This is a genomic window from Streptomyces sp. RKAG293, from assembly GCF_023701745.1.
Taxonomy (GTDB): domain Bacteria; phylum Actinomycetota; class Actinomycetes; order Streptomycetales; family Streptomycetaceae; genus Actinacidiphila.
In genome coordinates this window covers 7,467,526-7,525,196 of the sequence record NZ_JAJOZB010000001.1, presented here as the reverse complement: position 1 = coordinate 7,525,196, position 57,671 = coordinate 7,467,526, and the positions used below count along the sequence as shown (strand labels likewise).

47 protein-coding genes, 1 tRNA gene and 9 pseudogenes (2 of these 57 only partly in view) are annotated in these 57,671 nt (G+C 68.5%); 27 read left to right on the top strand and 30 right to left on the bottom strand.

Annotated elements, in window-relative coordinates; genetic code table 11:
- The 6 genes from LNW72_RS33425 to LNW72_RS41775 all read right to left on the bottom strand — a co-directional run.
- A protein-coding gene (locus LNW72_RS33425) for a PQQ-binding-like beta-propeller repeat protein (RefSeq protein ID WP_250978776.1) crosses the window boundary here: on the bottom strand, positions 1-631 show its start. The gene continues 632 nt to the left of window position 1, outside the view; only the first 631 of its 1,263 coding nucleotides appear in the window; the start codon lies at positions 629-631; its stop codon lies off the left edge, out of view.
- A 512-nt stretch (positions 632-1,143) separates the two neighbouring features.
- On the bottom strand, positions 1,144-1,671 hold the full coding sequence (locus LNW72_RS33420; RefSeq protein ID WP_250978775.1) for an SMI1/KNR4 family protein: 528 nt from the start codon (positions 1,669-1,671) through the stop codon (positions 1,144-1,146).
- Positions 1,672-1,881: 210 nt separating this feature from the next.
- Positions 1,882-1,956 (bottom strand) — tRNA-Trp (locus tag LNW72_RS33415).
- 212 nt (positions 1,957-2,168) lie between these two features.
- A complete protein-coding gene (locus tag LNW72_RS33410; RefSeq protein ID WP_308402067.1) occupies positions 2,169-2,942 on the bottom strand; it encodes a tetratricopeptide repeat protein in 774 nt (257 codons plus the stop codon).
- 62 nt (positions 2,943-3,004) lie between these two features.
- The gene (locus LNW72_RS33405) at positions 3,005-3,466 is read right to left on the bottom strand and encodes a hypothetical protein (RefSeq protein WP_250978773.1); all 462 of its coding nucleotides are present in this window, start codon (positions 3,464-3,466) and stop codon (positions 3,005-3,007) included.
- Between the two features lie 1,074 nt (positions 3,467-4,540).
- Positions 4,541-5,038: a M15 family metallopeptidase gene (locus LNW72_RS41775; protein ID WP_308402066.1), complete on the bottom strand. Its 498-nt coding sequence runs from the start codon at positions 5,036-5,038 to the stop codon at positions 4,541-4,543.
- Positions 5,039-5,115: 77 nt separating this feature from the next.
- Between LNW72_RS41775 and LNW72_RS33395 the strand changes: the two genes are divergently transcribed.
- Both LNW72_RS33395 and LNW72_RS33390 read left to right on the top strand, forming a co-directional pair.
- Entirely contained in the window at positions 5,116-5,286 is a 171-nt protein-coding gene (locus LNW72_RS33395) for a hypothetical protein (protein ID WP_250978772.1), read from the top strand.
- 268 nt (positions 5,287-5,554) lie between these two features.
- A complete protein-coding gene (locus tag LNW72_RS33390; protein WP_250978771.1) occupies positions 5,555-5,923 on the top strand; it encodes an ankyrin repeat domain-containing protein in 369 nt (122 codons plus the stop codon).
- A gap of 132 nt (positions 5,924-6,055) precedes the next feature.
- Here LNW72_RS33390 and LNW72_RS33385 read toward each other — a convergent pair whose 3' ends face one another.
- From LNW72_RS33385 to LNW72_RS33355, 7 genes are all read right to left on the bottom strand, one after another.
- Complete coding sequence (locus LNW72_RS33385; protein WP_250978770.1) at positions 6,056-7,297, bottom strand: low temperature requirement protein A; 1,242 nt, start codon at positions 7,295-7,297, stop codon at positions 6,056-6,058.
- Between the two features lie 435 nt (positions 7,298-7,732).
- Complete coding sequence (locus LNW72_RS33380; RefSeq protein ID WP_250980414.1) at positions 7,733-8,335, bottom strand: TetR/AcrR family transcriptional regulator; 603 nt, start codon at positions 8,333-8,335, stop codon at positions 7,733-7,735.
- A gap of 22 nt (positions 8,336-8,357) precedes the next feature.
- Positions 8,358-9,191: an alpha/beta fold hydrolase gene (locus LNW72_RS33375; protein WP_250978769.1), complete on the bottom strand. Its 834-nt coding sequence runs from the start codon at positions 9,189-9,191 to the stop codon at positions 8,358-8,360.
- Positions 9,192-9,491: 300 nt separating this feature from the next.
- Positions 9,492-10,982, bottom strand: a complete 1,491-nt coding sequence (locus LNW72_RS33370) for a carboxylesterase/lipase family protein (RefSeq protein WP_250978768.1) — start codon at positions 10,980-10,982, stop codon at positions 9,492-9,494.
- 111 nt (positions 10,983-11,093) lie between these two features.
- The gene (locus LNW72_RS33365; protein WP_250978767.1) at positions 11,094-11,993 is read right to left on the bottom strand and encodes an MBL fold metallo-hydrolase; all 900 of its coding nucleotides are present in this window, start codon (positions 11,991-11,993) and stop codon (positions 11,094-11,096) included.
- 99 nt (positions 11,994-12,092) lie between these two features.
- Positions 12,093-13,064: a hypothetical protein gene (locus tag LNW72_RS33360; RefSeq protein WP_250978766.1), complete on the bottom strand. Its 972-nt coding sequence runs from the start codon at positions 13,062-13,064 to the stop codon at positions 12,093-12,095.
- Between the two features lie 157 nt (positions 13,065-13,221).
- The gene (locus LNW72_RS33355; RefSeq protein WP_250978765.1) at positions 13,222-14,121 is read right to left on the bottom strand and encodes a helix-turn-helix transcriptional regulator; all 900 of its coding nucleotides are present in this window, start codon (positions 14,119-14,121) and stop codon (positions 13,222-13,224) included.
- Positions 14,122-14,131: 10 nt separating this feature from the next.
- Between LNW72_RS33355 and LNW72_RS33350 the strand changes: the two genes are divergently transcribed.
- The gene (locus LNW72_RS33350; protein WP_250978764.1) at positions 14,132-14,563 is read left to right on the top strand and encodes a hypothetical protein; all 432 of its coding nucleotides are present in this window, start codon (positions 14,132-14,134) and stop codon (positions 14,561-14,563) included.
- Here LNW72_RS33350 and LNW72_RS33345 read toward each other — a convergent pair.
- Positions 14,547-15,374, bottom strand: a complete 828-nt coding sequence (locus tag LNW72_RS33345; protein ID WP_250978763.1) for a hypothetical protein — start codon at positions 15,372-15,374, stop codon at positions 14,547-14,549. The genes LNW72_RS33350 and LNW72_RS33345 overlap by 17 nt on opposite strands.
- A gap of 527 nt (positions 15,375-15,901) precedes the next feature.
- A complete protein-coding gene (locus LNW72_RS33340; protein WP_250978762.1) occupies positions 15,902-16,588 on the bottom strand; it encodes an alpha/beta hydrolase in 687 nt (228 codons plus the stop codon).
- A gap of 234 nt (positions 16,589-16,822) precedes the next feature.
- On the opposite strand from LNW72_RS33340, the gene LNW72_RS33335 reads away from it, so the two are divergent.
- The 3 genes from LNW72_RS33335 to LNW72_RS33325 are packed head-to-tail and all read left to right on the top strand — an operon-like array spanning position 16,823 to position 18,275.
- Positions 16,823-17,185, top strand: coding sequence for a metalloregulator ArsR/SmtB family transcription factor (locus LNW72_RS33335; protein ID WP_250978761.1), 363 nt, complete (start codon positions 16,823-16,825; stop codon positions 17,183-17,185).
- A complete protein-coding gene (locus LNW72_RS33330; RefSeq protein ID WP_250978760.1) occupies positions 17,182-17,715 on the top strand; it encodes an SRPBCC family protein in 534 nt (177 codons plus the stop codon). Before LNW72_RS33335 ends, LNW72_RS33330 begins: the two co-directional genes overlap by 4 nt.
- Before the next feature lie 2 nt (positions 17,716-17,717).
- Positions 17,718-18,275 (top strand): TIGR03086 family metal-binding protein, encoded by a 558-nt coding sequence (locus tag LNW72_RS33325; RefSeq protein ID WP_250978759.1) that lies wholly within the window; start codon positions 17,718-17,720, stop codon positions 18,273-18,275.
- Here the strand turns inward: LNW72_RS33325 and LNW72_RS33320 are convergent.
- A complete protein-coding gene (locus LNW72_RS33320) occupies positions 18,256-18,549 on the bottom strand; it encodes a hypothetical protein (protein ID WP_250978758.1) in 294 nt (97 codons plus the stop codon). The two genes, LNW72_RS33325 and LNW72_RS33320, sit on opposite strands and share 20 nt — an antisense overlap.
- Before the next feature lie 349 nt (positions 18,550-18,898).
- Here LNW72_RS33320 and LNW72_RS33315 point away from each other — a divergent pair, with 349 nt between their 5' ends.
- Together LNW72_RS33315 and LNW72_RS33310 are read left to right on the top strand one after the other, a co-directional pair.
- The gene (locus LNW72_RS33315; protein WP_250980413.1) at positions 18,899-20,908 is read left to right on the top strand and encodes an AAA family ATPase; all 2,010 of its coding nucleotides are present in this window, start codon (positions 18,899-18,901) and stop codon (positions 20,906-20,908) included.
- Between the two features lie 402 nt (positions 20,909-21,310).
- A complete protein-coding gene (locus tag LNW72_RS33310; RefSeq protein WP_250978757.1) occupies positions 21,311-21,541 on the top strand; it encodes a hypothetical protein in 231 nt (76 codons plus the stop codon).
- 735 nt (positions 21,542-22,276) lie between these two features.
- Here LNW72_RS33310 and LNW72_RS33305 read toward each other — a convergent pair.
- The 4 genes and pseudogenes from LNW72_RS33305 to LNW72_RS33295 all read right to left on the bottom strand — a co-directional run bounded on the left by LNW72_RS33305 (position 22,277) and on the right by LNW72_RS33295 (position 23,719).
- A complete protein-coding gene (locus tag LNW72_RS33305; protein ID WP_250978756.1) occupies positions 22,277-22,735 on the bottom strand; it encodes a hypothetical protein in 459 nt (152 codons plus the stop codon).
- Between the two features lie 197 nt (positions 22,736-22,932).
- Entirely contained in the window at positions 22,933-23,226 is a 294-nt protein-coding gene (locus LNW72_RS42180; RefSeq protein ID WP_374117368.1) for a transposase, read from the bottom strand.
- Positions 23,132-23,347 (bottom strand): annotated as a pseudogene (locus tag LNW72_RS33300) (transposase); the annotation flags it as partial. The gene LNW72_RS42180 and the pseudogene LNW72_RS33300, both read right to left, overlap by 95 nt.
- 162 nt (positions 23,348-23,509) lie before the next feature.
- Positions 23,510-23,719, bottom strand: a complete 210-nt coding sequence (locus LNW72_RS33295; protein ID WP_250978755.1) for a hypothetical protein — start codon at positions 23,717-23,719, stop codon at positions 23,510-23,512.
- Between the two features lie 383 nt (positions 23,720-24,102).
- On the opposite strand from LNW72_RS33295, the gene LNW72_RS33290 reads away from it, so the two are divergent.
- From LNW72_RS33290 to LNW72_RS33275, 4 genes and pseudogenes are all read left to right on the top strand, one after another.
- Positions 24,103-29,322, top strand: coding sequence for a hypothetical protein (locus tag LNW72_RS33290; RefSeq protein WP_250978754.1), 5,220 nt, complete (start codon positions 24,103-24,105; stop codon positions 29,320-29,322).
- A gap of 469 nt (positions 29,323-29,791) precedes the next feature.
- A pseudogene (locus LNW72_RS33285) lies at positions 29,792-30,174 on the top strand (transposase); the annotation flags it as partial.
- Between the two features lie 126 nt (positions 30,175-30,300).
- Positions 30,301-30,670 (top strand): annotated as a pseudogene (locus LNW72_RS33280) (AAA family ATPase).
- Positions 30,671-30,946: 276 nt separating this feature from the next.
- Positions 30,947-31,771: an SDR family oxidoreductase gene (locus LNW72_RS33275; protein ID WP_250978753.1), complete on the top strand. Its 825-nt coding sequence runs from the start codon at positions 30,947-30,949 to the stop codon at positions 31,769-31,771.
- A 120-nt stretch (positions 31,772-31,891) separates the two neighbouring features.
- Here LNW72_RS33275 and LNW72_RS33270 read toward each other — a convergent pair whose 3' ends face one another.
- The gene (locus tag LNW72_RS33270) at positions 31,892-32,074 is read right to left on the bottom strand and encodes a hypothetical protein (protein ID WP_250978752.1); all 183 of its coding nucleotides are present in this window, start codon (positions 32,072-32,074) and stop codon (positions 31,892-31,894) included.
- Positions 32,075-32,400: 326 nt separating this feature from the next.
- Between LNW72_RS33270 and LNW72_RS33265 the strand changes: the two are divergent.
- Positions 32,401-32,859 (top strand): annotated as a pseudogene (locus LNW72_RS33265) (GDP-mannose 4,6-dehydratase); the annotation flags it as partial.
- 201 nt (positions 32,860-33,060) lie between these two features.
- On the opposite strand, the gene LNW72_RS33255 reads toward LNW72_RS33265, so the two are convergent.
- Entirely contained in the window at positions 33,061-33,354 is a 294-nt protein-coding gene (locus LNW72_RS33255; protein ID WP_250978751.1) for a hypothetical protein, read from the bottom strand.
- A gap of 277 nt (positions 33,355-33,631) precedes the next feature.
- Here LNW72_RS33255 and LNW72_RS33250 point away from each other — a divergent pair.
- Positions 33,632-33,962 (top strand): annotated as a pseudogene (locus LNW72_RS33250) (hypothetical protein); the annotation flags it as partial.
- Between the two features lie 63 nt (positions 33,963-34,025).
- On the opposite strand, the pseudogene LNW72_RS42175 reads toward LNW72_RS33250, so the two are convergent.
- The 3 genes and pseudogenes from LNW72_RS42175 to LNW72_RS33240 all read right to left on the bottom strand — a co-directional run bounded on the left by LNW72_RS42175 (position 34,026) and on the right by LNW72_RS33240 (position 36,258).
- Positions 34,026-34,495: pseudogene (locus LNW72_RS42175) on the bottom strand (hypothetical protein).
- 661 nt (positions 34,496-35,156) lie between these two features.
- Complete coding sequence (locus LNW72_RS42170) at positions 35,157-35,375, bottom strand: hypothetical protein (RefSeq protein WP_374117434.1); 219 nt, start codon at positions 35,373-35,375, stop codon at positions 35,157-35,159.
- Between the two features lie 526 nt (positions 35,376-35,901).
- On the bottom strand, positions 35,902-36,258 hold the full coding sequence (locus LNW72_RS33240; RefSeq protein ID WP_250978750.1) for a hypothetical protein: 357 nt from the start codon (positions 36,256-36,258) through the stop codon (positions 35,902-35,904).
- Positions 36,259-36,844: 586 nt separating this feature from the next.
- On the opposite strand from LNW72_RS33240, the gene LNW72_RS42165 reads away from it, so the two are divergent.
- On the top strand, positions 36,845-37,144 hold the full coding sequence (locus tag LNW72_RS42165) for a tyrosine-type recombinase/integrase (RefSeq protein ID WP_374117433.1): 300 nt from the start codon (positions 36,845-36,847) through the stop codon (positions 37,142-37,144).
- On the opposite strand, the pseudogene LNW72_RS33230 reads toward LNW72_RS42165, so the two are convergent.
- Together LNW72_RS33230 and LNW72_RS33225 are read right to left on the bottom strand one after the other, a co-directional pair.
- A pseudogene (locus tag LNW72_RS33230) lies at positions 37,050-37,632 on the bottom strand (IS5 family transposase). The gene LNW72_RS42165 and the pseudogene LNW72_RS33230 overlap by 95 nt on opposite strands.
- Before the next feature lie 436 nt (positions 37,633-38,068).
- Entirely contained in the window at positions 38,069-39,502 is a 1,434-nt protein-coding gene (locus LNW72_RS33225) for a DUF2079 domain-containing protein (RefSeq protein WP_250978748.1), read from the bottom strand.
- Between the two features lie 121 nt (positions 39,503-39,623).
- On the opposite strand from LNW72_RS33225, the gene LNW72_RS33220 reads away from it, so the two are divergent.
- The 4 genes and pseudogenes from LNW72_RS33220 to LNW72_RS33205 form a co-directional block, all read left to right on the top strand.
- Positions 39,624-40,298: a response regulator transcription factor gene (locus LNW72_RS33220; protein ID WP_250978747.1), complete on the top strand. Its 675-nt coding sequence runs from the start codon at positions 39,624-39,626 to the stop codon at positions 40,296-40,298.
- Positions 40,291-41,721 carry a HAMP domain-containing sensor histidine kinase gene (locus LNW72_RS33215; RefSeq protein ID WP_250978746.1) on the top strand — a complete coding sequence of 477 codons (1,431 nt, stop codon included), beginning with the start codon at positions 40,291-40,293 and terminating at the stop codon, positions 41,719-41,721. The genes LNW72_RS33220 and LNW72_RS33215 overlap by 8 nt, the downstream gene beginning before the upstream one ends.
- 766 nt (positions 41,722-42,487) lie before the next feature.
- Positions 42,488-43,825 carry an NAD(P)/FAD-dependent oxidoreductase gene (locus tag LNW72_RS33210; RefSeq protein ID WP_250978745.1) on the top strand — a complete coding sequence of 446 codons (1,338 nt, stop codon included), beginning with the start codon at positions 42,488-42,490 and terminating at the stop codon, positions 43,823-43,825.
- A gap of 171 nt (positions 43,826-43,996) precedes the next feature.
- Positions 43,997-44,365: pseudogene (locus LNW72_RS33205) on the top strand (Hsp20/alpha crystallin family protein); the annotation flags it as partial.
- Positions 44,366-44,367: 2 nt separating this feature from the next.
- Here the strand turns inward: LNW72_RS33205 and LNW72_RS42160 are convergent.
- Positions 44,368-44,478, bottom strand: a pseudogene (locus tag LNW72_RS42160) (LOG family protein); the annotation flags it as partial.
- Between the two features lie 713 nt (positions 44,479-45,191).
- Complete coding sequence (locus tag LNW72_RS33200; protein WP_250978744.1) at positions 45,192-46,034, bottom strand: endo alpha-1,4 polygalactosaminidase; 843 nt, start codon at positions 46,032-46,034, stop codon at positions 45,192-45,194.
- Positions 46,035-46,818: 784 nt separating this feature from the next.
- Here LNW72_RS33200 and LNW72_RS33195 point away from each other — a divergent pair.
- On the top strand, positions 46,819-46,965 hold the full coding sequence (locus LNW72_RS33195) for a hypothetical protein (RefSeq protein ID WP_250978743.1): 147 nt from the start codon (positions 46,819-46,821) through the stop codon (positions 46,963-46,965).
- A 237-nt stretch (positions 46,966-47,202) separates the two neighbouring features.
- Here LNW72_RS33195 and LNW72_RS41350 read toward each other — a convergent pair whose 3' ends face one another.
- On the bottom strand, positions 47,203-48,861 hold the full coding sequence (locus tag LNW72_RS41350) for an endo alpha-1,4 polygalactosaminidase (RefSeq protein ID WP_285369853.1): 1,659 nt from the start codon (positions 48,859-48,861) through the stop codon (positions 47,203-47,205).
- Positions 48,862-49,499: 638 nt separating this feature from the next.
- Between LNW72_RS41350 and LNW72_RS33180 the strand changes: the two genes are divergently transcribed.
- The 7 genes from LNW72_RS33180 to LNW72_RS33150 all read left to right on the top strand — a co-directional run.
- Positions 49,500-51,011 carry an aldehyde dehydrogenase family protein gene (locus LNW72_RS33180; protein WP_250978742.1) on the top strand — a complete coding sequence of 504 codons (1,512 nt, stop codon included), beginning with the start codon at positions 49,500-49,502 and terminating at the stop codon, positions 51,009-51,011.
- A 32-nt stretch (positions 51,012-51,043) separates the two neighbouring features.
- On the top strand, positions 51,044-52,720 hold the full coding sequence (locus LNW72_RS33175) for an ABC transporter substrate-binding protein (protein WP_250978741.1): 1,677 nt from the start codon (positions 51,044-51,046) through the stop codon (positions 52,718-52,720).
- Positions 52,717-53,661 carry an ABC transporter permease gene (locus LNW72_RS33170; protein WP_250978740.1) on the top strand — a complete coding sequence of 315 codons (945 nt, stop codon included), beginning with the start codon at positions 52,717-52,719 and terminating at the stop codon, positions 53,659-53,661. Before LNW72_RS33175 ends, LNW72_RS33170 begins: the two co-directional genes overlap by 4 nt.
- Positions 53,646-54,566, top strand: coding sequence for an ABC transporter permease (locus LNW72_RS33165; protein ID WP_250978739.1), 921 nt, complete (start codon positions 53,646-53,648; stop codon positions 54,564-54,566). The genes LNW72_RS33170 and LNW72_RS33165 overlap by 16 nt, the downstream gene beginning before the upstream one ends.
- Positions 54,563-55,561 (top strand): ABC transporter ATP-binding protein, encoded by a 999-nt coding sequence (locus LNW72_RS33160; protein ID WP_250978738.1) that lies wholly within the window; start codon positions 54,563-54,565, stop codon positions 55,559-55,561. The genes LNW72_RS33165 and LNW72_RS33160 overlap by 4 nt, the downstream gene beginning before the upstream one ends.
- Positions 55,558-56,433, top strand: a complete 876-nt coding sequence (locus LNW72_RS33155; protein ID WP_250978737.1) for an ABC transporter ATP-binding protein — start codon at positions 55,558-55,560, stop codon at positions 56,431-56,433. Before LNW72_RS33160 ends, LNW72_RS33155 begins: the two co-directional genes overlap by 4 nt.
- Before the next feature lie 293 nt (positions 56,434-56,726).
- Positions 56,727-57,671, top strand: the 5' portion of a protein-coding gene (locus LNW72_RS33150) for an NAD(P)/FAD-dependent oxidoreductase (protein WP_250978736.1). 630 nt of this gene lie beyond the right edge of the window; 945 of the gene's 1,575 nt are visible here — the first part of the coding sequence; its start codon is at positions 56,727-56,729; its stop codon lies off the right edge, out of view.

The following is a 57,671-nucleotide window of genomic DNA, read 5'->3' as shown; positions in this document are numbered from 1 at the left end:
CATTGAACTGCCATTTGCGCTTCCCGGTGGCGCCGTCGAGAGCAAACACCTGCCCGGACTGCTCCCCGCCTACATACACCACTCCGTCCGCCGCGACGGGAGCTGTGAGCGGCGGCGGGCCGACGGACGCGGTCCACTCGACCGTGCCATCGGCCGCGTTCAGCGCTATGACCTGCGTCAGTCCTTGCAGGTAGACCGTATTGCCGTCCAGTGCGGCAGGAGCAGCAGCTTCCGTGTCCAGGGCGACCGACGCGCTCCTCCACCTCTGTGCTCCGGTGGCAGCATCGAGGGCATAGACGCGGCTGTCGATGTAGTCGACCGCATAGACCGTGGCACCCCGAACCGCGGCGTAGGCGATTGGCGGGTCCGCTGTGCCGGCGGCGGGAACAGTGGTGTTCAGGGCCAGGGTCCAAGGCGTCCCATGGCGATTGCCGGCCGGGGCGGATGGCGTCTGCCGCGACTGCGAGGACGTCTGGCTCGCGTGAGCCGATGACGTTGCGGTGCCTTTGGGAACAGTCGTTGGTGTACTACAGGCGGCCGCGGAGAGCGTTATGAGAGCGGCTGCACCGACGGAAGCCCACCGCCTTGATCCCGCTTCTCGTGTGCGCTTCTTCGGCTTGCAGTGCCGCATAGCAGTCCCCCCGCTCTCGGCCCGCGCGCAGGATACGGTGTTGCCCCGATGTCATTGGCCGCATCCATGGACAGTTCCGGCAACGAGGATGCTACGAGACAGAGCCACCTCTCCGTGCTCTTTCCGGAAAATCACAGCATCTTGCAGCACAGCTCAACTCTGGACCTCGTCGAACCACTGGGACGACCGTCATGCCGACGATGGAGCGCGAGCTCCTCGACCACGTCCCCTACATCCTGGGCGCCACCTACGACCCGCAAGCCCGACTGCTGATCGAGCAGTTCCCGTACCACCCCCACCAGGCGATTCGCAGACCTGGGGTGGAGGGCGGTCCGTGCTGTCGTTCCCCGCGAGTCCCTGACGGGGGTACGGCTGTGGCACGGCCGCTCGACCCGAACCACCGGCGATACGGCCTGGATCTCTGGCGAACTTGAGCAGTCCAACCGAAGATGTGCCTCCCAGAGGTCCGTGCGGGATCCCTGTCGCCAGCTGGGTTCGAGGCTCGACCTCGCTCAGCGGCAGAGCTTCATCATCGAGTCGTCGAAATCCGGGAACTCCTGGGCCGCCTGCTCGATCACGGCCGCAGCCGACTGCTCTCGTTCCGGAGCGAATCGCTTGGCGAGAGCCACAAATGCCTCGTTGGGCTGCGGAGTCCAGTCGGGCTCGTGGTCGGTGGCAGCCTCCCAGGGGCCGAAGCCCCCGGCGAGCAGCCACAGGAAGTCGCCCAGGCTGCGGGCCACGACGCCGGTCTCCCCCTCGGAGCCGAGGAACACGACGGGCTGGTCCACGAGGGGCCGGTCAGGGCGTACCAGCCAGAACGCCGCATAACCGCCCGAGCCGTCCTGGCCGAAGACGCGGAAGGCCTCGCCAGTGAGTTCCGGGTTGCCGGTCCAGGCCCGGAACCAGTCGGTGGTGTCCTCAGCGGTCAAGAGGCCCGGAAAGGGCTCGAAGTCGATCCCTTCGCCGTCGTTGTATTCGAAGGGAACCGCAAGGGCAGCGGCAAGCCCGGCGGGAAGCTGTCGATCGTCGTTGGATGGCACGCCGACAGGCTACTTCCCACCCATGACAACGGTCGCTTCGCCAAGAGTCACAAGCCGCGATGCGCGAACTCGCAACGCGCTACGCCTCTACGCGCAGGGCCACTGGGCCCCTGCTCACTGGAGGCTGGCGGACGACGTCTACATCAACGGAGTCGTTACAGCGAGGTCGGTGGACCCTTGCTGGGTGAACCAATATCACTACGAGGCGAGCGAAGTCGGCCGGATTCGAACCGGCGTCCTCGCGGTTTTGGAGACCGCGCGCGACGACCTCTGCGCTACGACTTCGCCCGGTCGGGATTCTAGACCATCGTGCTGCAGCAGCCCGCCCTCCTCGTCCACCAGATCCAAGCCACGGGCGTGAGCCTGATCGACCAGCCGGCCGATCAGCCGCTGGTCCACCAAGTCCGCGTCCTCGCCCCCGGGCGCGTCCGCCCGGCTACCCATCGATGCATCAGTCATCAGGTGTCACTTCCGTGATCGGGAGTGACACCGTCTCTTCAGTCCCTGCCGATGCGCGCTCCGTTGGCGTTGGTGATGCCGATCGAGACGGAGTCGCCTGTTCGGTGGCGGCGCTGCGATGCCGGCGTGCCTCTCATTGCGGGATGGTGGAGCGGGCCCCGGGCCAGGTCCGCGTCGTGGGTGCCGAAGATGTGCTCGGCGGCGGTGAGGTTGTCCTGCAGCAGCTGCAGGGCTTCCGGGTGTTGGCCGGCGGCGGCCAGACGCTCGGCCAGGGACAGGCGGCCTTTGAGGGACAGTGGATGGCCGGTGCCCAGATGCCTCTCACAGTCGGTGACGGTGGCCGGCCCCTGCTCGCTGAACCGGGCGAGATGACCGCTGTCGATATAGAACTCCATGATGCGCGCCCGGCTGTTCAGCGTCTCCACGTGTTCGTCGCCCAGGATCCGACGCTGGCCGGCGATGGCCCGATCCAGCCGGAGAAGGCATTCGTCGTACTGCCCCAGGAGATACAGCGGGATGCTGAGAGCCACCGCACTCTGCAGCGTACGGGGGTCGTCGTCACCCAGAACCAAAGCCCTCCGGCGGTGTACATGGCGTAACAGCCGCTCGGCCTCGCGCAGCTGACCCAAGCGCTGCAAGGCGTCGCCCTGTTGGTGCCGGGCGGCCAAGGTATCGGGATGGTCCTCGCCGTGCATACTCTGGGAGATATCCCCTGCCAAGGTGGCCAGGGCCAACGCGGCGGCGTAGTCGCCCACCTCGTGAATGTGCCGGGCGGTGCGTACGGCCAGGATGCGTACTGGCTCGACACGCACATGACCCCCGGCACGACCTGCCTGCACAGCAGCGCTGCCCCGGTCGTCACCCGCCGCCGGCCTCAGGAACCCTTCGGCCAGAACTCCACCATGTAGCGCTCCACTCCGTGGGCCACACCCTCCGCCCGCGTCACCCGCTCGACCTCAGCCCGTCCCGTACACCCGACACGGACCCGCCAGACGCCCGCCGCACCCAGGCGGATCAGGTGGTGCGAACGGCCAAGGGTCATGGTCCACACCGCGACGTCCCCGGTCGTTGTCTCAAAGTCGACCTCACCCTGCTCATCCCAGTCCGTCTTCTCGGGCTCGGGCTCGGCATCCCAGACACGGACCGTCACCGCGGCAGTGTGGGTATGACCTGCGCTGAACAGATCGAACCGGCGCACGTGCTGACTCAGGAAGACACCCCACTCGTAGCCGTCTCCGAACGGAACAGGCACCGCGCTGTCGTCCGACTCCTGAAAACCGAAACCCCTGAAAGCAACCTCGACAGGCAGGAGTTCCCGCCGCAACAAGTGGGCCACAAGCCACTCCCCAGATTCCAAGACCGAATACTTCGACCAGCCACGCTGCACCCTCTTCTACAACGCAGAGTTGCCACGGCGCGTCCCGGCCAAGACAGCCCATGCCACCGGAGTGGGCATAGGGCGAAGGACCCGTCGGCAGGATCGGTGGACGAGTCGCCGGCGCGAACCACCGACGGCCACTCCCCCAGGGCACCCGGATCACCGAGCTCGGGCATGAGCGCCTGCGGCGTCATGATCTGCGGCATACCAGGCTGTCGTGCATGGCTGATGCCCGGATCCCGTCGCAGACATGACCTCGCGGCCCGACTGCCCCAAGCGACGACCACACGAGCAATCGGGACGCACCGGCTGAGATGGATCCGGAAGCAATCACGCCTCGCTCGCCACAGGACAGTGTTCGTATCAGACCCCCTCGATGCGAACTACCGGCGCGACGGTCGCTGAGGTCTGCCGGGCCGACCCGTCGACGGCTTGCGCGCTTGCCGGTCGCGCAGCGGGGTCGGCAGGGTTGCTGTACTTCGCTGCAGCACCGCTGTGGTGCACGTGCCCTACTTGCCCGGGTTGTCCGCCCAAGCGATGAACCAGGAAGGCCCGTAGAGCAAGACCAAGACCAAGGCGGCGATCCCCGCCGTCAACACGATGATCGCGATCTTCCATCGTCGTGACATATCCATCTCATCTCTCCAAGTGCCCATTGTGTGTGGCGACTTGAGTTTATGAAAATCCCAGTTTCAGCGCAGTGAAGTGGCTCTAGCATGCGGTACCGCCAGCCTCCATCCGAGCGGATGTCTTGAGGCACCCTCGCCGAACCCGACCCCCAGAACGGCGAGTTTGGGGATTCCACAGGTCGGGGGCTACTCGCCTCCCGATGCGCCACGCTGGCGTTGTCCTCATCCGCCCATGGCGTGCGGTCCCACAGTAGCCCCGAGGCTCAGACCGGACCTCTCTCAACGCCCCACTCTGGACACATGCCCGGGGCTGCACAGCCACAACAATCGAGCACAACCTCGTTATGGCTCCAACCCTGATCAGCTGACCCCACGACGTGCCCCGGCTGCCTCGGCCGCCGCATCAGATACGTTGCAACGGGCCGTAGAGTGCGGCGGGTTCTTCTGTGGCCAACGCCCAGTAGCGGTCCCCATAGGACCAGTGCCGCCACTCGGTCGGATAGTTGACCAAGCCCACGGTGATCAGGGCCTCGATCATCACGGCCCGGTTCTGCTTCGCTTGGGCCGGAAGGTCGGCAGCTTCGATAAAACAGGCCCCGTCGCTTTCCTCCGGTGTGGCGGCTTCGGGGCTGCCCATGTCGACCTCCAACCCATCCTCGGTGCAGATGGTGAGGTCGGCGGCGGCACCGGAGACGTGCCCGGCGGTCTCCAGCGCTCTGTGGAGCGAGCGCGGTTCAGGGCGTGAAGGTGGAGCGCACCACTGTACGAACGACGTTGACGCCCTGTGCCGCGACTGCTCGGCTCTGCCTGAGTTCCCCGACGTTTCCCGCCCGCCCTCACTCGCAGGAGGCGCGAGGCAGCCGTATGGACACCGGCATGATTTTTGCCCGTCTCGGTGCATCGGTGGCGTTGCCGGCGATGTCCGAGGGGGTGGATATGGTGCGACCGCGAATGAGGGTTGCGCTGTGAGGAGGGGCTTTGGGAGCCAAGACCGGTCTGCTGGTATTTGCCGACGGCGATGTGCCGGATCTACTACGACAGGTGGGCGCTGCCGATCTGGAGCGCACGTCTGGACTGATGCGACGTCTCTATCGCGGCTGGGAGATCGAGGAGAGCACGGGCTCAGATCTTTCGGAACTGCCGGTGTGACTGTCGCTGCGGGTTGCCGGGCTGATCAGTCGGTCGTCTACGGGTGGTGACTGTCGGCTGCGGTGGCTGCTGTACCTGCACTGCGACAATGCAGCGGCTCCGGAGGCCGATGGTGTCCCAACCGTTCTTGCAGCTCAGGCGTGATGTCTTGGGCTACAGGACGATAGCCATGCCATCCCGCAGATACGCCGCGCGTAGGGATGCTGTCAGTGTCGGTGCACCGGCCCTGACCTGGTTGCAGTGGAGGACCGACGTTCTGTTCAATCCCATGGTGATCGAGACAGAGAACTACTGGAGTCCGGCCCATCAAGCGGTTGAAATGCGAGACGTCGAGGCTCTCGCCCGGTTGCTCGATGCGGGAGCAGACCCCGACGAAGCGCAGGAGGGGATCACCCTCCTCTTCCACGCGATCGATCTGGAGGCCGATTCCTCTGCCCAGGGCGGTCTTCCCCTCACGGTCCATACGACAGCGGTCCTTCTGGCCTACGGGGCCAATCCCGAACTGCCAGATCCCGAAGGGCTGACGCCGCTGGCCTTCGCCGAAGACTACGGACATGACCTGGCGGTCCGACTGCTCCGGGCAACGATCGCACGTACGAGAGGATCGCGCCGGTTGAAGTGGTTCCGGAAGCGATGACGTCTCCCCGTGTCGTATCAGACTCTTGATGCGAACTACCGGCGCGACGGCAAAATCGGGGAAGGCCCCGAACGCCTCTGTTCGCGGGTCCGGGGCACCCGTTGCGTAGGGCTGCAGTCGAAGGTCTCCTGGTCATACTTGGCCTTGGACCGGTACCGACCGCCGTTCGAACCAGAGGTGGGCGAGTACGACCAGGGCCAGGCAGACCACCAGGGTCCGGCCGCTGGCGTCGGTGGCGAGCAGGCCGAGCAGGAGCGGGACTGCGATGCCGGTGATGACCCGGGAGATCGTCCTCTGCGGGTCCGAGCTGCGGCTGGCGACGCCGGTGAGCACCCCGAGGGCGAAGTAGGCGGCCATCGCGCCGCACAGCAGCCAGCGGCCTGAGTCGGGCAGCGCATCGGAGCCGTGGCCGACCACCGATGAGAGCGACACGCCCAGAGTGGCGACGACTCCGGTCACCAGGCAGTGCAGACCAAGGGCGGCGCGAGTGGAGATGCGGCCGGCCTGCAGGTGCGGCAACCCGGCGTACCCGAACACGACCGACAGGCCGAACATCCCGGCCAGCAACACGAATGCGGCGATCCCGGTGGCCAACAGCCCGATGCCGTACGGCGCACCGGCCGCGGCGTCGACGACCTGCACCACCGACTCGCCGAGCACGATGATCACGAAGAGTCCCAGCCGCTCGGAGAGGTGAGCCGGATCGACCGACACCCCTTGGATGACCGGCCCCGTCCCGCCGGGACCAGCACCGGGGCGCCGCCGACGGCGGGTTGCGGCCCGGGCGGTGAATTTCTCCTGGACCTGCTTAAGGAGCTTGTCCCCGGAGACGGCCAGGATCAGCATCAGGTCCAGGACCACCCCGACCGCCCAGAGCGCGGGCTTCCACCGCTCCTGGATCCAGATCGATATGAACCAGGGCAGCAGTCCTGCCGAGTACTGCACCACCGGGAAGTCCAGCAGGATTTCGCCCCGGCGCCAGGAGTGGGCCCCGTAGATACGCGTGGCGAGGTACGCGACCACAAAGACGGTCACCGGGCGCTGGTCGTTCCCGTGCCCGAGTACGGTGTGCGCCACTCCCGGCACGGACGCGGCCATCACCCCGAGACCGATCATCCCGATCATCAGCCGCACCACCCTGGTCCGCCCGGCCGAGATGTTGCTGTACAGCATGAACGTCGTCCACGACAACCAGAACGTGAGGTACAGCAGCGTGTAGACACCAAGCCCCGCGGCGTCCAGTTCGAGCCCGAGCACATGTGTCAGGGCTGCCACGCCCGCCACCGCCACCAGGTCGAAGAACAACTCCGCCCAGCTCGCATGCCGCTCGACCTTTTCATCGTCAGGTTCGTACGCAGTATCCAGGTCAGTCACGGACCGCAGCATAGTTCCGCACACCTTCGCTGTCCGGCCCGGGGACGATCTCTGAAGGCTGATCAGGCCGCCACTAAGGGAGCGCGCTCACCAGGGATTTAGTTGGATCCCCACCCGCCTGAGAGCCGACCCAGCAGTGCCGCCTTCAGCCCGAACCGACCGGTCTGCTGCCCGGCTGGCCGGCTGGCCGGCTGGCCGGGACGGAAGCCGCCACCCCGAGACGAGATCCACGCCATCGCCAATGGCTGCGCGAATCTTCCCCGACCTCGCGGTCGTGGGCGATGAACTGTGCACGCTCATCGAACCGTTGCTGCCCGAACCGGGGCCGACGTTGGTGAAGGGCAGCCCGCGGGTGGTCAGAGGTGAGCACCCCGTCCTGGCTGCTTCAGCCAACTGCGGATGGTGCTGAACGGTGTCCGCAGTTCATGGAAGATGTCACTGGCCCATGCCCTGCTCGGCAGGGGCCGTGGCGTCGGCAGGGTCGGGGACCGCGGCGGGGTCGGCGACGGCGGAGCGCAGCCCACGGTCGATGAGGTCGATGAGGTACTCGAAGCTCTCGCCGATGTCGGCGGACCACTGGAATCCGCCGGATGCCTGCAGGTGGGCGAAGCCGTGAAAGACGCTGCGCACCGCCCGCAGCGCGTGGGTCATCTCCTGCGGAGGGATGTCGTACCCCCGCAGTACCGCAGCGAAAGGGCTGATTCCCCGTCCGGCGGCGAGCGCGATCGGGTCGTCGGGACCGGTCGGTGTCAGGCCCAGGGTGGCCGCGTAGCGGCCGGGGTGGGTGACCACGAAGTCGCGGAGCGCACCGGCGGCGGCGGCCAGGGCGTCGCGCCCGGCGAGGCCCTGGATGGCTGTGCCGATCGCGACGCCGGCCTCGTCGAAGGCGAGCGCCGCGATGCGCCGGTGGAGGTCGTCCTGGCTGGCGATGTGCTTGTAGAGCGACGGGGCGCGCACCCCCACCCGCTCGGCCAGCCGGCCCATGGTCAGCTCGGTGAAACCGATCTCGTCGGCAAGCGCGGCGCCGGCGGCAACGATCGTGGCCGCGTCCAAACCTGCCCTAGGCACTGACACCGGCCAGGAACTTCACGACCGCGGCCGAAGTCTGCTCGGGGAACTGCACATGCGGGTAGTGACCGGCCCCCTCGATCATCTCCAGCCGGCCCAGACCGGTCGGCAGGTCGGCGACGATCGCCTCGCCCTCGGCCTGCGGCGCGGCCCAGTCGGGGTCCAAGGTGCCCTGCACGACGAGCACCGGGCAGGTGACGTTGCCCAACTGCTCAGCGGCGTCGGCGGGGGAGATCTTGCCCATCGCCTGCAAAACCTTCATCCGGCCGGGCTCCTGAAGCATCGCGGTGATCTGCCCCAGACGCGCGTCGAAGTCCACGGGCTTGGAGCCAGGGTAGGCCACGTCGAGGTACTTGGCCCATTGCCGGGTGCTGCCCAGGATGGTGGTGCCCATGAGATGGGTCAGCCCGCGGCGGTAGCCGGCCACCCGCAGGTCACCGAGGCGGACCTGCTGCTTGCGGGTGAAGGGGGCGAGCTCGACCAGCGCGGTGATGAGCCACGGGGCCTTTGCCGCGGCTATCGTGACCGCACCGCCGGCAATGGAGTGGCCGACCAGCACCGCCGGCCCGCCCAGGTGCTTGACCAGGGCGATCAGGTCATCCGCGAGGGCGGTGCGGGTGTAGGACGCCCATCCCACGCTGGACTCACCGTGGCCGCGCAGGTCCACCGCGGCGACCCGGTAGCCGGCTTCGACCAGGGCGGGGGTGAAGAACCGATAGGCCTCGCGACTGTCGCCCATGCCGTGGGCCACCACGACCAGCGGCCCGACGGCACCGCTCACCTCGTACGCGAGGGTCCCACCGTCGACGTTCAGGAACTCGGTCACGACTACCTCCATTTGGCCCGCCCATCGGCGGCTAATTGCGTTAGCTAAAAGCTATCAGCTTTAGCTTTGGAGTCAAGCCCCGCTCGAGCGCTGCGGTCAGGCGGCGGCGCACCGGGGGTTCGGGCCTCGCTACTTCGTTGTGGGACGGCCGGCCGCCGCTTTCGAGATGATCAGTCACGTTCAGCCTCGCGGGGGGCGGTCCGCTTCGGCGGGAGCCTCGGCTGCTGCTTCGCCGGGCACCTGCGGGTGGTGGCCGACCGGGCGAGCAGCGACGGCGAGGGATGGACGCGCCGCCCCTCCTCAGTTCCAGGCTTGTCGTTCCTGGCAGCGGGGGTCGTTGATCTGGTTCCACGTGTCGTCGATGCGCATGGTGGTCCGGCGCTCGCTGGTGTACGCCTCCCAGCCGGGGTCGCCGGTCCGGGCGAACCGGACCCAAGCCCCGTGCACGCGAGAAGCGAGATCCGCGGGAGGCCGCTTCGGTCCGAGCAGGCCGTACGGGCCGTGCAGTAGGGAGAGATGGGTGCGGTCGAAGACGAAGGGGAGTTCCATCGTGTGGGCGGCGCCGAGATCTCCTCCCACGGCCTGGGAGCGCCACGCGAACTCGTAGCGGTAAGTGCGGGACCGGGGGTGGGCGGCGTGCGCGTCGGCCAGGGCCCGGCTGCCCGCGCCGAACGCGGCATCGCCCAGGATGGCGGCTCGCAGCTCGCCGAAGGAGGCGCCGGGCCGTGCTGTGCGATAGGCCTCGATGAGCCGCTTCGGTTCGGGGTGGGAGCGGATCGCCGCGGCGTCGACGTCGGCCGCCGTTGTGGTGGTGTGGGCGCCCGTGGGGACGAGATAGAGGTTGCCCTCCTCCGAGGTGGTTCCGATGAGCAGGTCGACGTCTGCTCCCAGGCCTGCGGCGACGGATGTTGCGGGCTGCCGGTCCAGGACCAGGCTGAGGGGACTGAGCCCGACCAGGGGGTCGTAGTGGGTCGGGGTCCGCAGGTCGATCCCGGCAAGGTGGCCGGCCGCCTCGACCAGGTGCTCGTCGGCGATGTCCGCGAAGGCATCGGCGTGCGGCTCGACCCCCAGCGCCTGGGCTGCTGCCCGGGTGACGCGGCCGGCCTGCTGCCGGGTGAACGCCCCCGTGCCGCTGCCGCTTTGAACGATCGCCCGGCGCAGGAGGCCGGCGGCCTGAGGCATGGCCAGGACACCACCGACGATGGTGGCGCCCGCCGACTGGCCGAAGAGGGTGACGTTACGGGCATCACCACCGAAGGCGGCGATGTTCTCCCGCACCCAGCGCAAGGCAGCCACCACGTCGAGCAAGCCGCGGTTGGCCGGTGCTCCGGGGAGGTCGAGGAATCCCGAAATGCCCAGCCGGTAGTTGAGGGTGACGAGTACGACGCCGTGGCGAGCGAAGGCTGAGCCGTCGTACAGCGCGGACCGTGTCGATCCGGCGACGAACCCGCCACCGTGGACGAAGACCATGACGGGCAGGTCTTTGCCTGGCGCGGCGGGCTTGCAGACGTTGACGGTGAGGTAGTCCTCCCCGCGACTCCATCCGGCGCCGAAGTAGGGGGACATGTCTATCGTGCCGAGCGTGCGTTCGGACTGCGGGGCGTTGGGACCCGGCACCGTGGCGTCCCGTACACCGTCCCACGGTTCGTGCGGCTGCGGCGGGGCGAAGCGGCCGGCGCCGACGGGCGCAGCGGCGTAGGGGATGTTCAGGAAGGCGACGGTGTTGTCCTGACGCAGCCCTCGGACCGCCCCCTGATCAGTGGCGAGGATGGGATCGGCGTCGTATCTCACAATGGTTCCTCTCCGTGGCCCCGGTGGGCGCCGGAAATGGGATGGAGTCGGCCCGCAACCCCGGCCCCCGCAGTGGCGGCCGGGGTTGCGGCCGTGCCTGTGGCCTGCGGGTCAGAGGCGGTCGAGCGAGGCCCACCGCTTGATGCCGAACGCGCTGCCGCTGCGTTCCACCTCCAGGGCGCCGTGCCCGGCGAAGTGGGCGGGCAGGACCAGCGCATTGGCGTCCGCGGCCCAGCCGAGGATGTCCCGGCGGGTCTCGCGCGCGGTATGACGGTCCTCGCAGAAGCAGCTGTTGTGCTCCGGCTGCATGATCTGAAAGGGGGAATGCAGCAGGTCGCCCGAGAAGACCGCGCGCTCGGTGCCGGACGCCAGCATGACGACGCTTGATCCCGGGGTATGACCGGGCGCGGCCTGCAGGCGCAGACTGGCGTCGATGGTGTGGCTCGTTTCCCAGAGCGTGACCTGGCCGGCGGCGTGCACCGGGGCGACGCTGTCTTCGAAGACGTTCTGGTTGACCCCGCCGGCGATCTTCGGGTTGTTGGCCGGGTTCCAGAACTCGAAGTCGGCCTTGGGCATCAGATATGAGGCGTTGCGGAACGTGGGAACCCAGGACTGGCCCTCCAGGCGGGTGTTCCAGCCGACGTGATCGACGTGCAGGTGCGTGTTGACGACGATGTCGACGTCGTCGGGGTGGACGCCCGCCCGCTCCAGATTGCCGAGGAAGTCCAGCTCCAGGTGTCCCCAGGACGGTACGTACGGGCGTTCCTTGTGGTTGCCGACGCCGGTGTCGACGAGGATGGTCCTGCCTTCGCTGCGCAGCACCCAGGTCTGCACGGCAACGTTGCAGATATCGGTCTCTTCGTCGAGGAAGTCCGGGACGATGACGGACCGGTGTGCGTCCCACTGATCCTTCGGCGAATCGGGAAAGAACACGTCCGGGGTCATCCCGACGGGTCCGTGCATTTCCTCAACTCGTGTCACCTCGACGTCGCCGAGAGTGATGTCACTCATGATGCCGCTCCTGTATCTGTCGGTCTTTACGTGCAGTCGTGAAGTCGTGAAGCCGTGCAGTCGTGCAGTCGTGCCAGACGGCTCGGAGCCGATTTGGAACTAGCGGTAGCCCTCCAGGCGGGCGAGCAGGAGGTTGGGGTCCTTGGCCGTGGTGTAGGCGGCGTTGAGGACGTACACCTCGTTGCCGCGCAGTGCGACGGAGGTGGGGTTCTGCAGTCCGTCGCCGGTGTCCAGAACGGTGGTGTGGGTGCCGTCCGGCCGGATGAGGACGACCTTGTTGGGGGCGTCGAGGGTGGCCAGTACCTCGTTGCCGCGACCGGTGAAGGCGAAGTCGTCGATACCGGCCAGGCCGGATGCCCTCACCTGCGGGGCGCCCGCCCGGTTTCCGTGACACATCGGGATGCGCACCAGGGTGCCCTTGTCGAGGTTGCTCACCCACAGCCCGCCGTCGTGCACCTTCGCGCCGTTGGCTCCGAGGAAGCCGGCCGCGGCGAGCTCGGGCGCGGTGGACCAGGCGGTGGGCCGGCCCCCGGACAGAGGGACGGTCCACACGGTGCCGAGCACCGAGTCGGTGATGTAGAGCTGCTTGCTCTGCGGGTCGAGGGCCAGACCGTTGGGCAGGCCGTTCGCGGGCAGCGCGGCAATGCGCTGCGGCGCCTTGCCGGGACTCAGCCGCCACAGGCCCGTCAGGTCGGCGGTGCCGGTCGCGTACAGCACGTACGTACTTCCGTCCGGAGCCTGGACGATGCCGGTGGTAAGAGGGAATCCGAGGGCGGGGGTCCTGACTCCGCCATCGGCGGGTGCGGGCAGGGTCGCCAGGATGCGGGTGCCGCCCCCGGGGGTGATCTGAGCGACCTGGCGGCTGCCGGCGAAGGTCACGTTGGCCCTGCCGTCGGGCAGCAGGGCGATGTTCTCGGGCATCTGGCCCGCGGCCAGGTCGAAGTGGTTGGCGATCTGCACGTGGCTCAGGGGCTGCGGGGCGGCCGGGACGGCGCCGGCCGGGACGGTCATGGCGAGGGCCGCTGCGGCCGTCGCCGCAGCGGCTGCGAGGAGAGTGGTGCGCTTGCGCATGGGTTCCTTCGCTGTTTTCCGGCATGCGGGCATGCCGCAGCCAGGGGTGGGTCGGCAGGCAGGTGGCGCCCGACAGATCGAGTCGGGATGCGGCACCAGTGACGTGCGCTCAGGGCGCGCTCGCCCGTTCACAGGGCTTGAGGCGGGGCTTGTCCGGTCAGGAGGGGCGGGATCGCGCGCCGGTGCGGGTCTGGGCTGTCTCGCTCGGCCCGCTGGCGTGGGCGAGGAGGCTGAGGGCTGTTGCGGAAGGGGACCCTGCCGTGGCCGTGGCGATCACCACGGCCGGCCCGTCTCCTTGCGGACTCTGCAGTGTCTGCTGGGTGACGGTCAGGATCCCGACTGAGGGGTGGTGCATCTCGTAGTCGGCGACATCGCAGACGACGATCCGGTGGTCGGCCCACATGGCCGCGAACTCCGGGCTGCGCATGGACAGTTCGCCGACGAGTCCGGCCAGCAAGGAGTCCTGCGGATACCGGCCGGCCGTCAGGCGCAGGTTGCCGACCACGGCCCTGGCCTTGGCGGGCCAATCGGCATACAGCTCCCGGGTGTGCGCGTCGAGGAATACCAGCTTCGCCATGTTCGGCCGACGACCCGGTTCAGCGGGGCTGTCCGGGTCGACATGACCGGCAAACAACGCGTGCCCCTGCGGGTTCCAGGCCAGAACGTCACTACGGCGGCCCATGACGAGTGCGGGTGTGCCCGCGAGAGCCAACAGCAACGCGCTGGTGGCCGGGGGGACGCGCTCGGGACGGGGACGGGGCGCGGCTCGTCCCCGCTTCGGCGCACGGGCGAGTTCGTGCAGGTGGGCCCGCTCGGTCTCATCCAGGCGCAGGGCAGTCGCAATCGCGTCGAGCACCTCGCGCGAGGCGTTGCGCGACTGACCCTGCTCCAGCCGGGCGTAATAGGGCGCGCTGATGCCGGCGAGCATCGCCAACTCCTCCCGCCGCAAACCCGGCACCCGGCGCCGCTCGCCGTAGGTCTGCAACCCGGCATCCTCGGGGTGCAGAAGGCCCCGGCGTGCCTGGAGGAACTCGGCGAGCTGCCCGTGCTTGTTCATGACACCGAGTATGCGCAGCGCCCGCGAGCCGCGCCTCACCCCGCTGGGGTGCGGATCCACAGGGGCAGGCCGCAGCACATCGGCTTCCGGTGTTCCAGGGAAGCCAGCAGCGACATCGTCGGCCGACCGCGGCGGCGGGCGCGGTACCTACGGCTCGGCGCCGGCCGACCGGGTCATCGCCTACGCCGGCGTACCGAACGTGGGCCGGGTCGCGCGGATCACCGGGACCGAGGAGACAGCGCTGACCGCCGACATCAACGTCAAACTGCTCACCCTGCACACGATGATGCCCGTGCCCGGCGCGCCACGGGACTCCCTGGTGGTCACCTGCGCCAGCCCCAACCTGCCGCTGAAGGACGAGACGTACGATCTCTTCGACGCGATCACCAGCACGTTCCGCTTCGTGTCCGCCCAGGGCACGACCGTCAGAGCCGTTCGCTGACACCGGCTCGACAAGCGACGCCGAAGGGCGGCCGGCACCGGCGAGGTACTGGCCGCCCTTCGGCGTCGCCCGGGCTCAGCGAGTGCTGTCGACCGCGGGTACCTGGACGGATATCAGGGATCCGTCCCCCAGGTGCAGCAGACCGCGGCCCGGCTGGGGAGCCTGACCCACGACGCCGCGGGTCAGCTTGACGCCGATCACGTCTCCGTCGGCCATGGCTCTGCGGGGACAGCAGCATGCCGGTGCGGTTCCGCTTCACCTGGCCCATGAACCAGGCCGGACTCAAGGACATCGACTCGGCGTTGCCCGCCACGACGACCCCCCCCCAGCCGTTGCCCGCCCCGCCCCGGGCCAGCAGCGCGAGGTCGGGATCGATCTCCGACCCCATGAACAGCTCGGCGTCGTCCACGAGGATCACCGCGTTCTCCTCGGGGACGTTGCCGAGCACCTGCCGGAAGGTGTCGAGGGCGGTCTCCGCGTCGGTCACGACCGCCGCGACCCCGGGACTGCCTTCGAGTTCCCGCAGCGGCGACCTGCGCGGGGCCAGCACGACCACCCCTGCTCCCGAGTCCAGCAGCGAGTGCGCCGCGACGAGCAGCGCGGTACTGCGGCCCGTTCGCGGTGGTCCCGCGATGGCGAAGGTGGGGACGTCCGCGAGGTCGGGGCCGAGCGCGGTCAGGGTGTCTCCGCCGATCGCCACCAGCGGGCGCATCGGACCGTCGGCCGTGCGCAGTGCGGCGGCTCCGGGGTAGGAGATACGGTCGGGCAGCTGGTCGAGCCCGGCGAGCCTGGTCCAGGACGACCAGGACATCGGGGTAGCCGTTGACGCCGCCGCGTACCAGCTCCGGCCCTGCCTGCACCCGGGAGGCGACGAGCTGTCCCAGCTCGCCGATGCGGCGGGCCGGGGAATCGGTGGTGGAGCCGATGAGGGCGTACGCGTCCTCACCCTGGGCCTGGGTGTGCGGCAGCCATCGTGTCCAGGACCAGTCGCGCTCGCCGTCGGCGCCCGCGCGAACGACGGTCCGGAGATCGGCCGGGCTGTGCAGACTCGCGGCCTGGGCCGCCAAGAGCGCTCCCCCACCGAAGGCGATCCATGTTGGCGGGCTGCCCCAGCCCCACGTACTGCTTTCGCTGGTTCCGAGCAGAATGCCGGCAAGACCTGCGACCAGGAGGAACGCACCGAGAACGTCGAAGGGCCGGGATGCGGCGCCGGTGCTTGGTGCTGCGCTGGGGCCGACGAACGCGGTCAGTCCGATCGCGACGATGCCGAAGGCGGCTGCGAACCAGAAGCCGGCGTGGAAGCCGGTCGGGGAACCTCACGCCGCTTCGGCGCCGGCTCTATGCCTCGAGGGTCTTCGCGGCGTCGCGGATGACGTCGAGGACGACGTCGGGGTGCGAGAGCATGGGCACGTGGCTGCTGTCGACGGCGTAGGTCTTCGCGCCGATGCGCTCGGCGGCGGCCCGCTCCAGGTCCGGGTTCACGGTGCGGTCGTTGTTCGCGACGATGTACCAACTCGGCTTCGTACGCCAGGCGGTGCCGGGGACCTGCTGGTTGAACAGGTCCGGGACCGGCACGGCGCCCGTCGAGAGGACGAGTTTCTGCTCGGCTGCCGGCAGATCGCCGCAGAAGTCGCCAATGCCCGACTCGAGGAGCCAGATGCGGCCGTCGGCGATGTCGATGTGCTCGAAGACGGGCGTGCGGGCGAACTTGTCCTGCTGGTCCTGCGAGGTCTCGTCCTCGTCGGGGGCGAGCGCGGCGATGTAAACCAGAGCGCCCACGCGGTCGTGAATGCCGGCCTTGGTGATCAGGGTGCCGCCGTAGGAGTGACCGACGAGCACGACCGGGCCGTGCACGTGGTTGATGGCGCGGGTCACACACGCGACGTCGCCCTCGAGTGAATCGAGGCCGTGCTGCGAGCTGAAGACCTCGTGCCCTTCCGCCTGGAGCGTGGGGATGAGCTTGGTGAAGCACGACCCGTCGGCCCAGAGTCCGTGGGCGAAGACGATGCTCGCCTTGCTGGCCATGATTTCCTCTTTCGCAGACACCAAGCCACAATGGCAAAACTACAATGCGTATACACTCTATTACTCTTCGCACATAGCCGCGACTGCCCCGTCAGCCCGGGACCTTTCGGGAATCCCACCGCCTCCCCCCTCGTCGCGCACGGACGGCACGCCACTATTCAACCGATTGGTTGACGAGCCGGGACTCCGGCCCTATGGTTATTTAACCAATTGGTTGAGTACAAGAGGTGCTAGGTGACCGACGACCGGCTGTCGCTGGTGTTCTCCGCACTGGCCGACCCCACCCGGCGCGACATCGTGGCCCGGCTCGCCGCCGGGGACGCCACGGTCAACGAACTGGCCGAGCCGTACGACGTCACGGTGCAGGCCGTGTCCAAGCACATCAAGGTTCTGGAGGACGCAGGTCTGGTCAGTCGCAGCAGAGACGCCCAGCGGCGGCCCTGCCACCTCGAGACAAAGGTCTTCGACCTGATGACGAAGTGGATCGAGCGCTATCGGCGCGAGGCGGAGGACCGTTTCCGCCGTCTCGACGCCCTTCTTGAACAGATGGGCGAGCAACCGGCGACGGGCACCCCGACGAAAGAGGAGGCATCATGAGCACCACCGAAACGCACCACGGCAACGAGACGCGGATCGTGGCCGATCCGGATCTGCCCACCATCCTGATCATCCGAGAGTTCGACGCGCCGCCGGATCGTGTGTTCCGGGCGTACACCGACCCCGATCTGGTCGTCCAGTGGCTCGGCCCTCGTCGGCTCACGATGCGGATCGACCAGTACGACGCGCGCAGCGGTGGCTCCTATCGCTATGTGCATCGCGCCGACGACGGAACCGAGTACGGCTTCCACGGTGTGTTCCACGAGGTGCGCCCCAACGAACGCATCGTGCAGACCTTCACCTACGAGGGCTTCCCGGACGGCGTCAGCCTGGAGACGGCCGTCTTCGAGGACCTCGGTGGCCGCACCCTGGTCACCGGCAAATCGCTCATGGACTCCATCGAAGCCCGCGATTCGATGCTCAAGAGCGGCATGGATCACGGCGTCCGCGAAGGCCACGAGCGACTTGACGAGCTGCTCGGCGGCCGACCGAGCAACGGCGTCGGCCCAGACACCGAGACGGGATCTTGATCATGACGAGAACAGCAGCCGATGAGCACCGGACCGTGGCACGCGTATTCACCGACCGCGTACGCGGCACGGATCCCGAGGCGTGGGACAACCCGGCGCCGTGCGAGGGGTGGGCTGCAAGGGACGTCGTCCGTCACCTCGTCGAGTGGTTCCCCGCCTTCCTGAAAGCCGGCGCCGGAGTCGAACTGCCGAAAGGGCCCTCGGTGGACGACGACCCGGTGGCCGCCTGGGCGATCCACCGCGATGGAGTGCAAGCCCTCCTCGACGATCCAGCCACCGCACACAAGCTGCTGTCGAACCCGCACATCGGAGAGATCCCACTGGCCCAGGCGGTCGACCAGTTCTACACCTCTGATGTCTTCATGCACACCTGGGACCTGGCCCGGGCCACCGGCCAGGACGAACACCTCGATCCCGCCAAATGCGCCCAGTTGCTCGAAGGGATGCTGCCGCTCGACGATGTGCTCCGAGCGAGCGGGCAGTACGGGCCGCGGGTAGAGGTGCCAGAGGGAGCCGATGTCCGCACTCGCTTGCTCGCCTTCATCGGCCGCAAGCCCTGACGAGCCGGAAGACACCATCGGCGGGGCCAGCGCAGGGCATCGCCGGTGCGGTGCACGTACGCCCGCGCGGCGTCGGCGTCAGTGTGTTCCGCCACCCGTCGTGCGCTTGCGCCGCCGCCGTCGTGCGGCTGAGGCGGCCGAGGCGCCGGACCAGGTCGACGCAGGCGGCATGGAAGGCCTGGTAGCCGTCCAGGTCCAGGGCCTCGACCAGGAGCAGCAGCCCCGCCGCCAGGTCAAGGCCCTGCCCGGTCAGCTGCTCGATTCGCTGAGCCAACAGATACAGGGTGATGCGGGTGGCCTGCTCAGCCTGCCTGCGCAGGACTCATCTTCGCGCAGGCAGGCGCATCCGGACCCGGCCGCCCGGACGGGCGAGGGCCCTGCCGGCGCGACCTGCGGTTCTCCGCTTCTCCGGTTCGGAGAATGCGGCGCCTGATGCTTCAATCGGGGGCGGCGGGTGGCGTGGGACGGCCCCGGTCCGCTGCGCCTGCGACGGGGACGGCTGGAGAGAGCCGAACCGTCACGCCCCGCCCCTGTCGGCGCACCTCGCCGTGGGACTCGGGGCGGGCGACTCCGGTCCGGGTCAACGGGGTTGGAACATGGGGAGAGGAGCAGACGTGGCGTCCATGGGAGAGCAGTTGAACAGGGCCCGGGAGCGGGCCTTCGTCGGCCGGGAGGAGGAGCTCCGCAGATTCGGGGCGGCCCTGGCCGGTGATCCGCAGGCACCGTTGGTGTTCTACCTGTACGGGCCGGGCGGCATCGGGAAGTCGACGCTGCTGCGTTCGCTGGAGGACCGGGCCCGTGCGGAGGGGCGGCCGCTGCTCGAACTGGACGGCCGGTTCGTCAGCCGGGACCCGGCCGACTTCGAACGGGCGGCCGCCCAGTTCCTGGATGTGCCCGGCACGGTGCTCTTCGTCGACTCCTTCGAGCACTGCCAGTGGCTGGAGACCTGGCTGTGGCAGCGCTTCCTGCCCCGCGCCGCGGACGACGCCCTGGTGGTCCTGGCGGGCCGGATACCGCCGCAGCCGGAGTGGACCGCCGATCCCGCCTGGGCCCAGATCCTGCATGTCGCCGAACTGGGTCCGTTCTCCGATGAAGAGGCCCGGAGCCTGCTGGCCGCGGCGCGGATCCGGCCAGAGCTGCGGGAGATGATGCTCCGCTTCGCCGGAGGCAATCCGCTGGCCCTGTCCCTCGCTGCGGCCGTGGGATCGGCGGGCTGGAGCGGCGAGGAGATGTGGTCGCCGTCCGCCGACGTCCTGCGCACCCTGCTGGCGGGGCTGATCGGCAAGGTGCCGACGGCGGCCCACCGGCGCGCCCTGGAGGTGGTGGCGCAGGCGCACTCGACGTCCGAGGAGCTCCTCACCGCGGTCCTGTCCATGGAGTCTCAGGAGTCCGAGGAGAACGTCCACCTGCTGTTCGACTGGCTGCGGGACCTGCCGTTCGTGGAGTCCACCGCCCGTGGGCTCTACCCGCACGACGCCGCGCGCGAGACCCTGGCCGCCGACCTGCGCTGGCGCGCCCCCAACGCCTTCCTGACGATGCGCCGGCGACTGGCGGAGGAGTACCTGCGCCTGCTGCGCGAGGGCACCGAGGAACGGATCAGCGTCGTCCCCGACGAACTCTTCTACCTCTTCCGCGAGATGGGCAGCCGGGCGCGGCGCGGCAACTGGACCCGCGAGGAGGAAGTGCACGAGCGCGCCCTGCAGCCGGACGACATCGAGGTCGTGCTGCGCATGGCCGAGGAGACCGAGGGCCGCGCCTCCGCGGACCTGGTGCGCTACTGGCTGGAGCGGCAGCCGCGGGGATTCGGCGTCTACCGGTCGGTGACCACGGGCGAGATCGTGGCGTTCACTGGCCGGCTCGTCCTGCCGGCCCCGCCCGACCCCCAGGACCTCGCCACCGATCCCGTCGTCGCGGCTGCCTGGGAGTACACCGAGGCCACCGCGCCGGTGCGGCCCGGCGAGCACATCGCCATGACCCGTTTCACGATCTACCCGGAGCGCTACCAGATACCCTCGCGCGTCATCGACTTGAGCAACTCCAGATCCCAGGGCGAAGCGGCCCGCGCCCGCGGCCGCGCGCACGGCATCGTCATCTACCAGGACGCCGAGGTCTGGGCCGAGCGCCTCAAGGGCGTCATGCACGACACGGGTGTCCGGCCGCGGGTCGGCGAGCACACCTACGGGCTGTTCTGCAACGACTGGCGGCAGGTGCCGGTCGAGGCGTGGCTCCGGCACCTCATCTCGGCGACCGAGGTGCCGGCCCCGTCCGGGCCGTCGGGCTTCTCGCGCAGCGCGTTCGACCAGGCCGTGCGGGAGGCCATGTCGCACTTGCGCGACACCGCCGCCTTCGCCGCCTGCGCGCTGACCCGCTCCAGGCTCGCGGCCGACCTCGCGGACCCGGCCGGCGAGTTGCGCGCCCTGCTGCGCCAAGCCGTCGACGACCTCGCGGGAGACCCGCGCGGCGTCCGGGCCTGCCAGGCCCTGACGGCGGGCTACTTCTCCGGTGCGCCCACCCAGGAAGCCGCCGCCCGGCGCCTGGGCCTTCCGTACGGCACCTACCGGCGCCACCTGCGCCAGGGTCTTGACCTGCTCTGCGAGGCCCTGTGGGAGAAGGAGCTGCAGGGCCCCCGATAGCACGGCGGGCCGCGTGTGCGGGCCGCGCCCTTCGTGGAGCACGCCGGCGCCTACCCCTTCGGCGTCACTGTCGGCAGAGGGGCAAGGCCGCTGCCCTGCAAGGTGTTGGCTGCGCTTGGGGCTGAGTCCCGACCGCGCCGGAAGGACCGCCCATCACTTGTGCCGCAGGTCCGCGCTGGTGAGGCGGTGCTTTCAAAGGAGCTACACCCAGCTTGATTTGAGATCGGCCCTAGCCCTTCCAAGGCCTCAGCGGCTTTGGCGTGCCCCGCGTTGGCCGCGCGGGTGTACCAGGCCCGTGCGCTTTCAATGTCGCCGTCGCGCTGGGTAAGCACCCCGAGGGTGAACTTGGCGTCGGGGTCGCCAGTGCCCGGCGCCCGGGCGAACCAGGTGGCTGGCCGTCTCGTGGTCGCCCTGCTGGCGCGCGAGCAGGCCGAGGTTGAGCATGGCCCCGGCACTGCCTCCCCGAGCGGCCTGCACATACCAGGCGCGAGCACTTTCGGTGTCGCCCTCGCTCTGGGCAAACAGCCCAAGGCTCAGTACGGCTCCGACGTGACCAGCGTCAGCGGCGCGAAGGTGCCAGGCACGAGCTTCTGCGAGCCGACCTCTCCTTATGAGTTGGCCAACTGCCGTTGACCATGCCTGGGCGTCACCATTTGCAGCGGTGCGCTCGAACCAGGCCAGAGCTTCCTCCAGCCGGCCCTCGTCCGACAGCCGACCGACAGCCACCGTGAGAGCGTCAGGATCGCTGTCCGCGGCAGCACGCCCGTACCAATGCAGGGACTCTTCCAATCGCCCTGAATCTGCCAAAAGCTCTGCTCCGCAGAAAAGGGCGATGCTGTGGTCTTGGCCATCTGTCCGCTCATACCAGAGCAGCGCTTCGTCGACCTGACCGTCTGTGGCCAGCATGCCAGCCGCGTTCCAGGCTGCCTCAGGGCTCCCAGGCCGCCGGGTAAAGGCGAAGGGCGACTTCCACGAGGCGATGGACTCTATCGGCCCGTTGAGCGAGGGCAAGGCAGTCCGCGGGGGCGGCGTGGTCGGCAAGGGCGTTCCACAGGGCGCTCGGGATACGCAGGGTGGTGCGGTGTATGCGGCCGTGCTGTTCGAGGTAGTCGGCCAGGCGGTGGAGGGGCTGAGCGGGCAGGGGATCCCCACGGCGGCGTCGTTTACGGGCGAGTGAGCCGCGGGCGCCGCGCAGCGGTGCAGCCGCGTAGGCCAGGGCCTTCTCCAGCCAGTCTTCTTCCAGAAGGTCGAACTGGCGGTCGTTGAGTTACCCCTCGGTGGCCGCTTCCACCAGAGTCTCCGACGGATCGGGCACGAGGGGGGCGCAGTCCCCTGTGATGGGTACCGCCGGGTGGATGCGACATTCGGTCAGTTCCCGTAGCGGCTGCGCAAGTCGTCGGTGACCGTCGACATCAGGGCAATGGAATGCTGCGGATGCTGCCCAAACAGGGGTTGTTCCACCTGCGGGTCGTAGGCGGTCCGCCCGGTCTCTCGCTCGACTACTGCTGCGAGCGCGAGGATCTTGCTGAACACACTGGCTGCCTGATCGCCGGAGTGCCAGTAGGGGACGGTGATGCTGACTTCTTCGCCGAAGACCGACAGCTGTATGCCGCCATCGTGGTTCAGCTCCCGGACTTCCTCTGTCTCAAAGAGCTCGATCTCCCCCAACGCGCTCTGAGCCTGAGGGACGATGCGCTCCCAAGTGGCGATCATCTCAGCCGTGAGGCGACACTCGCCCTCCGGCTCCTCCTCTACCTCCAACTCCTGCAGAGTCTCCTCCCAGGAACGCCCCTCGCGCCGGGTCACAAAGTAGATGTCGTAGCTCATGAATCGGAGGGTAAGGTCCGTAGCCGCCACGATCTACCCAAAGGGCGGCGGAGCTGCTGGGGCCGGCGCCTTCGCCACGACATTCCTGGCTGCCATCCCGTCTGCCGTCGTCCCACACTCTGCCCCATATGCCCTGTCGGAGCCGGATCCCACCTACCGGGTCACGGCCAGCGAGGCAATCGTTCACAGAACTCCGGTCAAAGCCGGATTCGGTAGCCGCCGTCGGCCCGGACCTTGCTCACGCTGGGATCCGTCGTGGCCAGCTCATCTAGCAATCGCTTGCCGCCGGTCGAGTCGTGCACCGAAGCGGCGGTGACGATGACGGCCAGGGCCAGGCTGAGGGTGTCAGTGATCAGGTGGCGCTTGCGTCCTTTGATCTTCTTTTCGGGTGGTGCCGTCCGCCTCCCACTTCGCGTAGTAGTCGTAGAGGCTCTTGTACGGCGGGAAGTCGTGCGGAAGGTACTCCCATCGGATCCCGGTGCGGTTGACATACAGCACCGCGTTCACGATCTCCCGCAGGTCATGTACCCGCGCCGCCACACCGGGCCCGGTCCGCGCCGCTCTCCAGGCGGTGAACACCGGTTCGATCAACGCCCACCGGGCATCGGACACATCACTGCGATACGGACGACGAGCGCTCACCCACTGTGCAACGACGCACCATCGCGAGCCGTCACAAGAACCTCCCAAAACACCCACTACCTAGATCAGATGCCCTCCAAGTCCGGGCCCGGCCTGTGCGGCGTCGACAGTGGGCGCCGCTGTCGAGCGCGCTCAGCGCATGCTGGCGGTGTACCGCTCCCACTGGTGCGGCCAGTCGGCATGGCCGGCTTCACCGCGGGCCTTGGACGGGCTGCCCTGGAGCATGGAGCCCCGGTGCGCACCCCGGCCGACCCGTACCTGTCGCGGGAGTCCGCCGGCTCTCCACGAGGCCCCGTCGGCGGCCCCCATCGCGTGGACCAGCCGGTGGTGGCGGTCCGTCAAGTACCGGCCATATTTTGATTTTTCGCGATCTACTTCGCTTCAGTAGCTTGGAGTGGGTGAAGGTGGTATACCGGATACTTGAGGTTCCTTTGGGGGCTCCGTCACCAATTTGGAGTCCGGTGTGCTGACTTCCGCTCCGAACCTCCCGTCCCACTTATTACTATGCGTGGGCCGCGTGCAGGTCTCAGGAATCCACGGAGTCCCCCAGGCGGCTTGTCAGGACATTTCCTGCGGCCTCTCGGCGCTGTCAGCGCCCCGCTTCGACTGAAATGATTCCTCGGCGCACACCATCGAATGTCCGATGCCCCAATGACTTCTCGTCGGGGCCCGTTCGCGATGGTTGTGCGGAGGAGATCGACAATTCCTCATCCGAGGGGTGCACCATGAGTATTGACACGTTCCTGCGCAAGCCGCGGTCGGGTGACGAGCCTGTGGCCGGTGCGAATGTGCAGGGTCCCGGCTCGTTCTCGGTGTCGACACAGCTGATGCAGGACGCGGTGCCCGCGGTGGGCGTGTCCGTGGGTGACGGCCGCAACCAGGAGGCGCTCTTCGCGAACCCGTTCAAGAGCGGGCGGGAGGAAGCGCTGGTGGTCAACAGGCAGGGGCAGTTGACGTACCTGGAGCGGACGGACACCTCCTCCACCGGGTGGGTGCAGGAGCCGGTGACGCAGGCGCCGCCGGTTGCCGAGGTCGTCGTGGCCGTGCACCCCTCCGGGGACGTGTGGGCGATCTGCAGCCCCAAGGACACCTCGAACCTGGTGTTCGGGTTGACTCTGGCCCTGGGCGAGCGCGAGGCGGACGGTACGGCACGCTGCGTGTGGCAGGGAATGACCTCGTTCAACAAGGTGGGACTTGCGGCCCAGGCGATGACGGTGTCCTATGCACCCGATGGCGGTGCGCTGATCCTGGGGACGAGCGTCGAAGCCGAGAGCGGACCCACCAATCTGGTGCTCACACCACAATTGAAGAGCAGTGACGGATCGGGCGGCGGCTGGTATCCCGAACCCACTGCCTTTCTCGTGCAAGGACACCCGCTCGTGGGTGGCGGGTACTTGCCCTATTTCTCGTCGGGCAAGCAGCCCGGTACATACGTCTACTACTCCCAGGACGGTCAGAAACTGCTCCGCTGGGAGGAGCGCATCGGTCAGCCTGTGGGCGATCCCCTCCAGGTCACCACGGCGTGTGCGCAGTTCTGCGGCGCCTATCACCAGCCTTATCTGAACCGCGACAACCCGCAAGGGGACATCGGGTTCCTCTACGTCGACACGCACGGCTCCCTGGTCTGGGGATACCGCATGTCGCCGGGCGGACACCTCGTCACGGGTCAGGTCAACGATGTGGACTTCGCGGCGAAGACGAGGCTCTGGCAGGACGCCGACGGCAAAATGCACGTGTTCGGGCTCGACGAAGACGCAACCTTGAAGGTGCTGCACCAGGCAGGCTGGGAGACCGTCAGTCGGCAGGTCGGTCCGGACCGGGCGCAGACGCTGCAACCGAAGTGGACCCAGGCCCGCGTGGCATCGGCCCCGCCGGGAATCGGCGGCTACGACCTGGCCCGTCCGAACGACCGGATCGTGGCATTCGACTACGCCAGGTCCGGGTATTCCGACCACCTGTTCGCCTACCGGCCCGGCCCGACCCACTACTACAGCGATCAGACCGTGTGGGTGGTGAAGCGGACGGCGGAGGTCGGCGGGTTCGACAGAGCGTTCAGCAACGAGTACGGACTGCCCGGCTACGATTTCAGTTCCCCCGACGACCGCGTCGTCGCCTACGACTACACGGGGTCGGGGAGCGCGGACCACCTGCTGGCCTACCGCCCGGGAGCGGGCAAGTTCTCGATCTTCAAGAAGCGGGACGGGCAGGACGGCTTCGTCTCGGTGGCCGGCGCCGCCGCAGGCGGCATCGGCGGCGGTGGCGGAACGTACACCCTGGCGGACCGGCGGGACCGGTTGCTGCCTTTCGACTACCTCGGCAACAAGAAGAACGACCACCTGCTGGCTTACCGGCCGGGCACGGGAACGGCATGGGTACTGGCACCACAGGGCGACGGCTCGTTCACCCCGGTGGCCAGGTCGTCGACGGGCCTGGGCGGGTTCCGCCTGAACAATCCGGCGGACGAGATAGCGGGCCTCGACTACGACAGCAAGGGCAGCAGCACCCACCTGCTGGCCTACCGCCCCGGCACGGGCATGGTCTACATCCTCACACCGGACAAGCAGGGCGGATTCGACGCGGTGCTCCACCACGACACCGGCGGAATCGGCGGCTGGGACCTGATGGAACCCGAGGACCGGCTTGTCCCCTTCGACTACTCCGGCACCGGCTGCAACAACCACATCCTGACGTACCGGCCCGGCGACATCCCGGGCCACTCCTCCCGGCAGGCGTGGGTGCTGCGCCGGGAGGGCGATACCACCACGTACCGGCCCAGCATCCAGGGAAAGGGGCTGGGCGGGTACGACTTCGCCTCCCTGAGCGACCTGGTGACCGGCCTGGACTACAACGGCACCGGCGGCCTGTCCTACCTCGTCGCCTACCGGCCCGGCGCCGGCAAGGTCTCAGTGATGGGCCAGCGCGGCGCGGACAACATCGCCCCGGTCTACCAAGCACCGCCCGCGCCTTCGAGCACGGTCACCGTGGGCGTGCACGCCGGCGTGGTGGACTACCAGCTGGACCCGTACCCGGACTACAAACCGTCCGAGCTGATCAAGATGAGCGGCACGCCTCCGGCCGAGGCGTACTGCGTGTGCACCCAGGACGTCACCACCTCACAGTGGCAGATGGACAAGGTCCGCCTGCCCGAGCCGGTCAAGAAGCCCGGTGAACTGGCGCCTCCTCCCGACGTCGTCTCGCACTACGTCGCCGACGTCACCTTGCTGTCGAAGCTGGGCCAGCCAATGCCCGGCCACCCCGTGTCCGTGTCCGCCGACTCCCTGGTCGAGGTCCAGATCGCGGAGATCTCCTACCAGGTCGGACCTGGACGCCCCATCGCGGTGGCCACCAGCCCCATGGGCAAGCTCGCCCTGTCCATTGCCGCACGCGGCCTGAACCCGCCGGTGGTCCACCTCAACGCCGACGGCCTGCAATCCGGCACGGCAATCGATTTCGCCGCCCAGGCCAACGACTTCCTGGCCGGCAACGCCACCCTGCCCTCGCAGAACGGCACGTTCACCCCCGACCTGCTCGAACACGCGAAGGTCCCGTCGAACATGCCGGGAGTACAGGAGGACCCACCGCCGCTCGCGGACTGGACGGCTCTCAAAGAACGCGGTCTGACCCCCCAGATCGTGGTCGACCACTGCACCAACATGTACGGGCAGGCGGCGGGCAACAAACAGCTCCAGCCCGCTCTGCTCGACGGCTTCGACGAACCCCAGCCCATCATCGGGTACGTCATCCAGTTGTGGGACCCCGACCGGCCCGCCTACCAGGCCTTCCGCACGCGAGACGAACTCGACGCCTACCGGTCCTACCGCAACGCCCACCCCGCATACGGCGGCTGGTGGGACGACTTCACCAGCTGGGCCTCCGACGTCTGGGAGGGCATCAAGACCGGGGCCGCCAAGGTCGCCGAAGTCATCGTCACCACGATCACAGAGATCGCCATCTGGGTGGGCGACGCCATCGTCTCCCTCGGCGAGATGGTCATCGAGGCCATCGAACAGGCCATCCAGGCCGTCGAAGCGGTCTTCCAGATGATCGCCGACGCCATCATGCGCGTCATCGACTGGCTGAAGTCCCTTTTCGCCCTCGGTGCCATCTGGAACACCAAAGTGGCGCTGGAGGAGGCGGTCCACTACTTCATCCCGCTCTTCTCCTCGACCATCACCTACGCCCAGGGGCAAATGGACGGTTGGCTGATCGGGGCACGCAAGAAGATCAACGACGCCCTCGACGAACTGGTGCGTGAGTACGGCGGCACTCGCATGGGGGATTTCGGAAACAAGGTCCCCGCGGCGGTGGGTTCCACCGGGACTCAGGTGAACACCGGGGAGCTCAATACACCTCAGGCGAACTGGATGCAGAACAAGGCCCTTTCCGGAACCGAAGCCTATCGGATCCAATTCCAGGACCTGTCGGCGACCGGCATCGAAGACGAGCTGGCCGTCAAGTTCACCGAGATGTTCGCCACCTTCGGCGCCTCGGGCCCACAGGCCCTGTTCGGAAAACTCGAGGACCTGTACGGCCAGGTGGAAAATTTCTGCACGGTCGACTCCGGAGCCGGCGCCGACCGATCCGCCTTCGAGAGCATCATCGACATGCTCCGCACGCTCATCGACGCCGTGCTCGACACGATCAGCGCGGTCGCCGACAAGGCATTCGAGGCCGCGGCTTCGGCCGCCGCGTCCTTCTGGGACCTGTTCAACAAGCCCCTCACCACTCCTTTCGGCCTGCTCGAAGCCCTCTACGAGTGGATTCACCAGCAGGCACGGCCGGGTGAGCCCCCAGAGACCCTGACCCTGGGCCGGCTCATCCTCCTGGTCGCAGCATTCTTCATGACGGTGATCCACAAGCTCATTCACGGAGTCGACCAGGAACCCTTCCCGAGGGACAAGGGCTTCCCCAAGAACATCCCGCTGCCTGTCTGGGACCCGCGCCACGTCCCCAGTGCCCGCGGCGAGGAAGACCCGCCCCCGGACTGGGCGCTCAACGACAGCCTGCTCACGGTGCAGGAAGTCATCGGCGTGTTCGCCGCCGTCTTCGACGGGTTCGCCACCCTCGGCACCGACTTGGTCGCCCTCAACCCCTCCATCGGGAACAACTTGCTGCGGCGCGTGGTCAACGGCATGGCCTGCTTCGGGAAGTTCCTCTCCCTGACGGTCACCTGTCCACCCGTCCTCGGCAGCAAGTGGGAGCAGACCGAGGTCACCGTCGCCTGGGGGATGCAGGTCGGCAGATTCGGCTGCGACGTCGGCCTCACGGCCATCGGCCACCTCATCAAATCACTGGGTGGGCGCTCCACCCTGCTGAAGAACGCCGGACGAGTCATCGACGACGTCCACCACATGATCGAGGGGTCGGCCGGCCACTTGATTCTGGGCGGCGTCTCCATGGGCTGCGGCCTGGCCGGCGTCATCAAGTATCCACCGGACAGCAAGGGGCTCACTCAGTGCGCCATAGCGAGTACGGTGCTCGGCAACGCCCCTGACGTCCTCCAGGTCTTCCGCACCATCGCCCGAGCGATCTCCAGGGACGCCCCGGCCACGAAATACATCATCGGAGTCGTCGCGGTGCTCGACGGTTTGAGCGTCGCAGGGTCGGATCTGCTGATCAGCGTGCCGGCGATCGTCGAGCGGTACAACCTGCCGTCCATCGACCCGACGAATCCCCCGGACGCAACCGTCGGTGTCCCGTACACGTGGACGTTCAAGGGAACAGGCGGGCAGAGCTTCATCAACGACTCCAAGAAATTCGCCTTCTACCAAGAGATGCCGGCCTGGCTGACGGACAAGGACGAAACCACGGGGACGGTCAGCGGAACGCCGACAAGCTCGGACGTCGTCACGCCCCCCGTGAAGTTCCTCGTCGCCTGCCACGACGGCTTCGCACCGCCTCAGGGGAAGGCAGCCGAGTTCACCATCACCGTGAAGCCGAAGTGAGACCGGTCCCGCGTCGACGAGCAGTTGCTCGTCGACGCGGGACCGTCTGCCGCCCGGAGGAGCCACCAGGACCCAGCGCGCCCGGGTCGGCTAAACGCGGTGCAGGCTTGCTGGTGCTGAGCGGCTCCGAAGCCGACCGCGCCCTCGGTAGCGCCCGCTGGACAAGTGATAACCACCTCGGAGCTCGGGCTCAGCGAGGCCAATGAGCCGCTCCGCAAGGTCCCGCAGCAGTCCGGCAGCGTTGGCTGCAATGGTGATTTCGGTCGCTGAGCCGTACACCTTGATCCGGGGTCCATCCCCGGCATCACGCTACCGTGCGGTTGGTGGAGCCTTACCGAGCGAGCCGGCCTCACAGCAGTGATGTCACCGCGGTTCGAACTTCACGGCCATCGCTGCCGGAGGAGCAACTGATCGTTTCAGAAGGAGATCGGTGTGGCGTCTGGTTGTTGGCAATCTTCGCAGGCAAGGTCTGGCGGGTGTCCGCCGATCTTGTCCCAGAGACCGCATAGCTCCGTTGCTGCCGCCGCGACAGGAACGCCGGCACCGGTACCCCGGCCACCTTCCCGTGCCTGATCGGATGGCCGTGGCAGGCATCATCTACGCGCTGCGCAAGGGCGTGGCCTGGCGTGACGTTCCCGTCCAGGTGGTGGGCCGTTCCGGCAGTACCAGCTGACGCCGACTGCGGGACTGGACCGAGGCCGGAGTCCGGCCGGCCCTGCACCATGCCCTGCTGACTGAACTGCGCGCTGCAGACGCGCTGGACATGGACGACTGCGCAGTCGACGGCTCCCCTGTCCGGGCGCTCAAAGGGGGGATCACGTCGGGCCTTCGCCCGTCGACCGCGGGCGGCCCGCTATGAACACCGCGCCGACCTCCACCACGGGCTCCTACAACTGGCATGCTGCATCATTTGCCTCCGCCGACTGCAGGCATCGTCCCGGAAAGATGAGTAGGGTCGTTGGCGCGCGTGATGTGCGGGTGGTCTTGATCGGCGGGACGTCGAACGTTGGGAAGTCGACCGTTGCCCAAGTGGTCGCGGAGAAGCTCGGGTTGACGAACTGATCACGTCCGTTCCCGGCCACTACGATCGACTGTGGCCCCGCATTTACGCGCTCGCGTTCATGCGGAGGGCTGCTATGAAGCAGCCACAGACGAGGAACAGGTCCTGATGGGCATGTTCCTGGCCCGCACTGAGCGCTACCAGACACTCATGATCGATGCCATCGACAGGCTGGGCCTGGATCGCATCGACGCGGGTGGCGGACAGTCCGCCACAGAACTGGCTGACACCGTGCTCGCGGCAGCCGACGCACAGACCGCGGTGCGACGGTCATCCAGCGGTCGGTGACCACTCGTGGCTGCTCACCTACGGCACATGCCGCGCCGGTGGACGGTCGAGAGAACCCTGGGCCGGCTCATGCAACACCGCCGACCGACCCGCGACTACGAAGCTCGCCCACACCGCTCCGAAGCCATGATCCACCTCGCGATGATCAACCTCATGACCCACCGGCCCACCGGCCCACCGGCGAATCCACCCCAACATGGCGCGGCGCATCAACTATATCCAACCCGGCAATCCAGGATGAAACAACGAGACGAAACACCCTTTGAGGAGAACACCATGACGCAGAAGATCTGGTTCATCACCGGTGCCTCACGCGGCTTCGGCAGGGAGTGGGCCGTTGCCGCCCTCGAACGCGGCGATTCGGTGGCCGCGACCGCGCGCGACCTCTCCACGCTGAGTGACCTTCGCGAGAAGTACGGAGAACGGCTGCTGCCCCTGCGCCTCGACGTGACGGACCGTGACGCCGACTTCGCCGCCGTGCGGCAGGCGCACGAGCGGTTCGGGCGCCTCGACGTGGTGGTCAACAACGCCGGATACGGCCACTTCGGCATGGTCGAGGAACTCACCGAGCCCGAGGCGCGCGCGCAACTGGAGACCAACCTGTTCGGCGCCCTGTGGATCACGCAGGCGGCGCTACCGTTCCTGCGTGAGCAGGGCAGCGGCCACATTCTCCAGGTCTCCTCCATCGGAGGCATCAGCGCCTTCCCGCTGGTCGGGATCTACCACGCGTCGAAGTGGGCGCTCGAAGGCATGAGTCAGGCGCTGGCCCAGGAAGTGGCGCCGTTCGGCATCAAGGTCACGCTGATCGAGCCCGGCGGGTTCGCCACCGACTGGGCGGGTTCCTCGTCAAGCACGTCCGAGCCGTTGCCCGCGTACGCCGACTTCCACAAGGAGGTGCAGGAGCAGCGCCGCAGGCGCGTCGGCACGCCGGGCGATCCGACCGCGTCCGCCGCGGCCGTGCTGGAGATCGTCGACGCCGACGAGCCGCCGCTGCGCTGCTTCTTCGGTTCGGCGCCGCTGGGTATCGCCAAGGCCGACTACGAGCAGCGTCTCGCGGTGTGGGAGAAGTGGCAGCCCGTGGCAGAGCGGGCGCAGGGCTGAACCGAGGCGGGAGACCCTGCGCACGGCGCGGGCAGCCGTACGCGGAGACAGGCCCGTACGCGAAGTGGGGGCCGATCGGAGTCCATCGGGTCGGCCCCCTTCCTGGAGGGCACGGAGTGATCAAGAGCGGTGGCTCTGGAAGTGGTCGGCGACCTGCTCATGACAGTCGCCGACGTACTGGTCGAACTCCGGGGAGTCCTTGGCCTGGTCATTGGTGAGCGCAACGAAGATCTTCCTTTCGGCCAGGTCCGCGAGGCCGGAGGTGTTGCCCGAGCGGGTGATGCTGTCCTGGTGTTGCGGCACCGCATCTCGGTGTCCATGTGGTCCTCCAGCGTTGTCGGTGTAGGGGGTGCGGGCCGAGATGACGGGGCCCAGACCGCTGGGCACCGACGAGGTGGAGCGAACGCCAGACGGCTCCGGTGACCGAACCTCAGCTATGCCGGCGCCCTGGCCGTCGAAGTCCGGCCGGCCCTGGGCGTCAGGCTTCGGCCTGTTCAATCCACTGCCGGGCGATGCCGGAAGCGATGGCGCGGTAGGCCGGCCGGTATCGCGGCCGACGACCCAGAATCGGCGAGGCCCGTGCAGCGTGTCGGCGGTGTGCACGAAGTAGCGGCCGACATCCCCCTCATCTCCTCCTGGGCGACGTCCGCGACCCGGGCTCCGTCCGGGAGCTGGTGGAGGGCGCCGAGGCCGTCTACCACCTGGCCGCGCTGATCGCGATCCCGTACTCGTACCGGGCACCGCACTCCTATGTGGACACCAACGTCACCGGCACCCTGAACGTGCTGGAGGCCGTCCCCCACCTGGAGATCCCGCGGCTGGTGCACACCTCCACCAGCGAGACGTACGGCACCGCGCAGACCGTACCGATCTCCGAGGACCACCCGATCAACACCCAGTCCCCGTACGCCGCTTCGAAGGCGGGCGGCGACCGGCTGGCGGACAGCTACTTCGCGAGCTTCGGCACCCCGGTGGTGACACTGCGGCCGTTCAACACCTTCGGACCGCGGCAGTCCATGCGAGCGGTGATCCCGACGGTGATCGGGCAGGTGGCCGCAGGGGAGCGCACCATCACGCTCGGCGACCTGGTGCAGCTGATCGGCAAGCTCATGGAGACCGACCACCGCGGGCATGGCGGTCTTCCACGCCGAGTACGCCGAGTACGCCGAGTACGCCGTGCCGACGGCTCAGTTCTGCCCGACCGTCCGCCGGCTCCGCCTCACCTCGATGCTCAAGCACCTGAACCTCGACGCGTGGCGAGAGCCCTGCTGGAAGACGGGCGTCGTTCGTCAGGCGTTGCAGGTGAGTGCCGCGGTGGACTTCCAGAGGGTCGGGCTGATCCGGAAGGCGACCGGAGCAAGGGTCAGCAAGCACTGGGCGGTGGTGTAGCCCGCTGCAGTGGCCTGGACGCGGGCGCTGTTGTAGGCGGCGAGGTTCGAGGCGAAGGGGCTGCCGCTGTAAGCGGTGCCGACGAAGACCTGGCTGGTGACGGCCGTCTGGGCGCCGGCCGGCAGGGCGCCGACGGTCAGCAGGAGGGCGCCGGCGGCAAGGGTGGTTCCGAGTGCGCGCTTGAGGACGGTCATGGATGAGGCCCTTCTGGGGAGGGTGGTTCCTCGTCCGAGGAGCCACGACGTCGAGGATCCGTCCCCGACTTCGAGGATCTGTGGAGCCTCGGTGCAGATCGGATCTTGTCGTGGCGGTGGGGTGCGAACAAGGGCGGTACTCGCCTTCCGCGTGGTTGCCCCACCAGTTCCCACGCCCAAAAGGGGGCCACGCCTGGCGATACCTATGAACCTGTCGGACTCCGCGTCTCCGACGTGGGTAAGCAGCGGATGCCGGCAGACCTCTGCTCGCGGAGAGGTGCTCGCCGTCACCGCGTCGGCAAGCGGGAGAACAGGGCGGCATCATGGATCGGGACGACTTCCTCCTGGCCAGAAGCTGGCAAAGGGCCGGCCGGTGTCGCACTACGGGCCGGTGCCGAAGTCCCGGCCCGAGCGATGGACCCTGTAGGGCTTCGGCGCCGCCGCCTCGACGGCGCCTGGTCGTACCGCACCTGTACGGCTACAAGGGACCCAAGCGGCTGCCCGCGACCGAGTACACGACCCAGGACCGGCGGGGGTTCTGGGAGGCGCGCGGGTTCCACGACATCGCGGACCCGTGGAAGGAACAGCGGCACTCCTACCAGGAGGAGGACTCCCCTCAGGGCCTGTCCAGCGGATCGGATTCCGCCGGACAGGCACCGGGTTGGAAGGACTCAGCGCTTGAGCGTGAAGGTGAAGTCGCCCGGGAGCTTGCCGCTCAGGCGGACCGTCGACACGACGTCCCCCTCGGTGAGCAGCCTGCCGGTCTCGGCTCGCGCACAGCCGAAATCCTCGGCGATCAGTCGCACCGGCCGCACAAGTATTCGCGCGGCAAGGAGGACCGCGGATTGGCCACTCCTGGCACGGGGGCCCACCGGCCGCGGTGCGCCCGGTGCGACGGTGGACCGTACGGCGACTGCCAGGCCGGCCGGTCGCTTCGACCCGAGACACCCAGGTCGCGGCGCCGTAGGACCGGGTCCTGGAACGGATCGGCCGCCAGGCCGGGGAGCCAGGCGTCGAGGAGCTTGTGGTTGGCGTTGACGCGGAATGTGCCGTGCGTCCGGAAGCGCCCGGAGGGGCACCTGTGGCAACGGCGGAGAACGATCGGCAGGCAGGTGGGAACTACCACCCAGGTTCTGGACATGGAGATACACCGGTTTCAGTGAGGAGACCGCAGCGAAAAGGAGCACGGCGCACAGGTGCGACGCGCGACGGTTCAGCGCTCGGGGTGTCTCACTTGGTGTACAACGGCTCGTCCTTGCCAGAGGCGACTGCGGGCGGGAGCACGCTAACCGCCCACGGGAGTACGGGTCCACTGAATTCCGGGCGCGGGTGGCGACGCCCCTCGGCGGGCGACCGTGAGCGGCACTCACATCGGGGCCTCAGTCATAGCGGCAGGCTACGACCAGGCCCAGCCCCGCGCCTGCCGAAGATCTCATCCGGTGAGGTCACGCTGCATGTTGGTACTCATGGAGGATGCCTCCGAGTCGTTCGCGTCGTCTCATGTCGAGTCGGGTGATCTGCCGCGGACCGGCAATCGGAACCGGCAACGGGTGTAGTGGGCGGGCGTTGGCGATGCCCTCTCGGCATCCGCACGCCGCTGAGCACCACCTCGATCCCCGCGTCGACAAGGATGGTGTGGAACAGGGTGGGGAACTTTCCGTCGCGGTCCCGGATCAGGAACCGCATCCGGCAGCTGGCGTCTTCGAGGTCCATGACGTGGTTCTTCGCGGTCTGGGTCACCCAGGGTGCGGTCGCCGGTGCGGTGGCGCGGAGGATACGGATCCTCCGACCGGCGTGCTCAATCACCGCGAACGCATCTCCCAGACCGTGGACGCGGCCACCTGGATTCCCATAACGAGGAGCTCACCGTGGATGCGGCGATAGCCCCAACTGGGATTCTCCCGTGCAAGGCGTAGAACCAGGGCGCGGATGGAGTGCACGGTCCGCGGTCTTCCCGATCGCTTGGGCCGGGAGGCGGCAGCGTGGCGGCGGGCGACCAGACCGCGGTGCCAACGCAGCACCGTCTCCGGCCGTACCAGCAGCTGCACCCGGCGCAGCGCTTGCGACGGCAGCCGGTGCGGCAACGCCGCCAGGATCGCCCGATCACACGGCGTGAACTGCACCGTGTGGCAAGCAAGTCAACGGTGCAGGACCGTGATCTGATGGCGCTCGTGAACCAGCGGCCAGGTGGTGGTGGCCGCGGCACGGGCCGTCTGTTCCAGGACAGGCCGCAGTTCGCTTGCGATCCCCCACAGCCGCCCGATCTCCAGTAACGCGGGCCCCGCCGCACGAGCCGGTCGTACCGCGCCGGAGCGCCGCCGGCGTCGGCGGTGCTCAGCGGGGTGTAGTGACAGAGCGTCCGGGTTGCCCGGGGAGGCAGGAGGTCGAATCGAACCTGGGTGGTCGAGATCGGAGCCGGCAACGCCTACGCTCACCAAGGCCGGCGGCACATGTGCCACCCGCTGCGGTCCCGACCGGACCTGTCCCCCGACGAGATCGACCTGGCCCGACTCTCGGCCTCGCCTGGCCTCGGGCCGGCCAGCGGAATCATTCGGCCGGCGACTCGACGTCCTGCGCGATTTCCGCCAACCTCACCGTGAAGTTCCATTCTGCCCGTTCATCCGAGGAAACACCCGTGGGCAGGCCGTCGAACCGATCGTAGTAATGGAAGACCACAGACAGGACCAGGAACCGTCGACCCGGCATGACCTCGCTGATCTCCCCCACCTTCATGCCGTTCTCCTGCGCCTGCGCGTAGGTGCCGACGAACGACCCCGCCGCCGTACTGGCGGTCAGTCGCTCGTCGGTGAAGGTCAGGCCCGAGGCCGCCATCACCGCATCCTCCTCGGCCGCGACCCGCCGCTTGTCCTCGGCCCACTTCTGCTCCCACGTCTCAGCGCTCACGCCGTTCGCTCCCAGGGTTCGCGTCTTCCGGCCTCCGGCCTGATTCGATAGAAACGCACCGGCATGCGAAAGGCAACGATGGAGGGGAGTGTCTTTTCTTTGTGTAGGACCGCGTTTGAGATCTACCGTGTCCTTGGGCTGGTGAGGCCGTTGGGGCTTGTGCGAGTGGTTCCGGGGGCGAGCATCCGTCAGATCTGACGGGTGGTCAGTGGTCTTTGGTGCAGCCGTTGCTGCCGCCCCCGCGGGCAGGGCCGAAGGGCGGGCGACGGGAGAAGCACCCCCCGCGTGGCTTCAGCTGACTTGTGACCCTCCGTGCCACCTGCCGACCGTGAGCGCAGCAACAGAATCGGCAAAGTCCGGGCAGCCAGATCTCAAACGCGGTCTCAGACCGGTGTTGGCTGCTGTTACTGGTGGTCGGTGACGCGGTCGCCGTAGTTGCCGGCAGGGGTGTTGATGGCTTCCTTCCAGTTGCGGGTTCTGCCGGTGGCATTGGGCCGGTTGGGTTGCCGGTCACGGATGAACAGGTAGAGGACCTTGACCCGGCCCGCCCCACCGTCACCCTCGCCCGGCCGCAGCCGAACGTCACATCTGGACCGTCACGGACGCCGTCCACTTCCTGCACCACTGCCACACCGCGGATCCCGCCTTCGCGGACCTCATCGAAGTCCTGATCGGCTCCGGCCTGCGCAAAGGCGAAGCCCTCGCCCTGCGCTGGGACGACATACACCTCAACGAACGCGTCCTCTATGTCCGCTACACGCTCTCCGCGGTCGACAACAACCGCCTCGTCATCACTGCACCCAAGACCCCCAGCAGCTCAGGGTCCTCTCCACCACCCACCGTCTGGGCAGCACCACGAACCCGGCCTGGTCGTCGCTGCGTTTGACGATCTCCAGGGTGACCTGGAGTTTCTCCCCAACCCAGTCGACCAGACGGCCGGTGTAGCCGCCGTCGGCCCACACCAGTGATCTTCTGGTAGCGGGCTCGGAGCCGGTCCAGCATGCCGCGGGCCGCGTCGCGGTCGGTGCAGTCGGCCGGGGTGACCAGCACCATCAGCAGCAGTCCGAGTGTGTCCACGATGACGTGCCGCTTGCGCCCGTTGATCTTCTTGGCGCCGTCGAAGCCGCGTGAGGCGGCCGGCACTGACGCGGCGCCCTTCACCGACTGCGAGTCGACGACCGCCGCGGTCGGCTCCGCGTCGCGGCCCTCGCGCGCGCTGACTTTCCCGCACAGCCGGTCGTGGAACTCGCCTATCAGCCCGCCCATGCGCCAGCGCCGGAAGAAGGCGTAGACCCGGTCCCAGGCGGGAAAGTCGGCCGGCATCGCCCGCCATGCGATACCGCCCGCGACCAGGTATCGGATCGCGTCGATCATCTGCCGGTCCGCCAGCTGTCCGGATGGTCACCCGCGTTCCCGAACCGGTGCGCGAGACAATCACACGACCGGGAAGGTGAGTTGGACTCACGGGACGCAGGCGCGTAAAACTGCGGCCATCGGGTCTCCCTGCGGCTCGGATGGCTTCGCGCCCACGAGCTGTGCAGGAGACCCCGCCTTCATGCCCGGATCACCGGAAGGTCACCCGGCCGGGAACCCTCGTTCGACCGGCAGGCGAACTGCTCGGTACGACAACGGCTACTGAGCAACAATCTGTGCGTTGGTGGCATGTCGGTGTGCAGCGCCGGGCTTCTCCGGCACACGCGGCAGCCGAACAGTGGAACTCCCCTGCCGTTGGGGAGCCATGAAACCGCGTCATCGGGACGCCGACAGGAGTAATCACCACTCTGTTCGATGTCGGACCGGGTTCGACGGGTCAGTCGTGAACGAGCCGGTAGAGCTGGATTCCGGAGCGCTCAGCGACCAGACGGTAGCCCAACGTGGGGATGTCTGCGAGGCGGGGCAGCTCCCAGTCGAAGACGGGCATGCCGCCGTGTGCGGGATCGCTGACCAGAAGCCACTCGGGTCTGCGGTCGCTGTCCAAGGCCTGAGGAAACTGATAGACCTGGGTCCGTGCGGTGAGCTGCGGAGCGAGGGAGTTGACTACCGCGATATCGGCGCCGTCGGGAACGGCGGCCATCACCTGCCGGGCCGCTTCGGCCCAGGGGCTGGGCTGCCATGCTGGGCCGGCCAGGTCCCGAAGCGGCAGTGCGGGAAGTGTCACCAGGCTGACCGTCAGGCTCGCCGCGACCGCTCCGGTGACCAGTCTCGATCGGCACATGCCTGGCCCGCGTAGTCTGCCCAGCGCATCGGCGAAGGCCAGGAACAAGATGGGCATGAGAACAGCGCTGTAGTGGTAGTCGTGCCCCCAGTACGCCGGGTTGGTCGACCAGAACCGCCACGCCAGGGTCGGAAGCGCGAGCAGCACCAGCGGCGAGCGCAGGGCCATGAACGCGGTCGGCACGAGCAGAGCGAGGAGGGTTCCGAGCTTCTCCGTGGGCAGGAACAGCCGAACCAGAGGGCTGGAGCCCGTCGGGATGGCGCTGTGGAGATAGTCGTAGTGGCCGTGGGGATTGAAGGCGGGGATGACGACCAGCACGATCAGCAGGCCGGCCAGAAGGCCGTAGGCCAGCACGGCGGCCCCCAGCCTGCGGCGCCCGTGCAGCACGATGTACAGGCCGATCGCAGCGACGGTCAGCGGCAGGTCCTCCTTGACCAGCACCAGCGGCAGCGACCAGACGGCGGCCGCACGCCACTGTCGCCGGGCAAGGTGCTCGAGGCAGAAAGCCAACAGCGGGACGGCGAAAGCGATCTCGTGGAAGTCAAAGCCAACGGCCTGCTGCAGACCCCAGGACAGACCGTAGGCGGCACCGACCGCAGTACCGAGCCGCGGCGTGGTGCTGCGGATCGCGAGACGGGTGACAGGGACGACTGAGGCCGCGAGCAGAGCGGCCTGGACGACCAGCAGCGTCACGGGGGTCGGGAAGATCCGGTAGAGCGGGGCGACGGTCGCCAGGATCGGGTGGAAGTGGTCCCCCAACAGGTTGTAGCCGGAGCCCTTCAGTTCCGCGACGGGAGCACGCAGTTCGGAGTAGGCGCGCACGGCCTGTTCGAAGATGCCCAGGTCGTAACCGGTCGAGCGCAACCGAAGGTGTTGGGTGACGGACAGCGCCGCGTAGGCCGTGAAGAACGCAGCCGCGAGCAGGTACGGGCAGCGTCGGCGTGGGCTGCGGCCGCCGGTGGTTCCGGCCGGGGACCGGGCCGCAGGCGTGGTACGGAGTGGGCGCGGACGGGCTGAGGCGAGGGGCACCGGGATCTCCTGTGGGACGCGGCTAGGAGCGCCCACTGTCAGCCGGCGGCGATGAAGCGGCGATGAAGCAGGATGAAGCGATCTTCATGTGGTGATTCGGGCGACCGAGAGGATGAGTGACATGCGGGTACTGGTGGTCGACGATGAGAGGCGGCTGGCTTCTGTGATCCGGCGCGGCCTGGAGGCAGAGGGCTACGCGGTCGATGTGTGCCACGACGGGCGCCACGGGCTGCGGATGGCCCTGCAGCATCCCTACCAGGTCATCATCCTCGACATCATGCTTCCCGGTCTGAACGGATACCGGGTCTGTGAGCTGCTGCGGCGTGAGGGCATCCGCACGCCGATCCTGATGCTCACCGCCAAGAACGGTGAGTGGGACGAAGCCGAGGCGCTGGACACCGGCGCCGACGACTACCTGACCAAACCGTTCTCCTACGTCGTCCTGCTGGCCCGGCTGCGGGCGCTGCTCCGCAGGGGAGGCCCGGTACGCCAGCGCGCCCTGCAGATCGGTGACCTCCACATCGACCCCGCCACCCGCCGGTGCCGCCGCGGCGAGAGGGAGATCGAACTCACCGCCAAGGAGTTCGCCGTCCTGGCTTACCTGGGTCTGCGATCCGGCGAAGTGGTCACTCGCAGCGACCTGCTGGAACAGGCATGGGACGCCAACCAACAAGCTGCGAGCAACATCATCGACGTCCACATCCGGGCGCTGCGCCGCAAAATCGACGTGCCCTTCGGCCGCAGTACCATCCATACCGTGCGCGGCGCCGGTTACCGACTGGCCGATCATGCCTAGTCGCCTGTCGATCCGTCTGCGTGCCGCCCTGGCCGCCGCTCTGGCCGCCGCCCTGGCCTTCAGCGCCGGGGCCTGGTGGATCCGCCACGAACTGTATGCCTCGAAGATGACCGACGCCCTCCACCAGGCCCGAGCCACCCTGAACGTCATCGAACCCCGCTACGTCCACGGGGGCGACGGGACCCCACTCTTCTTCAACGGCACTGACATGTGGGTCCTGGTCGACCCCGAGGGCCGATTCGTCGAAGGCAACCCCGACCTGACCCCCTTCGTGCCGGCCCCGCTCGGACCACTCACCTCCACACGAAACACCATGGCCGTCTCCGAGGAGACCATGCACCTGGACGCTGCCTCCGACCACGCCCGGCCCGGCACCAGCCGCCTCGCGCACCACAACGTCACCGTCTTGACCACCGTCTTCCAAGGGCCTGGCCTGCTCGACGACAACGGCATCGCGCACCCCACGCGGCTGACCCTGCACATCCTGGTCACCCCATGGGACGCCGAACAGGCCGTCGCATCCGTCGACGACACCCTCTCCATCGGAATCCCCGCCGCCATCCTCCTGGTCGCCCTCATCGTGTGGAGCACCACCGCCCGAGCCCTGCGCCCGGTGGGGCAGATCCAGCAGCGCCTGCGCACCATCACCGCCCACAACCTGAGCGAACGCCTCCCCGTCCCGCCTCGCCGGGACGAGATCGCGCGTCTGGCCGCCACCACCAATGACACTCTCGACCGGCTGGAACAAGCCGTCGAACAACAACTCCGCTTCACCGCCGACGCCTCCCACGAGCTGCGCACCCCCCTTGCCGCGCTCCGCGCCGACCTCGAAGTAGCGCTCCACTACCCGGATCACACCGACTGGCCCCACGTCATCCGCGACACCCTCGGCGACGCCGAACGCCTCCAGCAACTCATCGAAGACCTGCTCCTGCTGGCCAACCTCGATCACTCCACTGCGCTACCCACCGCCCCTGTCGAACTGGGACTGCTGGCCCACACTGCGGCAGCCCGGGCCCGCCGACACGCTCCCCCCTCCCTGCGGATAGACTGCCGCACCACCGACGACGCCACCGTCCGAGGCGATCCCCGGCAGTTGGAACGGCTCCTGCTCAACCTCCTCGACAACGCGGTGCATCACTCCCACCGCCGCATCACCATCACCGTCACCGCCGACGCGGCCACCGCCACGGTCGAAGTCCGGGACGACGGCACGGGCGTATCCGTAGAGGACCGCGAGAAGGTCTTCGAGCGCTTTGCCCGACTCGACTCCTCTCGCGACCGGAGTACGGGCGGGACGGGGCTGGGCCTGCCGATCGCCCGCGAAATCGCGCACCGCCACAGCGGTACCCTGACCCACCGCGACACCCCACAGGCCGCCGGTGCTCACTTCATCTTCGAAGTTCCACTGCAAACACTATGAACACCCCATCGATCCGCCGCCAGCCCGAACAATCTTCGCGCTATATCCCCGGTATCAAGGGCTATCAGTGAGAGCTGAGCGGGTCCGTGGAACCGTAGCAAGCTGTTGTCGTTCCGATCTTGGGTTTGTCGGGCGAACTGGGGTCCTGTTCGGGTGACCGCGGCTGGCGCCCGGCCCGGTGACTGGTCCGGCGTCGTTGTAAGCCATGGCCAGGGTGTGTGGAGTGATCTTCGCAGTGGGCGGTCGCTGGTGGGCATTGACAGCCGGCGACGAGCGCTCACCTGGGTATTCAGGAGCGCTGCTTCGTCTGGTAGCGATGGGCGGACAGTTGGGGCAAGGACCTGCACGGCGTCCACCGGGCAGTCGCGGCGCTCGGCCACGCGGAGCCGACTGATCGGCGACACCGGACCCGCCATCCTGGGATTTGAGATCCTTTCATCAGCGGGGTCTCACGGCAGACTCTGAGTAGTCTCTACTCATGGCCGAGATGGAGGCTGGCACTTGTGTCTCCTGCGTGAGAGCGTAGTTCGTGAGATTGCTGCCAGCCCGTCCTTTCGCTGACTGCAAGACCATCGGTGCGATCCCGGCAACTTTCATTTCCGAATGAAGAAGAGAAATGTAGCGAGCTTTTAGAGACCGCTACAAACGCTTCCCGAAGAATTCAACGCGGCCACAGGAAGTGACCGCAATTGCGTAACCACGACTGTCATGCTCGCATCTTGCAGGCGATCGTCCCTTGCTGCTCACCTGGACAGGATTCCTTCGCATGAGGTCAACGAACGACATCGGGCGCCGCAGGCTGCTCGGTTCGGCTCTCGCCATGGCCGCGACCGGGACGATGGCTTCCTGCACGTCAAGCACCCCGCCCAGAGGCGGCAACCCCACGGTCCCGGAACCGTTGGCATACCTGCGGACGTCGTGGTCCATCGACCCCTTCGCCCTCTGCTCCTACTCCTACCTCGCGCCCAGCAGCCTGGGCGCAAGAGCACGCGCCATGCTTGCCGCGCCCGTTGCCGACCGCCTGTACTTCGCCGGCGAGGCGACCTCCTCCGAGGCGCCATCCACAGCCCACGGCGCCCTGGAAAGCGGACGACGCGCAGCCGCGCAGGTCATCAGCGCTGCCGAGGAAGGCGAGCACATCGTGATCATCGGGTCCGGTTTCGCCGGAATCGGCTGTGCTCGCGCCCTCGTCGACCAGGACTACCAGGTGACGGTTCTCGAGGGACGGGACCGAATCGGCGGGCGCATCTGGACCCAGCACATCGCCGGAGTGCCGGCGGAAATGGGAGCCTCCTGGATCCACGGTTCCTCGGGCAACGCCATGACCGCGATCCTCAAGGAGACCGGCGATCCGAGCTACGCCTTCGACTACGACAACTCCACCGGCGAGGACGAGCAGGCGATGCGTGAACTCGCCGCATATGAAAAGAAGCTGGGCGATGTCGACGATCCGAACGAGGCTACCGTCGCCTCCGTGATGCCGCGTGATCCCTCCGCGGCACTGCGTACCGCACTGAACATCAACTACCCCCTGGAGTACGCCGCAGAGCCCAGCCAACTCTCGGTGGAGGCCACCCTCGGGGGCCGGGACCTGAAGGGTCCCGATCTTCTGCTCCCGCGGGGCTACGACCGGATGCTCGCGCACCTCCGCGGCGACATCCCGGTGCGCGTGCGGCAGGTCGTCGCCCGCATCCAGTACGGCGCGGACGGGGTGACGGTGACCTTGCGGGACGGCAGCACCGTGCGGGCCGATCGCGCGGTGATCACCGTTCCGATCGGCGTACTCAAGGCGGCAGCCATCGGCTTCGAGCCGGCCCTGCCCGACGCGAAACAGGAGGCCGTCAAAGCGCTGGGGGCCGGTCTTCTCGACAAACTGTGGCTCGAATTTCCCGAGCCCTTCTGGGACAAGGACGTCGACGTCATCGAATGGTCCGATCCCGGGAACCCCAGCCTGTGGTCCTGGTGGGTCAACGGATACAGGGCCTTCGGCAAGCCGGTGCTTCTCGGCTTCAACGGTGGTGACCAGGCTCACCGGCTCGCCAAGGCATCCGATGGTGAGGTCGTCGACAGCGCGATGAGGGCCTTGCGGCACATGTACTCCTGACCTGCACCACCTCAAGCCCCGCCTGAGCCTGAGAAGCCGTTGTCGTACCGATCGAGGAGCTTGTTGATCGGACTGGAGTCTGGTTCGGGTGATCGTGGCGAGGCCCGCGCATGAAGGCAGGGCCTCCTGCACGGTCAACCCCTCCCTGCCTGCTCCTGACGAGCATTCGCGATGTTGATGCGCACTGACCCGTTCCGTGAGATGGACCGGATCGTCCAGCAGCTGACGGGGACGTCCGGGCCTTGGTCGAAGCCGTCCGTCATGCCGATGGACGCCTGTCGCGACGGCGACGAATACGTCATCGCCTTCGACCTGCCCGGTGTGAGCCCCGAGGCACTCGAGATCGATGTCGAGCGGAACATGCTGACCGTCAAGGCGGAACGCCGGCCGGTCGCCAAGAACGACACCCTCCAGGTCGAGCTCGCCGAGCGACCGCTGGGGGTGTTCTCCCGGCAGGTGATGCTCGCCGACACCCTGGACACCGAGCGCATCCAGGCGGATTGCGACGCCGGTGTCCTGACCCTGCGCATCCCGATCGCGTGGACGAGACTGGGCACCTCCAGGAATTCATCCAGGGTGCCGAAGCCGCCGGCCAGCAGGACGAATCCGAATCCGAGGGTGCACCTGACGAACATCGTCTGGCGGACGAAGAATCCGGGTCTGCCCTCGAAATGCCCTTGTTCGGGATCGCGTGTGCTCGTCGGATCCGCCTGAGGTCGCTCCGCTGATCCCCGGTTGCCGGGCCAGTAGCGGGCCGCACAGGGCCGTCAGCGCGGTGACCTTACTGGCCCGGAGTTCCTCCGGTTGGACCGCGCGGGCGACGAATTCGGCCATCTCCGCGTCCACGGCCGCGGTCAGCGCGGTCAGGTCCTGCCCCACTTCGGTGGCGGCGGCGAGAGCGGCGAGCGCTTCCAGGCCGCCACCGTCGGACGGGCGAGGTCCTCGTCCGTCAGGCGCGGTTCCCTGCTCCGCAGGAACCCCCGCAGCACGTCTGTCCACCAGGACCGCCGGGGTCCCTCCGGTACGGCGGCCAGGGCCTGGTCAAGGCCGGGCCGCGCGGTCCACCGGTCGCGCAGTGCCGAGCATGGCCCTGACGCCACTTCGATCGTCGGGTCCATGACCGGGGCGAACGTCCGTACCTCCGGCGGCGCTGGTCGTCCGCCAGCACGGCGACGGCCTCCACGCGGGAGTCGGATGCCGGAATCACCGGTCGGCCCTGACCGGTGCCGGCCGAATCCCCGGGCCGTGACGACCAATGGGAGCGGAACCCCCGCGCCGGGTGGTCGGGCCGTGCGGGAGCATGACCGTCTCCGGCTCACGCGCCCGCACGGCCCATCCCGTCTCCCGACCGGCCGGAAGTCCCCGGTCAGCAGGTCTTGCGCACGTACCCGCTGCTACCCGCAGGAACGACCTCGACGTCCCGTCGGACCACGCTCACCTGGGCACCGTAGACGCAGGCGTTCTTCAGGCCGGCGCTCGTGTACTCGATGAAGATGGCGTTGTTGCCGAAGGCGGAGATGTACTTGCCGCACTCCTTCCACTTCGGGTCACCGCACTCTTCGGCGATGGCGAAGTCGAGCCCGTTGGCAACGTGGTTGGCAGCCAGTTCGACGGTGTTCTTCTGGGCGATGGCGAGCCCCTTGGAATGGCCGTGCTGCGACAGCAGGCGGATGTACGACTGGGCGTGATCGGCCGTGATCTTGCCGGCGACCACGTCGCGGGTGAAGGTGTCGTAGTTGTCGAGCTCGACGGCGTTGAAGCCCTTCGAGGCGCACTGGTCGATGAATCCGTTGATCTTGTCGGCGATCCGCTGACGCTTGGCATCGGTGGTGATGTCGAGGATGGCCTCGTTCCAGTCCGGGTCGATGACCGGACCCTTGGAATTGGACAGCAAGAGGTCGGGCGCCCAGTCCTGCGGGCCGTCGGCGTCACCCTTCTCCTGAGTCTGGAAGGCGTTGACGTAACAGATGTTGTACAGCCCCTTCGCCGGGGAGTCCTTCACATCGCGGCTGACGACCTTCACACCGGCGGGCGGGGTGTACGCCCCGCCGATCTGGTAGTCGAAAGGTGCGTGCACGGGGGGAAGCGCGACGGTCGGGGTGGCCTGGGCCCGAGTGGAGCCGAGGCTCACGGCAGTGGCGCCGAGGGCGGTTGCCACCGCGAGGCCGGCGACGATCGCAGTCGTTCTGGAACGACGGTGGGAACGCATCAATGATCTCCATTGGGAGCTTGACGGTGGGTGGGGGTGAACGGAGTCCGGTGCGGCGGCACAGGTGCACGCCGTCGTCCGTTGACGACGGCCGGCTTCTGTCCCGCGCCCCGGGCTCCGGGCGCCGTGAGCAGGCGCTCGACGGCACGAATGGGGGGCCGATCCGGGGTGGGGCCGGGATGGGAAGGGAGCGCTGTTCGAGTGACCGCCCGGCCGGCCGGGTCAACCGAAGACGGCGGCTCGCATGGTGAGGTTCATTTCTCGTCCAGTCGTTCGGGAGTGGCGGGTGTGGCGGGAGTGGCGGGAGTGCATCGCAGCCTGCTGAGAGGGTCCGGGAGGGCGGCCGGGGCCCGAGCAATCGGGGGAACCGCTTCGGGGAACGGCCGCCACTCCATCGCCACCGGCCCGGGGACACAGTGGGGGGAGTCCGCACAGGCTGTGGCGATCTCCCACCACGGGGGGTGGGAGCGATCCCGCACATCGTAGGAGTCGCCCTCCGCTCCGCCAAGGCAGTGTGTGCCGCAGTCCCGTTCTCCCCTCCCCTCTTCGCTACTGAGCGCGACACCCGGCCGCTTCCCACGTCCACCACCGCGGTGACGCACCCGCCCTGCCGGCCACCGGAAGACGGCGATTCGCACCGGTCCGCCGCCGTGACCGGCGAGCGACCCGGCCGCACCACAGAGCCGTGGCCTGTGGGAACGTCGCCTGTCACCGCCCCGGATGACGAGGGTCCGCGCTGTGCCGACGCGACCGTTCGCGGCGCCGCGCTGTCGCGTCACCGCCCGTGACGACCACGATCGAGCCGGTTGAAGCGCGCTCGGAAGTGTGCACGCCAGATGCTCGCATCGGGGTGCGGGCAACCGTGGTGGTGCGCAACGCCGACTGTGGCGATGGGCATGTGACGATCGCTCACTTCACCGAACGGGCCTAGGGTCTGTCGTCTGGATCTCCGTGGGGGAAGGAGCGGTGTCCGGTGCGTGCAGCTGCAAGGCGGAGGAGGGAGGCGACGCGGAGCGTCGTCGACCGACGACAACGCGGCAGATGTGCGTGCTGGACACCGCGACGCCGCGGAGATCCAGACGACAGGCCCTAGCTCCCGGGACGGAACGGCGACGGATGCTCTGCACCGTTCCGTCCCAGGAAGCCTGGGTCACCGGATGAAACCCGGTCAGCTCGCGGCGCAGGTCACCGTGGGGAGGACGGACGGGACACTGCTGGAGGCCGTGAGGCCCAGGGCCTTGGTGCCGGCCGGGGCGATGACGCCGTTGTAGGCGTCGTTGGTCGCCGTGACGGCGGATCCGCTCTGCGTGAGCTTGGTGTCCCACGACTCGGTGACCTTCTGGCTACCGGGCCAGGTCCACGTGACCTTCCAGGAGCGCGTCGCCGCGCTGCCCGTGTTCTTCACCCGGACTTCGGCGTCGAAGGCGCCGGTCCAGGAGTCGGTCACCACGAGCGTCGCGGTGCAACCGCCCTGCGGGCTGCTGCTCGTCGTCGCCTTGCTGACGGTGGTCGATCCGGCCGAGACGTTGCCGGCCGCGTCCCTCGCCTTCACCTGGTACTGGTAGGTGGTGGCCGCCGTCAGGCCCGAGTCGGTGTACGAAGTACCCGACGCGCTGCCGACCTTGGTGCCGTTGCGGTACACGTCATACCCCGCGACACCCACGTTGTCGGTCGAAGCCGACCAGGACAACGACACACTGCTACCGGTGGACCCGGTCGCCGACAGACCCGAGGGAACACTCGGCGCCTGCGTGTCGGTGGAAGCACTGCTCGTCGTCGCCTTGCTGACGGTGGTCGATCCGGCCGAGACGTTGCCGGCCGCGTCCCTCGCCTTCACCTGGTACTGGTAGGTGGTGGCCGCCGTCAGGCCCGAGTCGGTGTACGAAGTACCCGACGCGCTGCCGACCTTGGTGCCGTTGCGGTACACGTCATACCCCGCGACACCCACGTTGTCGGTCGAAGCCGACCAGGACAACGACACACTGCTACCGGTGGACCCGGTCGCCGACAGACCCGAGGGAACACTCGGCGCCTGCGTGTCGGTGGAACCGCCACCGGGGCAGGTCTTACGCGTCCCGCCCGCGGTGACCTGCACATCGCGCTGCACGATGCTGAACACGCTGGAGTACGCCTTGCAGGCGCGGGCCATGCCCGCATCGGTGTACTCGATGTCGATGATGCGGTTGCCGAACGCCGCATAGTATTCGGGGCATTCCGGCGTACTGCTGCCGGGCCAGATGACACCGCACTCTTCGACGATGGCGAAGTCCAGGCCGAGGGAAGCGGCATCGCCGGCGAGTTCCAGGGTGTTCTTCTGCGCGATGGCCAGATTCTTCGAGTGCGCGTACTGGACGAGGAGTTTCATGTACTCCTCGGAGTCCTTCGGGTCGATCAGGCCGTCGGACCGGGTGTAGTGGTCGTAGTTGTCCGGCTCGATCGCGTCGAAGCCCTTCGCGGCGCACTCATTGATCCACACCTTGACCTGCTCGAGGATCGCCGCACGATTGGCCGGGGTGCGTACGTCGAGCATGTACTCCCCCGGCCAGTCGGGGTCCTCCACCTTCGGACCGTTCGGCGTGGTGTGGAGCATGAGGTTCTCGGCCCAGTCGCCACTCGCACCGGGCTGCGTCTGGAACGCGTTGATGTAGCAGACGTTGTACAGGTTGGGCACGGGGTTCGCCGCGTGGTCCCGGCTGACGATCTTGACTCCGGCCGCCGGCGCGTAGGGAGCGCCGATCTGGTAGTCGAAGCCGCCTGCGACGGGTGGCAGCGTCTTGGCCACCGCCGCCTGAGCGGACTCGGCGAACAGGGGCAGCGTGCATGCCATGGCCACGAGAGTGACCAGCGAAAGGCATCTGCGCAGAATGGGGTTGGCGTAGTCGACGGACATACGTGATCTCCGGGAGATCGTGAGTGAGTCCCCGCCTCGGAATACCCGTCAAGGATCCTGGCGACTCGGGCCGGGCTTCGGACAGAAACACCCGCTACCGGCTGGGCACACCTCTTCAGCTCAGAGGGGTTGAGCCTCTGGCTTGCCGCCGAAGTTAAGGGCCGTGACGGCGACGAGTCAATGATCGCGATGGATGTACGCGTCAGCGGTGCGCGGTGCGCCGCCGACGCCCCGTGGCGCGTTTTAGGGTGATTCCCTAGGGTTTAAGTCGGCGCGGGGGCGTAGAACTGACGTTGGAAGGGCCTGAGGGTCGCCCGCGCCGTTCGGATGGAACCGCCCGGCGCGTCACCGCTGCCCGCCTCGCCCGCGCCCGGGATCCGGCATCGGCCTCGCCCCGCCGATCGACAGCACCCGGCGCCCTCAGATGCTGATTCCAGAGTCAGTATTTGGCCTCTCTCTATTGACTCTCGAGTCAGTAGCGGCCTACCGTTCGAAACCAGCCAGGCGTATGCCGTCCTTTCGGTCCCCGCGCGCGGCTGCCCACCGAACCCCAGTCGCCTTTGAGGAGCACGACCATGGGTCATCCGGTCACCCACCACATCAGAAGCCGCCTCGACACCGAGCGTCGGCACTTCTGGATCGGCGGTGCGTGGCAGCCCCCCGCCTGCGGGCCCGGCGGGCCGCACACGGTGGTGGCCGACCCGACCGGCCGCGAGGCGGTGGGCCGCGTACCGCAGGGTACGCCGGAGGACGTGTCCGCGGCGGTGGCCGCCGCCCGTGCGGCGTTCCCGGCGTGGTCCGCGGCGGACGCCGGTACCCGGCGGGAGCTGCTCGCTGCGGTGGCCAGGGGGATTCTGGACCGCGAGGCGGAGTTCGCCGCGGTGATCAGCGCCGAGATGGGTGCCCCGGTCGACAACGCCCTGCACGTGCAGACGCGGCTGGCGGCCGAGGTGTTCCAGTCCTACGCCGACCTCCTCGCCGACCACGCGTGGGAACAGCGCATCGGAACGTCCCAGATCGTCCAGGAGCCGGTGGGCGTCGTCGCCGCCATCACCCCGTGGAACTACCCGCTCTACCTCATCGCGGCCAAGGTCGCCGCGGCGCTGGCCGCCGGTTGCACGGTCGTCCTCAAGCCGAGCTGCGACGCTCCGCTGAACGCCTTCCTCCTCGCCGGGATCTTCGCCGAGGCCTGTCCCGCGCTCGGCGTGCCCGGCGGGGTGTTCAACCTCGTCACCGGGTCGGGGGCGGTGGTGGGAGCGGCGCTCTCCTCCCACTCCGACGTCGACGCGGTGTCGTTCACCGGGTCCACCGGGGCGGGCCGTTCGGTCGCCGCGTCCGCGGCGGGCACCGTCAAGCGCGTCGGTCTGGAGCTCGGCGGGAAGTCCGCCCGGGTGATCCTCGTCGACGAACCGGACGGCACGACGGTCCAGGACCTCGAGGGCGCGGTACGGATGGCGCTCTCCGACGCCTTCTACAACTCGGGGCAGACCTGCACCGCCTGCAGCCGCGTGCTGGTTCCCGACGCGGTGTACGACCGGGCGGTCGCCCTCGCCGCCGAGGAGGCCGGGCGCTGGGAACTCGGCGACCCGGCTGTCGCCGGTGACCATCTCGGCCCGGTCGCCACCCCCCGGCAGTACGCCGGTGTACTGGCCCACATCGAGCAGGGGGTGGCGGAAGGGGCCCGCCTGGTGATCGGCGGCAAGCCGCCGCCGGACCGTACGCCCGCCGGCCTGGGCGCGGGCCACTGGATCCTCCCCACGGTCTTCGCCGACGTCACCAACGACATGGTGATCGCCCGTGAGGAGATCTTCGGCCCGGTGGTGTGCTTCCTGCGCTACCGGGACGAACAGGAGGCGGTCCGGATCGCCAACGACTCGATCTACGGACTCGCGGGAGCCGTGTGGTGCACGGACCGGCTCCGCGCGGAGCGGTTCGCCCGGCAGATCCGGGCCGGGCTGGTGACCGTGAATTCCGGGCAGTTCAACGTGCTCGCCCCCACCGGCGGCTACAAGCAGTCCGGGATCGGCCGCGAACTGGGTACGGCGGGCCTGCACGAATTCACGGAGACGAAGACCATCCAATGGTGACGGAATCGGCTCGGTTCCACGAGAGGACACCCATGGCCGGACCACACGACGAACCGACCCGGCGGCTGGTCCTGGCCGCCGGAGCCGCAGGAGCCGCCACCGCACTGCTGAGCGGCTGCGGCGGCGATCCGACCCCGCCCGCCTCCGCGAGGATCCCGGCCGACGTGCGGCGGTGGGCGCCGGGACCGGGCGATCCGGCCGGTGCGCGGCGCGGCGGCAAGGTGATCACGGCCTGGTCGGACGAGGCGCAGTCCTACGATCCGGCGGTCGGCTGGGACCTGCACAGCTGGGAGGCCATCTCGACGGTGCTGTACGCCCCGCTCTACCAGTTCGCCGGCCAGTACGGCGGTCCCGCCCCGCACGCCGCGGCCGGACCGCCGGAGGTGTCCGCCGACGGCAGGGTGTACACCATCCCGCTGCGAGCGGACGTGCTCTTCCACAACGGCCGTCCGGTGGTCGCCGCGGACTACATCTACACCTGGACGCGGCTGATGGACCCCGAGCTCGCCTCCTGGGCGTCGAGCTACCTCTTCGGGATCGAGGGCGCCGAGGCGGTCAACGGCAAGAAGGCCCAGCAGATCCGCGGGCTCAGCGCCCCGGACCCCCACACCCTGCGGGTCCAGCTCACCGAGCCCGACGTGCTCTTTCCCGCGCTGCTGTGCATGCCGTACACCGCCGCCCTCCCGGGTGAGGAGGTCCGCCGCCTCGGCGCCGAGTTCGGCCGCACCCCGGTCGGCAGCGGCCCGATGCGCATCACCCGCTACGACAGCAAGGCCCGGCGAGCGGTCTTCGAGCCCTTCGACCGGTACTTCTGGCCCGGCACCCCGATCATCGACACCCTGGAGTACCGGTGGGGCATCGGCTACCCCCTGCAGACGCTGCAGATCATCGGGGGCAGGGTCGACGTGCTCGGTGAGGGGCTGGTGGCCAGCCAGGCGGCCAGATTCACCGCCGACGCGTCGATGCGCGAGCGTTTCGTGCAACCCGTCCCGGTCAACGGAACGCAGTGGCTCTCGGTCAACCTCAAGCGCAGGGAACTGCGCGACCCGCGCGTCCGGCAGGCCCTGAACTGGGCGGTCGACAGGGAGCAGCTCATGCGGCTCACCTTCGGCCTGGCGGACCCGTGGGGCTCGCCCTTCCCGAAGAAGCTGGACCGCTACCGGCGCACGGCGAAGCCGTACACCCACGATCCGGAACGGGCCCGCGCCCTGCTCCGGGAGGCGGGGATCAGCAAGCTCCGGCTGAACTTCCTGCACGGCACCCAGGATCCCTGGCCGCTGCTCGGGCAGGTCCTCCAGCAGCAGTTCGAGGCGGTGGGCGTGGAGATCAGCCTGAACGCCATGAGCCAGCCCGCCTTCGAGCTGGCCACGTCCAAGGGCGAGGGCGATCTCTACGGTTCGCACCTGTACATCACCCTGAACAGCGCCCTCGAACTCGTCTCCTCCATCTTCACCTCGGACGCCGCCTACAACTACGGCGGGTACGCGAACCCCCGCGTGGACGCGCTCACCGTCAAAGCGCGGAAGGCGCGCTCCGTGGAGGCCGCCAACTCGCTCCTCGCCGAGGTCGAGGACGAACTCGTCCGCGACGCGTCCGGAGTCTTCGTCGGGAGCATGAACTTCCTCGCCGCACGCGCGCCGGAGATCCGCAATTACCAGATGCGCGGTGAGACCGGCACCTACTACGACCGGCTGTGGGTGAAACGATGAGCACTCTTCCGATCCGCACGCAGCCGCCCGCCCGCACCGGGGCACTCCCTCCCGGACACGGCGGCGCTCCAGGGGCCACGTCCGCCGCGCCCCGCACCGCCCGGGTGAAGGGGAGCCGGCTGTGGCTCACCGGCCTGTGCCTGCTCGGTGCGCTGTGCCTGCTGGCACTGCTCGCCCCGCTGGCCGGATCGCCCTACACGATCCACACCGACAGCCTCACCGCCAACGGCCTGCCCAGCGGCCTCGGTGCGCCCGGCCACCCACTGGGCACCGACGCGATCGGCCGCGACATGCTCGCCCGGACGCTGTACGGGCTGCGGGCCACTTTGACGATCGCCCTGATCGCCAACATCACCTCCGTCGGCCTGGGCGCCCTGGTCGGACTCGTCGCCGGCTTCTACCGGGGCTGGATCGAGCAGGGCCTGATGCGCCTCGTCGACGTCTTCCTGTCCATTCCCACGGTGCTGTCCGGCCTGGCGCTGGCGAGCATCGTCGGTCGCGGCACCACCGGCATCATCATCGTCGTCACCGCCCTGTACTGGGCCTGGACCGCGCGACTGGTCCACGGCGAGACGGTGCGGCTGCGCAGCCGCGGGTACGTCGAGGCAGCTCTCGCCCACGGGGTGAGCCGGCACACCACACTGCGCCGCCACGTGCTGCCGCACCTGTCCACCATCCTGCTCAACGTCGCGGCACTCAACGGGGCTGCCGTCGTGGTCGTCGGAGCGGGCCTGTCGTACCTGGGCGCCGGCATCCAGCCGCCGACCCCGGAGCTCGGCAACATGCTCGCCGACGGCTCCGACAGCATGACCTACGCCCCGCACACCCTGTTCGTCCCCCTCGTCCTCGTCATCGCGACGGTCCTGACGTTCGTTCTGATCGCCGAGGGGCTCAACCGCCGCAACCCACTCTCGGAGCGACGCTCATGGCTCGACGCATAGGCATACGCATCCTGCTGGGCCTGCTCACCGTCACGGCGGTGGTCCTGCTCACCTTCGTCCTGCAGTACGTCGTCCCCGGCGACCCCGCCCGCAGCATCGCCGGGCCGAAGGCCAGCCCGGAGGTCCTCGCCGAGATCCGCGACCGGCTCCGCCTCGACACCCCGCTCTGGTCCCAACTCGGCCACTACCTCACTTCGGTGGCCACCGGCGACCTGGGCACCTCCTACTCCAACAAGCGCCCGGTCCTCTCCCTGATCCTCGAACGGCTTCCCGCCACCGCGGTCCTCGCCGCCGCCGCGCTCCTGGTCGAGCTCGTCCTGGGCGGCCTGTGGGGACTGTGGGAGGCCCTGCGGCCCCGGCGCAGCTGGCTGCTGGTGACCGTCAACGTCGGCCTGCTGTCGATGCCGGTGTTCTCGCTGGGCTTCCTGCTGCTGCTCCTCTTCGGCTACCAGGTGCCGATCTTCCCGATCGACGGCGGCACCGGCGCGCCACAGATCGTGCTCCCGGCGCTGACGCTCGGAATCCTGGGCGCCCCCTACTACGCGAACGTCGTCCGCGACAGCACCCGCGAGGCCCTCTCCTCCGCCTACGTCCGCACGGCCGTGGCCAAGGGACTCAGCCGCCGGCGCATCGTCGTCCGCCATGTGCTGCGCAACACCGCGTCGCCGGTGCTGACCCTGCTCGGCATGGACGTGGCGGTCTTCCTCTCCGGTGTCGTCTTCGTCGAGACGATCTTCGGCTGGCCCGGCATCGGCCAGATGCAGACCGAGGCGTTCGCCGCCCTCGACCGTCCGCTGCTCACCGGCACGGTGATCGTCGCCGCGACTCTGGTCGTGACGGCGAACCTGCTGGTCGACCTCATCAGGACCGCCATCGATCCCCGCGCCGCATCGGAGACGCCATGACCACCACCTCGGAGGCAACCGCCGTCCGCAGTCTCGGCAGCGAGGTCACGATCGACGGCCTCAGCGTCGCCTACGGGGACTTCCACGCCCTGCGGGACGTCTCGCTCCAGGTGCCGGCCGGTACCACCACCGCCCTGGTCGGCGAGTCCGGGTCCGGCAAGTCCACGCTGGCCCTGGCCGCGGGGCGCATCCTGCCGGCGGGCGCGCGGATCACCGGGGGCTCCGTCCGGGTCGGGGACGTCGAGCTGACGGCCCTCGGCGGCAAGGCCCTGCGCGAGGCGAGGGGCCGCACCGCGGCCTATCTGGCCCAGGACGCCTCCGCCGCCCTCAACCCCGTGATGCGCGTGGGCCGGCAGATCGCGGAGGTCCACCAGGTCCGCAACGGGGCGGGGCGCGCCGAAGCCGCCGTGCTGGCCCGCCGGGGCCTGGAGGATGTCGGTATCCCCGACCCCGACCGGGTGGCCCGGCTCTATCCCCACGCGCTCTCCGGCGGCATGCGCCAGCGCGTGATCATCGCGATGGCCCTGGCCTTCCACCCGCAACTGCTGATCGCCGACGAGCCGACGACAGCGCTGGACGTGACGGTGCAGGCCGAGATCCTCGGCCTGGTCAGCCGGCTCCAGCAGGAGTACGGACTCACGGTCCTGTGGATCACCCACGACATGTCGGTCGTCGCGGAGATCGCCGACCACGTCGCCGTGCTCTACGGCGGCCGGCTGGTCGAGCACACCGATGTGCTCACCCTCTTCGAGGGCGCCCGCCACCCGTACACCGAGGCGTTGCTCCAGTGTTTCCGCAGCGGTCGCGACGCCGGGCCGAAGGAGCCCTTCACCACGATCCCGGGCAGTCCGCCGGTCGGCGGCGCTCCCCCGGGCTGCCCCTTCCACACCCGCTGCCCGCTGGCCGACAGCCGCTGCCGCACCGACCTCCCCGAGCCGCGCCGACTGGCCGCGGACCATGTCGCCGCCTGCCACCGGCTGGAGGTCGTCCGATGACGGGAACCGAACCGCTGGAGGGAGCCGCACCGGCGGTGGGCGCGCCGTTGCTGGAGGCGACGGGCATCACCAAACGGTACGGCCGGTACACCGCCCTCGACGCGGTGGACCTGCGGATCGAGGCGGGCCGCACGGTGAGCGTCGTGGGGGAATCAGGCTCGGGGAAATCCACGCTGGCGCGGGTCATCATCGGCCTGGAACGCCCGGACAGCGGCTCCGTGCGCTTCCGCGGCGAGCCGGTCCGGGGCCGCCGGGCCCGGCGCGCGTTCCGCCACAGCGTCGGGATGGTCTTCCAGGACCCCTACGAGTCGATCGATCCCCGGCTGACGATCGGTGAGGTCGTCGCGGAGCCGCTGCGCGCCCACGGGCTCTACCGGCGGGACGGCGCCGCACGGGTGCGCGAACTGCTGGACTCCGTCGGCATGGAGGGAGTCGATCCCGACGCCTACCCGCACCGGTTCTCCGGCGGCCAGCGGCAGCGCGTCTGCATCGCACGCGCCGTGGCCACCGACCCGGAACTGGTCATCTGCGACGAGCCCACCTCCGCGCTCGACGTGTCCGTCCAGGCACAGATCCTCAACCTGCTGCTGGACCTGCAACGGCGGCGCGGGCTGTCGTACCTGTTCATCACACACGACCTCGAGGTGGTCCGCCGGATCAGCGACGAGGTCGACGTGCTGCTGCGCGGCACCGTCGTGGAACGGGGCACCGCGGAACAGGTCACCAGCCGTCCCCGGCACGAGTACACCCGGCGCCTGCTGGGCGCGGTGCCGGCCATCTCGCCCCGGCAGCGGCGCATCGGGGCGCCTCTGATCTCGGACGCCCCGGCCGTACCGGACAGCAAGGAGAGAACGGAGCACACCTCGGCGTGACGCGCGGCGCGGCCGCGCGGCCCAGTCCCTTCCGGCCGGGCTCCCGCAGCGGGTGCCAACGGCGCACCACGAGGAAGGAATCCACTTTTCTTGACTGCTGCGTCAGTCAATATCATGCGACATCTTCTCACCCAACGAAGGTGTTCACGCTCGACAATCGAGCGGTTCGATGGCCGGCGAACTGGCATTACCGAGCACTCACGCATTAACCACGGCAACCTCCATCCTGCTTAACGAGTCAGGATAGAGAAGAATCCATTGCAGTATCCGAAGGGAACGTGTTACCAAGAGTCATGCCAGTACAAGCCGAAGTCTCCAGAGACGTCTACGACGTCGTCATCGTCGGTGGTGGTCACAACGGGCTCGTCGCCGCCACCTACCTCGCACGGGCCGGACGCTCCGTACTCGTCCTGGAACGCCTTGACGTCACGGGCGGCGCAGCCGTCTCGACCCGGGCGTTTCCCGGTGTGGACGCGCGCCTGTCCCGCTACTCCTACCTCGTCTCGCTCCTGCCGTCGAAGATCGTCGACGACCTCGGGCTGAATTTCGCCGTGCGGAAGCGTTCGGTCTCCTCGTACACACCCACGGTGCGCGACGGCCGGGCCACCGGACTGTTCGTCGGCGGAGGCAGGGAACGCACGCGCGCCTCCTTCCGCGCCCTCACGGGATCCGACGCCGACTACGCGGCGTGGGAGGACTTCTACGCGACGACCAGGAACGTCGCCGGCAGCATCTTCCCGACGCTCACCGAGCCGCTGCCCACCCGTGCCGCACTGCGCGCCCGGATCGGTGACGACGCCACCTGGAACATGCTCTTCGAACAGCCGCTGGGCGTGACGATCGAGGAGCGCTTCCGCGACGACCTGGTGCGCGGTGTGGTGCTGACCGACGCACTCATCGGCACGTTCAGCACCGCGCACGACGAGTCGCTCGCGCAGAACATCTGCTTCCTGTACCACGTCATCGGCGGGGGCACGGGAGACTGGGACGTCCCGATCGGCGGCATGGGGGCGTTCACCGACGCGTTGGCCCTCGCCGCCCGCACCGCGGGGGCCGAGATCGTCACCGGCCACGAGGCCCTGCGCATCGAGCCCGGCGAACCGCACTCCGTGGTCGCCTACCGGACCGAGGCCGGCGAGGGCAGCGTCGCGGCCCGCAAGGTCCTGGTGAACGCCTCCCCCGAGGTCCTCGCCGAACTCATCGGCGACGAGCCGGCCGGCGAACGGGCCGAGGGCGCC

Coding starts and splice junctions, on each gene's coding strand:
- LNW72_RS41775 (WP_308402066.1), bottom strand. CDS start 5,038: ATGCACCGAGACGGGCAAAAATCATGCCGGTGTCCATACGGCTGCCTC.
- LNW72_RS33390 (WP_250978771.1), top strand. CDS start 5,555: ATGGTGATCGAGACAGAGAACTACTGGAGTCCGGCCCATCAAGCGGTT.
- LNW72_RS33365 (WP_250978767.1), bottom strand. CDS start 11,993: ATGAGTGACATCACTCTCGGCGACGTCGAGGTGACACGAGTTGAGGAA.
- LNW72_RS33360 (WP_250978766.1), bottom strand. CDS start 13,064: ATGCGCAAGCGCACCACTCTCCTCGCAGCCGCTGCGGCGACGGCCGCA.
- LNW72_RS33355 (WP_250978765.1), bottom strand. CDS start 14,121: ATGAACAAGCACGGGCAGCTCGCCGAGTTCCTCCAGGCACGCCGGGGC.
- LNW72_RS33350 (WP_250978764.1), top strand. CDS start 14,132: ATGCGCAGCGCCCGCGAGCCGCGCCTCACCCCGCTGGGGTGCGGATCC.
- LNW72_RS33345 (WP_250978763.1), bottom strand. CDS start 15,374: ATGTCCTGGTCGTCCTGGACCAGGCTCGCCGGGCTCGACCAGCTGCCC.
- LNW72_RS33340 (WP_250978762.1), bottom strand. CDS start 16,588: ATGGCCAGCAAGGCGAGCATCGTCTTCGCCCACGGACTCTGGGCCGAC.
- LNW72_RS33330 (WP_250978760.1), top strand. CDS start 17,182: ATGAGCACCACCGAAACGCACCACGGCAACGAGACGCGGATCGTGGCC.
- LNW72_RS33325 (WP_250978759.1), top strand. CDS start 17,718: ATGACGAGAACAGCAGCCGATGAGCACCGGACCGTGGCACGCGTATTC.
- LNW72_RS33315 (WP_250980413.1), top strand. CDS start 18,899: ATGGGAGAGCAGTTGAACAGGGCCCGGGAGCGGGCCTTCGTCGGCCGG.
- LNW72_RS33305 (WP_250978756.1), bottom strand. CDS start 22,735: ATGAGCTACGACATCTACTTTGTGACCCGGCGCGAGGGGCGTTCCTGG.
- LNW72_RS42180 (WP_374117368.1), bottom strand. CDS start 23,226: ATGTCAACCGCACCGGGATCCGATGGGAGTACCTTCCGCACGACTTCC.
- LNW72_RS33290 (WP_250978754.1), top strand. CDS start 24,103: ATGAGTATTGACACGTTCCTGCGCAAGCCGCGGTCGGGTGACGAGCCT.
- LNW72_RS33275 (WP_250978753.1), top strand. CDS start 30,947: ATGACGCAGAAGATCTGGTTCATCACCGGTGCCTCACGCGGCTTCGGC.
- LNW72_RS33255 (WP_250978751.1), bottom strand. CDS start 33,354: ATGACCGTCCTCAAGCGCGCACTCGGAACCACCCTTGCCGCCGGCGCC.
- LNW72_RS33220 (WP_250978747.1), top strand. CDS start 39,624: ATGCGGGTACTGGTGGTCGACGATGAGAGGCGGCTGGCTTCTGTGATC.
- LNW72_RS33215 (WP_250978746.1), top strand. CDS start 40,291: ATGCCTAGTCGCCTGTCGATCCGTCTGCGTGCCGCCCTGGCCGCCGCT.
- LNW72_RS33210 (WP_250978745.1), top strand. CDS start 42,488: ATGAGGTCAACGAACGACATCGGGCGCCGCAGGCTGCTCGGTTCGGCT.
- LNW72_RS33200 (WP_250978744.1), bottom strand. CDS start 46,034: ATGCGTTCCCACCGTCGTTCCAGAACGACTGCGATCGTCGCCGGCCTC.
- LNW72_RS41350 (WP_285369853.1), bottom strand. CDS start 48,861: ATGGCATGCACGCTGCCCCTGTTCGCCGAGTCCGCTCAGGCGGCGGTG.
- LNW72_RS33180 (WP_250978742.1), top strand. CDS start 49,500: ATGGGTCATCCGGTCACCCACCACATCAGAAGCCGCCTCGACACCGAG.
- LNW72_RS33175 (WP_250978741.1), top strand. CDS start 51,044: ATGGCCGGACCACACGACGAACCGACCCGGCGGCTGGTCCTGGCCGCC.
- LNW72_RS33170 (WP_250978740.1), top strand. CDS start 52,717: ATGAGCACTCTTCCGATCCGCACGCAGCCGCCCGCCCGCACCGGGGCA.
- LNW72_RS33165 (WP_250978739.1), top strand. CDS start 53,646: ATGGCTCGACGCATAGGCATACGCATCCTGCTGGGCCTGCTCACCGTC.
- LNW72_RS33160 (WP_250978738.1), top strand. CDS start 54,563: ATGACCACCACCTCGGAGGCAACCGCCGTCCGCAGTCTCGGCAGCGAG.
- LNW72_RS33155 (WP_250978737.1), top strand. CDS start 55,558: ATGACGGGAACCGAACCGCTGGAGGGAGCCGCACCGGCGGTGGGCGCG.